This is a genomic window from Glutamicibacter sp. AGC46 (assembly GCF_053543715.1).
This window is the reverse complement of the sequence record NZ_JBLVOJ010000011.1, coordinates 251,313-307,808: the sequence shown is the minus strand read 5'-3', so window position 1 is coordinate 307,808 and position 56,496 is coordinate 251,313. Positions and strand designations below refer to the sequence as shown.

General features: G+C 58.5%; 60 protein-coding genes, 1 tRNA gene and 1 pseudogene (1 of these 62 cut by a window edge). 8 read left to right on the top strand and 54 right to left on the bottom strand.

Going from position 1 to position 56,496, the window contains the following annotated elements:
• Positions 1-810, bottom strand: partial view of a type I pantothenate kinase gene (coaA, locus tag ACNPM8_RS06625; protein ID WP_448939618.1) — the 5' portion only. Its footprint begins 150 nt before the window's first position; the window shows 810 of its 960 coding nt (coding positions 1-810); its start codon is at positions 808-810; the stop codon falls past the left edge of the window.
• 167 nt (positions 811-977) lie between these two features.
• Between coaA and glmS the strand changes: the two genes are divergently transcribed.
• The 3 genes from glmS (at position 978) to ACNPM8_RS06610 (ending at position 4,897) form a co-directional block, all read left to right on the top strand.
• On the top strand, positions 978-2,849 hold the full coding sequence (gene glmS, locus ACNPM8_RS06620; protein ID WP_332487181.1) for a glutamine--fructose-6-phosphate transaminase (isomerizing): 1,872 nt from the start codon (positions 978-980) through the stop codon (positions 2,847-2,849).
• Positions 2,850-2,936: 87 nt separating this feature from the next.
• On the top strand, positions 2,937-3,287 hold the full coding sequence (locus ACNPM8_RS06615) for a holo-ACP synthase (RefSeq protein WP_105657637.1): 351 nt from the start codon (positions 2,937-2,939) through the stop codon (positions 3,285-3,287).
• A gap of 161 nt (positions 3,288-3,448) precedes the next feature.
• A complete protein-coding gene (locus ACNPM8_RS06610) occupies positions 3,449-4,897 on the top strand; it encodes an NAD(P)H-hydrate dehydratase (RefSeq protein ID WP_166650718.1) in 1,449 nt (482 codons plus the stop codon).
• Positions 4,898-4,910: 13 nt separating this feature from the next.
• On the opposite strand, the gene ACNPM8_RS06605 is transcribed toward ACNPM8_RS06610, so the two are convergent.
• From ACNPM8_RS06605 to truA, 6 genes are all read right to left on the bottom strand, one after another.
• Complete coding sequence (locus ACNPM8_RS06605) at positions 4,911-5,630, bottom strand: SDR family NAD(P)-dependent oxidoreductase (RefSeq protein WP_133833634.1); 720 nt, start codon at positions 5,628-5,630, stop codon at positions 4,911-4,913.
• Between the two features lie 46 nt (positions 5,631-5,676).
• Positions 5,677-7,050, bottom strand: a complete 1,374-nt coding sequence (locus ACNPM8_RS06600; RefSeq protein WP_400342068.1) for a UDP-glucose dehydrogenase family protein — start codon at positions 7,048-7,050, stop codon at positions 5,677-5,679.
• Positions 7,051-7,198: 148 nt separating this feature from the next.
• Positions 7,199-8,545, bottom strand: coding sequence for a phosphoglucosamine mutase (glmM, locus tag ACNPM8_RS06595; protein WP_105657641.1), 1,347 nt, complete (start codon positions 8,543-8,545; stop codon positions 7,199-7,201).
• A gap of 169 nt (positions 8,546-8,714) precedes the next feature.
• A complete protein-coding gene (rpsI, locus tag ACNPM8_RS06590; RefSeq protein ID WP_060702200.1) occupies positions 8,715-9,215 on the bottom strand; it encodes a 30S ribosomal protein S9 in 501 nt (166 codons plus the stop codon).
• A gap of 38 nt (positions 9,216-9,253) precedes the next feature.
• Positions 9,254-9,697: a 50S ribosomal protein L13 gene (gene rplM / locus ACNPM8_RS06585; RefSeq protein WP_105657642.1), complete on the bottom strand. Its 444-nt coding sequence runs from the start codon at positions 9,695-9,697 to the stop codon at positions 9,254-9,256.
• Between the two features lie 325 nt (positions 9,698-10,022).
• Positions 10,023-10,958 carry a tRNA pseudouridine(38-40) synthase TruA gene (gene truA / locus ACNPM8_RS06580; protein ID WP_448939478.1) on the bottom strand — a complete coding sequence of 312 codons (936 nt, stop codon included), beginning with the start codon at positions 10,956-10,958 and terminating at the stop codon, positions 10,023-10,025.
• A 168-nt stretch (positions 10,959-11,126) separates the two neighbouring features.
• Between truA and ACNPM8_RS06575 the strand changes: the two genes are divergently transcribed.
• Together ACNPM8_RS06575 and ACNPM8_RS06570 are read left to right on the top strand one after the other, a co-directional pair.
• Positions 11,127-11,579 (top strand): hypothetical protein, encoded by a 453-nt coding sequence (locus tag ACNPM8_RS06575; protein ID WP_388022714.1) that lies wholly within the window; start codon positions 11,127-11,129, stop codon positions 11,577-11,579.
• A gap of 127 nt (positions 11,580-11,706) precedes the next feature.
• Positions 11,707-12,147 carry a hypothetical protein gene (locus ACNPM8_RS06570; protein ID WP_400288514.1) on the top strand — a complete coding sequence of 147 codons (441 nt, stop codon included), beginning with the start codon at positions 11,707-11,709 and terminating at the stop codon, positions 12,145-12,147.
• A gap of 167 nt (positions 12,148-12,314) precedes the next feature.
• Here the strand turns inward: ACNPM8_RS06570 and rplQ are convergent.
• From rplQ to ACNPM8_RS06470, 20 genes and pseudogenes are all read right to left on the bottom strand, one after another.
• Positions 12,315-12,755 (bottom strand): annotated as a pseudogene (gene rplQ, locus ACNPM8_RS06565) (50S ribosomal protein L17); the annotation flags it as partial.
• 82 nt (positions 12,756-12,837) lie between these two features.
• Positions 12,838-13,839, bottom strand: coding sequence for a DNA-directed RNA polymerase subunit alpha (locus ACNPM8_RS06560; RefSeq protein WP_105657647.1), 1,002 nt, complete (start codon positions 13,837-13,839; stop codon positions 12,838-12,840).
• Positions 13,840-14,009: 170 nt separating this feature from the next.
• Complete coding sequence (gene rpsK / locus ACNPM8_RS06555) at positions 14,010-14,411, bottom strand: 30S ribosomal protein S11 (RefSeq protein ID WP_038992179.1); 402 nt, start codon at positions 14,409-14,411, stop codon at positions 14,010-14,012.
• 43 nt (positions 14,412-14,454) lie between these two features.
• Positions 14,455-14,829 (bottom strand): 30S ribosomal protein S13, encoded by a 375-nt coding sequence (gene rpsM, locus ACNPM8_RS06550; protein ID WP_105657648.1) that lies wholly within the window; start codon positions 14,827-14,829, stop codon positions 14,455-14,457.
• Positions 14,830-14,977: 148 nt separating this feature from the next.
• Entirely contained in the window at positions 14,978-15,091 is a 114-nt protein-coding gene (gene rpmJ, locus ACNPM8_RS06545; protein WP_013349661.1) for a 50S ribosomal protein L36, read from the bottom strand.
• 125 nt (positions 15,092-15,216) lie between these two features.
• Positions 15,217-15,438 carry a translation initiation factor IF-1 gene (gene infA, locus ACNPM8_RS06540; protein ID WP_013349662.1) on the bottom strand — a complete coding sequence of 74 codons (222 nt, stop codon included), beginning with the start codon at positions 15,436-15,438 and terminating at the stop codon, positions 15,217-15,219.
• Between the two features lie 230 nt (positions 15,439-15,668).
• The gene (gene map / locus ACNPM8_RS06535; RefSeq protein ID WP_133833629.1) at positions 15,669-16,502 is read right to left on the bottom strand and encodes a type I methionyl aminopeptidase; all 834 of its coding nucleotides are present in this window, start codon (positions 16,500-16,502) and stop codon (positions 15,669-15,671) included.
• Positions 16,503-16,647: 145 nt separating this feature from the next.
• Positions 16,648-17,220, bottom strand: a complete 573-nt coding sequence (locus tag ACNPM8_RS06530) for an adenylate kinase (RefSeq protein WP_105657650.1) — start codon at positions 17,218-17,220, stop codon at positions 16,648-16,650.
• On the bottom strand, positions 17,217-18,521 hold the full coding sequence (gene secY / locus ACNPM8_RS06525) for a preprotein translocase subunit SecY (protein WP_105657651.1): 1,305 nt from the start codon (positions 18,519-18,521) through the stop codon (positions 17,217-17,219). The genes ACNPM8_RS06530 and secY overlap by 4 nt, the downstream gene beginning before the upstream one ends.
• Positions 18,522-18,775: 254 nt before the next feature.
• Positions 18,776-19,228, bottom strand: coding sequence for a 50S ribosomal protein L15 (gene rplO / locus ACNPM8_RS06520; RefSeq protein ID WP_448939477.1), 453 nt, complete (start codon positions 19,226-19,228; stop codon positions 18,776-18,778).
• Between the two features lie 2 nt (positions 19,229-19,230).
• A complete protein-coding gene (rpmD, locus tag ACNPM8_RS06515) occupies positions 19,231-19,437 on the bottom strand; it encodes a 50S ribosomal protein L30 (protein WP_073705901.1) in 207 nt (68 codons plus the stop codon).
• Between the two features lie 3 nt (positions 19,438-19,440).
• A complete protein-coding gene (rpsE, locus tag ACNPM8_RS06510) occupies positions 19,441-20,118 on the bottom strand; it encodes a 30S ribosomal protein S5 (RefSeq protein WP_181148849.1) in 678 nt (225 codons plus the stop codon).
• Between the two features lie 29 nt (positions 20,119-20,147).
• The gene (gene rplR, locus ACNPM8_RS06505) at positions 20,148-20,519 is read right to left on the bottom strand and encodes a 50S ribosomal protein L18 (RefSeq protein ID WP_105657654.1); all 372 of its coding nucleotides are present in this window, start codon (positions 20,517-20,519) and stop codon (positions 20,148-20,150) included.
• Between the two features lie 2 nt (positions 20,520-20,521).
• On the bottom strand, positions 20,522-21,058 hold the full coding sequence (rplF, locus tag ACNPM8_RS06500) for a 50S ribosomal protein L6 (RefSeq protein WP_105657655.1): 537 nt from the start codon (positions 21,056-21,058) through the stop codon (positions 20,522-20,524).
• Between the two features lie 20 nt (positions 21,059-21,078).
• The gene (rpsH, locus tag ACNPM8_RS06495; RefSeq protein ID WP_013349671.1) at positions 21,079-21,477 is read right to left on the bottom strand and encodes a 30S ribosomal protein S8; all 399 of its coding nucleotides are present in this window, start codon (positions 21,475-21,477) and stop codon (positions 21,079-21,081) included.
• Positions 21,478-21,534: 57 nt separating this feature from the next.
• Entirely contained in the window at positions 21,535-22,104 is a 570-nt protein-coding gene (gene rplE, locus ACNPM8_RS06490) for a 50S ribosomal protein L5 (protein WP_038992189.1), read from the bottom strand.
• Positions 22,104-22,448: a 50S ribosomal protein L24 gene (rplX, locus tag ACNPM8_RS06485; RefSeq protein WP_013349673.1), complete on the bottom strand. Its 345-nt coding sequence runs from the start codon at positions 22,446-22,448 to the stop codon at positions 22,104-22,106. Before rplX ends, rplE begins: the two co-directional genes overlap by 1 nt.
• Before the next feature lie 2 nt (positions 22,449-22,450).
• A complete protein-coding gene (gene rplN / locus ACNPM8_RS06480) occupies positions 22,451-22,822 on the bottom strand; it encodes a 50S ribosomal protein L14 (RefSeq protein ID WP_013349674.1) in 372 nt (123 codons plus the stop codon).
• A gap of 512 nt (positions 22,823-23,334) precedes the next feature.
• Positions 23,335-24,252, bottom strand: a complete 918-nt coding sequence (locus ACNPM8_RS06475; protein ID WP_448939476.1) for an endonuclease/exonuclease/phosphatase family protein — start codon at positions 24,250-24,252, stop codon at positions 23,335-23,337.
• A 145-nt stretch (positions 24,253-24,397) separates the two neighbouring features.
• Positions 24,398-24,901: a VOC family protein gene (locus tag ACNPM8_RS06470; protein ID WP_133833627.1), complete on the bottom strand. Its 504-nt coding sequence runs from the start codon at positions 24,899-24,901 to the stop codon at positions 24,398-24,400.
• 72 nt (positions 24,902-24,973) lie between these two features.
• Between ACNPM8_RS06470 and ACNPM8_RS06465 the strand changes: the two genes are divergently transcribed.
• Entirely contained in the window at positions 24,974-25,762 is a 789-nt protein-coding gene (locus tag ACNPM8_RS06465) for a helix-turn-helix domain-containing protein (RefSeq protein WP_133833626.1), read from the top strand.
• On the opposite strand, the gene ACNPM8_RS06460 is transcribed toward ACNPM8_RS06465, so the two are convergent.
• The 19 genes from ACNPM8_RS06460 to rpoB form a co-directional block, all read right to left on the bottom strand.
• Positions 25,759-26,178: a RidA family protein gene (locus ACNPM8_RS06460; protein WP_402695896.1), complete on the bottom strand. Its 420-nt coding sequence runs from the start codon at positions 26,176-26,178 to the stop codon at positions 25,759-25,761. The two genes, ACNPM8_RS06465 and ACNPM8_RS06460, sit on opposite strands and share 4 nt — an antisense overlap.
• A gap of 99 nt (positions 26,179-26,277) precedes the next feature.
• Complete coding sequence (rpsQ, locus tag ACNPM8_RS06455) at positions 26,278-26,565, bottom strand: 30S ribosomal protein S17 (protein ID WP_105657660.1); 288 nt, start codon at positions 26,563-26,565, stop codon at positions 26,278-26,280.
• Positions 26,565-26,828 carry a 50S ribosomal protein L29 gene (rpmC, locus tag ACNPM8_RS06450; protein ID WP_105657661.1) on the bottom strand — a complete coding sequence of 88 codons (264 nt, stop codon included), beginning with the start codon at positions 26,826-26,828 and terminating at the stop codon, positions 26,565-26,567. Before rpmC ends, rpsQ begins: the two co-directional genes overlap by 1 nt.
• A gap of 2 nt (positions 26,829-26,830) precedes the next feature.
• Complete coding sequence (gene rplP / locus ACNPM8_RS06445) at positions 26,831-27,247, bottom strand: 50S ribosomal protein L16 (RefSeq protein ID WP_105657662.1); 417 nt, start codon at positions 27,245-27,247, stop codon at positions 26,831-26,833.
• The gene (gene rpsC, locus ACNPM8_RS06440) at positions 27,248-28,030 is read right to left on the bottom strand and encodes a 30S ribosomal protein S3 (protein WP_013349682.1); all 783 of its coding nucleotides are present in this window, start codon (positions 28,028-28,030) and stop codon (positions 27,248-27,250) included.
• Positions 28,031-28,396, bottom strand: a complete 366-nt coding sequence (rplV, locus tag ACNPM8_RS06435; protein ID WP_013349683.1) for a 50S ribosomal protein L22 — start codon at positions 28,394-28,396, stop codon at positions 28,031-28,033.
• A gap of 59 nt (positions 28,397-28,455) precedes the next feature.
• Positions 28,456-28,737 (bottom strand): 30S ribosomal protein S19, encoded by a 282-nt coding sequence (gene rpsS, locus ACNPM8_RS06430; protein ID WP_013349684.1) that lies wholly within the window; start codon positions 28,735-28,737, stop codon positions 28,456-28,458.
• 12 nt (positions 28,738-28,749) lie between these two features.
• Positions 28,750-29,589 (bottom strand): 50S ribosomal protein L2, encoded by an 840-nt coding sequence (gene rplB / locus ACNPM8_RS06425; protein ID WP_105657663.1) that lies wholly within the window; start codon positions 29,587-29,589, stop codon positions 28,750-28,752.
• Between the two features lie 31 nt (positions 29,590-29,620).
• Positions 29,621-29,923 (bottom strand): 50S ribosomal protein L23, encoded by a 303-nt coding sequence (gene rplW, locus ACNPM8_RS06420; protein ID WP_013349686.1) that lies wholly within the window; start codon positions 29,921-29,923, stop codon positions 29,621-29,623.
• Entirely contained in the window at positions 29,920-30,522 is a 603-nt protein-coding gene (gene rplD / locus ACNPM8_RS06415) for a 50S ribosomal protein L4 (protein WP_105657664.1), read from the bottom strand. Before rplD ends, rplW begins: the two co-directional genes overlap by 4 nt.
• Before the next feature lie 4 nt (positions 30,523-30,526).
• Entirely contained in the window at positions 30,527-31,177 is a 651-nt protein-coding gene (rplC, locus tag ACNPM8_RS06410; RefSeq protein WP_013349688.1) for a 50S ribosomal protein L3, read from the bottom strand.
• Positions 31,178-31,197: 20 nt separating this feature from the next.
• Positions 31,198-31,506 carry a 30S ribosomal protein S10 gene (rpsJ, locus tag ACNPM8_RS06405; protein ID WP_013349689.1) on the bottom strand — a complete coding sequence of 103 codons (309 nt, stop codon included), beginning with the start codon at positions 31,504-31,506 and terminating at the stop codon, positions 31,198-31,200.
• Between the two features lie 398 nt (positions 31,507-31,904).
• Positions 31,905-35,651, bottom strand: a complete 3,747-nt coding sequence (locus ACNPM8_RS06400; protein WP_448939475.1) for a hypothetical protein — start codon at positions 35,649-35,651, stop codon at positions 31,905-31,907.
• Positions 35,652-35,803: 152 nt separating this feature from the next.
• The gene (gene tuf / locus ACNPM8_RS06395) at positions 35,804-36,994 is read right to left on the bottom strand and encodes an elongation factor Tu (protein WP_105657666.1); all 1,191 of its coding nucleotides are present in this window, start codon (positions 36,992-36,994) and stop codon (positions 35,804-35,806) included.
• A gap of 242 nt (positions 36,995-37,236) precedes the next feature.
• On the bottom strand, positions 37,237-39,351 hold the full coding sequence (gene fusA / locus ACNPM8_RS06390) for an elongation factor G (RefSeq protein WP_448939474.1): 2,115 nt from the start codon (positions 39,349-39,351) through the stop codon (positions 37,237-37,239).
• A gap of 69 nt (positions 39,352-39,420) precedes the next feature.
• Positions 39,421-39,891: a 30S ribosomal protein S7 gene (gene rpsG / locus ACNPM8_RS06385; RefSeq protein ID WP_096256908.1), complete on the bottom strand. Its 471-nt coding sequence runs from the start codon at positions 39,889-39,891 to the stop codon at positions 39,421-39,423.
• A complete protein-coding gene (gene rpsL / locus ACNPM8_RS06380; protein ID WP_013349694.1) occupies positions 39,891-40,265 on the bottom strand; it encodes a 30S ribosomal protein S12 in 375 nt (124 codons plus the stop codon). The genes rpsG and rpsL overlap by 1 nt, the downstream gene beginning before the upstream one ends.
• 552 nt (positions 40,266-40,817) lie before the next feature.
• Positions 40,818-44,708, bottom strand: coding sequence for a DNA-directed RNA polymerase subunit beta' (locus ACNPM8_RS06375; RefSeq protein WP_105657668.1), 3,891 nt, complete (start codon positions 44,706-44,708; stop codon positions 40,818-40,820).
• 97 nt (positions 44,709-44,805) lie between these two features.
• Positions 44,806-48,312, bottom strand: a complete 3,507-nt coding sequence (rpoB, locus tag ACNPM8_RS06370) for a DNA-directed RNA polymerase subunit beta (RefSeq protein ID WP_105657689.1) — start codon at positions 48,310-48,312, stop codon at positions 44,806-44,808.
• 613 nt (positions 48,313-48,925) lie between these two features.
• Between rpoB and ACNPM8_RS06365 the strand changes: the two genes are divergently transcribed.
• Positions 48,926-49,423: an aminoacyl-tRNA deacylase gene (locus ACNPM8_RS06365; protein WP_448939473.1), complete on the top strand. Its 498-nt coding sequence runs from the start codon at positions 48,926-48,928 to the stop codon at positions 49,421-49,423.
• Here the strand turns inward: ACNPM8_RS06365 and ACNPM8_RS06360 are convergent.
• The 8 genes from ACNPM8_RS06360 to ACNPM8_RS06325 all read right to left on the bottom strand — a co-directional run bounded on the left by ACNPM8_RS06360 (position 49,377) and on the right by ACNPM8_RS06325 (position 55,001).
• Complete coding sequence (locus ACNPM8_RS06360; protein WP_448939472.1) at positions 49,377-50,546, bottom strand: acyltransferase family protein; 1,170 nt, start codon at positions 50,544-50,546, stop codon at positions 49,377-49,379. The genes ACNPM8_RS06365 and ACNPM8_RS06360 overlap by 47 nt on opposite strands.
• A 147-nt stretch (positions 50,547-50,693) precedes the next feature.
• Positions 50,694-51,068, bottom strand: a complete 375-nt coding sequence (gene rplL / locus ACNPM8_RS06355; RefSeq protein ID WP_105657671.1) for a 50S ribosomal protein L7/L12 — start codon at positions 51,066-51,068, stop codon at positions 50,694-50,696.
• Positions 51,069-51,141: 73 nt separating this feature from the next.
• Complete coding sequence (gene rplJ, locus ACNPM8_RS06350) at positions 51,142-51,663, bottom strand: 50S ribosomal protein L10 (protein ID WP_105657672.1); 522 nt, start codon at positions 51,661-51,663, stop codon at positions 51,142-51,144.
• 558 nt (positions 51,664-52,221) lie between these two features.
• On the bottom strand, positions 52,222-52,926 hold the full coding sequence (gene rplA, locus ACNPM8_RS06345; RefSeq protein ID WP_105661540.1) for a 50S ribosomal protein L1: 705 nt from the start codon (positions 52,924-52,926) through the stop codon (positions 52,222-52,224).
• Positions 52,927-53,061: 135 nt separating this feature from the next.
• Positions 53,062-53,493, bottom strand: a complete 432-nt coding sequence (gene rplK, locus ACNPM8_RS06340; RefSeq protein WP_105657674.1) for a 50S ribosomal protein L11 — start codon at positions 53,491-53,493, stop codon at positions 53,062-53,064.
• Between the two features lie 130 nt (positions 53,494-53,623).
• Entirely contained in the window at positions 53,624-54,493 is an 870-nt protein-coding gene (gene nusG, locus ACNPM8_RS06335; protein WP_448939471.1) for a transcription termination/antitermination protein NusG, read from the bottom strand.
• Between the two features lie 72 nt (positions 54,494-54,565).
• Entirely contained in the window at positions 54,566-54,814 is a 249-nt protein-coding gene (secE, locus tag ACNPM8_RS06330; protein ID WP_448939470.1) for a preprotein translocase subunit SecE, read from the bottom strand.
• 114 nt (positions 54,815-54,928) lie between these two features.
• Positions 54,929-55,001, bottom strand: a tRNA-Trp gene (locus ACNPM8_RS06325).
• 268 nt (positions 55,002-55,269) lie between these two features.
• On the opposite strand from ACNPM8_RS06325, the gene ACNPM8_RS06320 reads away from it, so the two are divergent.
• Positions 55,270-56,469 (top strand): pyridoxal phosphate-dependent aminotransferase, encoded by a 1,200-nt coding sequence (locus ACNPM8_RS06320; RefSeq protein WP_105661541.1) that lies wholly within the window; start codon positions 55,270-55,272, stop codon positions 56,467-56,469.
• The last annotated feature ends 27 nt before the right edge of the window (positions 56,470-56,496 follow it).

Genomic DNA, 56,496 nt, shown 5'->3' with positions numbered 1-56,496 from the left:
GACATCAGTTAGCTGGGCATAGCGGTGGAAGTAGCTGGCAGGGTCGGAGAAGGCACCGGAGCGCAGACGCATAAACCGCTTAATGTACCACTCTTCGATATCCGCGGTACGCGCATCCACATAGACGGAGAAGTCGAAGAAGTCGCTCAGGGCCAGACCCACGGTTCCATCGGAACGGGTTCGAGCAGGCTGCAATACGTTCAGTCCCTCGACAATCAATACCTGCGGTGAGCGGATTACATTGCGCTCCCCCGGGATGATGTCGTAGGTCAGGTGCGAGTAGACCGGAGCACTTACTTCTGGGGCACCAGACTTTACGGCCGAGACAAAGCGCAGCAGCGCCCGCCGGTCATAGGATTCGGGGAACCCCTTGCGGTGCATGATCCCGCGGCGCTCAAGCTCGGCATTCGGGTACAAGAAACCATCAGTGGTTATGAGCTGGACATCAGGCGTATGCGGCCAGCGGCGCAGCATTTCCTGCAGTACACGAGCAGTTGTGGACTTTCCCACGGCAACCGAGCCGGCGACGCCGATGACAAAAGGCGTGCGGCTGGTCTGATCGCCCAAGAAGGTAGTGGTTGCCTGATGCGTCGCGCCGGCACCCTCGACATAAAGCGACAGCAGGCGGCTCAGTGGCAGGTAGACGTCCCGGACCTCTTGCAAGTCCAGCTGGTCGCCGAGGCCGCGTAGCCGCTCAATGTCCGAATAATTCAGCGGCTGTTCCATTTGATTGGACAGGCGCGCCCATGTCTCGCGCTCCAGTTCAACGAAAGGCGAGATAGGCGTTTCAAGTGTTCCGTGTGGTTCCACGAGGGTAAATTCTGCCAAGAATATGCTCCACATCCCAATTAACAACATCAACAAGGCAATTGGATTAGTCAAAAAACAGCCGACTGGTGATCTAAGACATAGGTAATTTTGAGTGCTCCGACACGATTATTCCCATCGATAGGCATTGAACCGGTAGGATTTTTCCCATGTGCGGAATTGTTGGATATGCAGGAACCTCGAGCCAGGTCGCCGATCATGGCGCCCTCGACGTTCTAATTGAAGGTTTGCGTCGGTTGGAATACCGCGGCTACGACTCGGCTGGTGTCGCTGTTGTTGCCGATGGCGCCATTCATTCTCGTAAGAAGGCCGGCAAGCTGGTCAATCTGGAAAATGAAATTGCCGAGTCCCCATTGCCTAAGTCGATGACCGGCATTGGGCATACCCGTTGGGCAACCCACGGTGGTCCGAGCGATCAGAACGCTCACCCACACCTGGCCGATGGTGGCAAGCTTGCCATGATCCACAACGGAATTATTGAAAACTTCGCCGGCATCAAGGCCGGCTTGGCAGCCGAGGGCGTTGAATTCCTCTCGGATACCGATACCGAGGTTGCCGCAGCTCTGCTGGGTAAGCTCTACAGCTCCGAGGCCGAAGGCGATTTGACCCGCGCCATGCAGCTTGCTGTTCAGCAGCTCGAAGGTGCTTTCACCCTCTTGGCAGTTCACCAGGACCACCCAGGTGTTGTCGTTGCGGCTCGCCGCAACTCCCCTCTGGTTCTCGGTCTGGGCGATGGCGAAAACTTCCTGGGTTCGGATGTCTCCGGCTTCATCGACTTCACCCGTCGTGCCGTAGAGCTGGGCCAGGACCAGATCGTAACCATCACCCCGGATAACCATTCCATCACCGACTTCGACGGCAACCCGGCCGAAGGCAAGGAATTCACCGTTGACTGGGATGCAGCCAGCGCTGAAAAGGGCGGCTTCCCATCCTTCATGGAGAAGGAAATCTTCGACCAGCCTGCAGCTGTTGCCGACACCCTGCTGGGCCGCTCGGACGCTGATGGCCGACTGACCCTGGACGAACTGCGTATCGCTCCAGAGGAACTGGCCGAAATCTCCAAGATTGTTGTTCTTGCTTGCGGCACCTCGGCATATGCCGGCTCCGTGGCCAAGTACGCTATCGAGTCCTGGTGCCGTATCCCGGTAGAAGTTGAGCTCTCCCACGAGTTCCGCTACCGCGAGCCAATCGTGGACGAAAAGACCCTGATCGTTTCGATCTCCCAGTCCGGCGAAACCATGGACACCTTGATGGCTGTGCGTTACGCCAAGGAGCAGGGCGCCAAGACCATGTCGATCTGCAACACCAACGGATCGACCATCCCACGCGAATCGGATGCGGTGCTGTACACCCACGCTGGTCCGGAAATTGCTGTGGCTTCCACCAAGGCATTCCTGGCACAGATCACCGCAACCTACCTGCTGGGCCTGTACCTGGCGCAGCTGCGCGGCAACCTGTTCCAGGGCCAGATCAAGGACATCCTTGCCGACCTGGGCAAGATCCCTTCCAAGATCCAGGACGTCCTGGACCGCGCGGAAGAGATCAAGGATCTGGCACGCAACATGTCAGATGCCAACTCCGTGCTGTTCCTGGGCCGCCACGTAGGCTACCCGGTAGCAATGGAAGGCGCCTTGAAGCTCAAGGAAATCGCCTACATCCATGCTGAAGGCTTCGCCGCTGGCGAGCTGAAGCACGGCCCTATCGCCCTGATCGACGATGGCCAGCCAGTGTTCGTCGTAGTTCCTTCCCCTCGTGGTCGCGACTCGCTGCACTCCAAGGTTGTCTCCAATATCCAGGAAGTGCGCGCCCGTGGCGCTAAGACCCTGGTTATTGCCGAAGATGGCGATGCTGCGGTCAAGGACTTCTCCGAGTGGGTCTTCTACGTGCCAGAAACCCCAACCCTGCTGATGCCTCTGCTGGCCACCGTGCCACTGCAAATCTTCGCTTGCGAACTGGCATCCGCCAAGGGCTTCGATGTCGACCAGCCACGCAACTTGGCCAAGTCGGTGACCGTGGAGTAATCCACCGAGCACCAGAATTGCGGGCATTCCCTTTCCGAGAATGCCCGCAATTTTTATGCCCTGCAAGCACTGGATAAACTGATAGGCATGATTGCAGGAATTGGAGTGGACATCGTTGATGTGCCGCGTTTTGGCCGCCAGCTCGAGAAGACTCCACGCTTGCGTGAACGGCTCTTCACCGAAGAAGAGCGGGGCCTGCCCCTGCGATCCCTGGCGGCCCGCTTCGCGGCCAAGGAAGCCATCGCCAAGGCACTGGGAGCTCCTGCGGGCATGAACTGGCAGGACTGCACTATCCGCAAAGATGAAGCCGGTGATCCCCAGGTTCACAACACTGGTTCAGTGGCCGCTGCCAGCGAGCTGCGTGGCATCAAATCATGGCATCTGACCATGTCCCACGATGGAGATATGGCTATCGCAATGGTGGTTGCAGAACGCTAGGCACCAACGCCACGACGAAAGAATAACGACACGCATCTCATTAAATAGGGCATCGCACAGGTGCCTTGAGTATTGTTTGTCTTATGATTCCTGTCTACAGTGTTGCGCAAATTCGTGCGGTTGAAGCCCAGGAGAACTCCAAGCGGGGCGAGACCAGCTTAATGAAGCAAGCAGCCGCCCATTTGGCTTCAACGGCAGTCGCCATGCTGACCGAGAATTCCAGCGCCGATCCGGCTTTCGTGGTGGCGCTTATCGGCCCGGGCAACAACGGTGGAGATGGCTTGTATGCACTGGCAGAGCTCCAACTGCAGAAGATTTCCACTCTGGCTCTGCAGTGCCACGAACAGATCCATGCCGAAGGTGCTGCAGCATATCAAGCTGCCGGCGGTACCGTGCTGGACCTCTCCGACGGTCAAGGCGAATTAGCTAATGCCTCGCTCATTATTGACGCCATCTACGGCCTTGGATACCGTGCCGGCTCTGATTTGCCGAAGCTTCCTGCTGGCGCACGGGTGCTGGCATGCGATATTCCTTCAGGCCTGGATCCTGAAACGGGCGTTGCGCAGGACTCTGTTCTTCGCGCAGAACGCACGGTAACTTTCGGTGCCATGAAATCCGGTCTTCTGTCTGTAGACGGACCGCTGGTTACCGGTGACATTACCGTGGCAGATCTCGAATTCGACTTTTCTTCCGTCCAAGCTGGAACGCAGCTTGTGGACGAGGTGGCCACTCGCGAGCTGCTGGACCAGCACCGCTCTTGGCGGGATGCCGGACGGCACAAGTACCAGCGTGGAGTCCTGGGACTCATCGCCGGTTCCGGCCTTTATCCCGGAGCTGCTCAGCTGACCGCCAAGGCCGCTGTAGCCTGCGGCGTCGGATTGCTTCGCACCCACGTGCCAGAATCCATTCAGCCGCTCATGGCCGTCGCCGTGCCGGAGTCCGTGCCACTGGATGATGAGCAGATCAAGGAAGCGCTGTCTTCCTCCCGCCGTCAGATTCACGGCAAGGGCGCCAAGATCAAGGCTTGGGCCATTGGCCCGGGCTTGGATGGACGCACTCCCCCGACTGGCGCCATCGCTGATGTCTTTGCCAGCCCGCAGCCGGCCGTAATTGACGCGTCCGGATTGGAAGTCGTTCCTGCCGGCCCAAGCGAGCAGCCTCGCGTGCTGACGCCTCATGCCAAGGAACTGCGCATGCTGCTCAGCCGCGCTGGAGTGAAGATCACTCCCGATGAGATTTCCCAAGACCCGATTCGCTGGACCCGGTGGGCCGCCCTGGCATACAACGCCGTGGTCCTGCTCAAGGGACCAACCAGCTACATTGTGGCCCCCAATGGCGACAGCCTGATGGTGAGCCACTCGGCACCAGAATTGGCCACTGCAGGCAGCGGCGATGTCCTGACCGGCATCCTGGGCTACATGCTCTCCGACAGCTCGCTCACGGGCACCGAAGGCCTGCGAACCGTGCCTAACCGCCGCATGATGGAACTGACCGCGTGTGCCGCTTACATTCATGGCCACCTGGGCCGGGTGACCGCTTCAGAGGGAACTGTCAATGCTTCGCGCCTGATCGAGAACCTGCCTAAGGTCATGAAGCAGTTCGGCTTCTAGGCTCTGGGTCCCTCTAGAGGCCGCCAGAAACTTTGAGAACGCTGCCGGTGGTGTAGGCGGCTTCGCTAGACAATAGCCAAGCCACCGCACCGGCTACTTCTGTCGGCTTGCCTGCGCGTCCCATCGGGATCGTCTCGGCGATTTGCGCAGGGCGCTGTGGATCCTTATGGAATTCAGTCCAAAGCGTTCCCGGGCTAACCGCATTCACTCGGATGCCGTCCTTAGCCAGTTCCTTGGACAGTCCCACTGTCAAGGCTTCTACTCCGGCCTTGGCTGCAGCGTAATGCACGTACGTGAAGGGGCTTCCGGATTCAGCCGCCACCGATGAAATGTTCACGATTGCACCACCGCCATGTGACTGGAGCAGGGGCAGCGCATATTTAATGCAGGTAATTGGGCCCAGAAGATTCACGTTCAGATCCGCGGCGATATCGGTCAACTCGTTGTCTGCCAGATTTCCGATGGCCGTCGCTGATCCCGCGTTGTTTACCAGTCCTTCAAGTTCACCAATGTCCTTCACTCGGGCGAAGAACCTTGCCACTGATTCTTCATTGGCGCAGTCGATCTGCAGGACATGGCAAATAGCGCCGAGCTCACGGACTTTATCTGCCACTGCCTGCGCCGATTTCTCATCCTGCCTGTAGCCGATGATCAAGTTGCGGTCGGTGGCTAGACGCACCGCAATCGCGGCTCCTAAGCCACGACCACCGCCGGTGACCACAGTGTATGCCATGCGGCTCCCCCTCTCTTGCAGTTGCGGTCGCGTACCGCAGCTAGCTTCAGGAAGCCTGTACCGGAATCGAGGTAGTTGCCGGAGCCATGTTGCCCAGCTCGAAGTATTCACCCGGACCGGTAACAGTCCAGCCCTGATTCCGCCATTCAGGGCGGTCCAGGACGTTGCGCCCGTCAATCAGCTGCTTGTTGGCCACTACGTCTTCCAGATCCGACGGATTCAGTTCGCGGAATTCATTCCATTCGGTCAGCACCAAGGTCAGGTCCGCATCCTTCGCCGCTTCCTTGAAGGAATCAACGTAGTTCAAGCGCGGGAAGCGGCCGGCAGCGTTGGCGTTGCCTTCTGGGTCGTAGACCGAGACTTCAGCGCCCTCGTTGTACAGGCGGACGGCGATATCCAGTGCTGGCGAGTCCCGCACATCATCGCTGTTCGGCTTGAAGGTCACGCCAAGTACGCAAACATGCTTGCCTGCCAGCTCATTGCCCAGCATGTGCGAGGCCAGCGAGACCACGCGGTCACGGCGGCGCAAATTGATCTGGTCGACTTCAGCCAAGAAGCCCATGGTCTGGCTCAGGCCAAGTTCGCTGACGCGTGCTTGGAGGGCTCGAATGTCCTTGGGCAGGCAACCGCCGCCGAAGCCCACTCCAGCGTTCAGGAAGCGGCGTCCAATGCGCTTATCGTGGCCAATGGCGTCGGCAAGGACCTTGATGTCGCCGCCTACGGTTTCAGTCACCTCGGCAAAGGCGTTGATGAAAGAAATCTTGGTAGCCAGGAAGGCGTTGGCTGCAACCTTGACCAGTTCTGCAGTCTCCAGGTCCGTGGCGATCTCCGGAGTATCCAAGGCAAGGATCGGTGCATAGACTTTGCGCAGCAGTTCCAGTCCGCGTTCATGCTCCAGGCCGTAGACCAGGCGATCGGGGCGCAGGGTATCCTGGACGGCGAAGCCTTCGCGAAGGAACTCCGGATTCCATGCCAGCGCGATGCTGCTTCCGTTCTTGGCGTCTTGGGCAATTTTCTCGCTCAGCCGGCGTGCGGTGCCTACCGGCACGGTGGACTTGCCGACAATCAGCGCTTCGCCGGTGATGTGCTCCAGCAGCGAATCCACGGCACCGTCTACGTAGGACATGTCTGCGGATTGCGAGTCGGCGCGCTGCGGGGTGCCCACGGTGATGAAGTGGATATCCGCGCCGGCAGCGACTTCTGCGTAGCTGTCGGTGAAGCGCAGGCGTCCGGAGGCCACATGCTTGCGCAGCAGTTCTGGCAGGCCTGGCTCGTGGAAGGGCAGAACGCCAGCGGCCAGTGCTTCCAGCTTGGCTTTGTCTACGTCCAGTCCAATGACTTCATAGCCCAGTTCAGCCATGCAGGCGGCATGGGTTGCACCGAGGTAGCCGGTGCCGATCACGCTGATGCGTAAAGTCACGAAAGTCCTTCTCTCCGAGAACGCGAACCGATATCAGTTTCTATTAGTTAGCATGCCACACCCCCGCAGCGTGTTCCGGCGTGGAACGCGCTGCGGGGGTGTGAGTTTTCTTGATATTTACGTGTTGGTTGCTGGGAAGCCACTGGGCCTAGAGGGCCAGATGCTCCTTGACCGATCCTGCCAGGGCTTCGGCTTCGGCCTGGGCCTGCTCGTGGGTAGCTGCCTCGACCATGACGCGAACTACTGGCTCGGTCCCCGATGGACGCAGCAGCACACGGCCGGTGGTGCCCAAGCGTGCCTCAGCAGCGGCAATTGCCCGCTGCAGCGGTTCGCATTCTGGAACGCTGGCCTTGTCTACGCCGCGTACGTTGATCAGGACCTGTGGCAGGACGGTCAGCACGGCAGCAAGTTCCTTCAGGGTCTTGCCGGTAGCCTTCACGCGGGCCGCAATCATCAGGCCGGTCAGCACGCCGTCGCCGGTGGTGGCGTGCTTGGAGAAGATCACGTGGCCGGATTGCTCGCCACCCAGGGAGTAATCGCCTTCGCGCATGCCTTCGAGCACGTAGCGGTCACCCACGCCGGTCTGCTTAACAGTGATGCCTGCTGCTTCCATGGCCAGGGTCAGGCCGAGGTTGCTCATCACGGTGGCAACCAGGGTGTTGTCCTTGAGTTCGCCGCGGTCCTTCATGTCCAGTGCCATGACGGCCATGATCTGGTCACCGTCGACGACGGTGCCTTCATGGTCTACTGCAAGACAGCGGTCAGCGTCGCCGTCGTGCGCGATGCCCAGGTCCGCGCCGTGCTCCAGCACAGCGGCCTGCAGCTTCTCCAGGTGGGTGGAGCCGTAGCCGTCATTGATGTTGATGCCGTCTGGATCTGCGCCAATCACGACGATCTCGGCGCCGGCAGCCTTGAACACCTCTGGGGAGCAGCCCGAAGCAGCGCCGTGGGCGCAGTCCAGAACTACCTTCATGCCATCCAGCCGGTTGGGCAGGGCCTGCAGCAGGTGCATGATGTAGCGGTCCTCAGCGTCGGCGAAACGCGAGACTCGACCTACCTCACCGCCGGTTGGGCGTGGCTTTGGCATCTTCAAGCAGGCTTCGATGGCATCTTCCAGCGCATCGTCCAGCTTCTTGCCGCCACGGGCTAAGAACTTAATACCGTTATCCGGAGCCGCGTTGTGCGAGGCGGAGATCATGACACCGAAATCGGCGTTCAGGTCCCCTACCAGGAATGCCGCCGCAGGAGTCGGCAGCGTGCCGGCATCCATGACGTCTACGCCGGAGGCGGCCAGGCCGGCCTCAATTGCGGCAGACAGGAAGTCACCACTGATGCGCGGGTCCTTGGCAACCACAGCGACCGGCTTGTAGCCGTCCTCTGGCTGGCTCAAGCCCAGCACCACCGATGCCGCCTGCGCCAGTTCCAGCGCGAGCTCGGGAGTTAACAGTTCGTTTGCTTTTCCTCGGACCCCATCGGTCCCAAATAACCTTGCCATCGCCTTCAATCATATGCCCTCTGCATTGATTTATACGGCTTAAAGTCCCGCATTGGCAGTGAGATGAGAAAAGATTACTGGGATCTTGCAGTCTTCGGCGTTAAAAGGCCAAAGGCCCCGGCGTCCTTTGCAGGATGCCAGGGCCTTTGGAAAGACCTTGAAGCAAGGTTTAGCGCTTCGAGAACTGCGAAGCCTTACGTGCCTTCTTCAGACCAGCCTTCTTGCGCTCGATGACGCGTGCGTCACGAGTCAAGTAGCCAGCCTTCTTCAGGGTGGCGCGGTTTGCATCGCGATCGATCTCGTTCAGCGAGCGAGCGATACCCAAACGCAGTGCACCGGCCTGGCCGGAAATGCCGCCACCGTTGATACGAGCGATAACGTCGTAAGCACCCTCAAGACCAAGGATCTTGAAAGGCTCGTTGACGTCCTGCTGGTGCAGCTTGTTAGGGAAGAAGTTCTCCAGGGTGCGACCGTTAACGGTCCACTTGCCGGTGCCTGGTACCAGGCGAACGCGGGCGATAGCCTGCTTGCGACGGCCAACTGCTGCACCTGGAACGGTAAGCGGAGCGCGCTCGGTTTCGGCAACTACAGCCGAAGCAGAGGTCTCGGTGGTGTAAGTCGAAGGGGTCTCGCCTTCGAATTCAGTGGTTTCTTCAGCGTTCTGAGCCACGATAATCTCCTATTAAGTATTTCTTCTCGGGGCCAGGACTACTGAGCGACCTGGGTGATTTCCAGTGCCTTTGGCGACTGAGCAGCGTGTGGGTGCTCGGCGCCGCGGTAGACCTTCAGCTTCGACAGCTGGGCATCGGAAAGCTTGTTCTTAGGCAGCATGCCCTTGATGGCCTTCTCAACAGCCAGTACTGGGTTCTTTTCCAGCAGGTCTGCGTAGTTGATGCTCTTCAGGCCACCTGGGAAACCGGAGTGGCGGTAAGCGCGCTTGTTCAGCAGCTTCTTACCGGTCAGTGCAACCTTGTCTGCATTGATGATGATGACATGGTCGCCCATGTCCATGTGTGCAGCATAGGTTGGCTTGTGCTTGCCGCGCAGCAGGGTTGCGGCCTGGACGGCGAGACGGCCGAGTACTACGTCGGTGGCGTCAATGACAAACCACTGACGAGTCTGGTCAGCCGGCTTTGGGGTGTACGTACGCACAGTAATTGCCTTACGTTGATTCGTTTCTGGTCAAACAGTCGCTTGGCTGAAGGCGGTGAGATCCCCCAGTGACAGGCACTGTCGTGGTGTTGTTGTGTTTAGACCAGTACGCCAGGTGAGGACTGATGATAACCGGCCGTCCATATATTGTTCGCACACCCAGCAGACCAGCGACTATGCAACTAAGCCGTCACGCTTGGGCGTGTAGTGTCGAACGTGGACATACACAACTCATAAAAGTTTAGCGGATTAAAGTGTTTCCGGCCAAAAAAGCATGTACGTCGTGAGCAACAACACCCTTAAGATCCCGGGGATTATCGGCTAATCAGCTTTCCATGCAGGCTTCGTCAACCTCAGCTTCGGTTCGCCGTGCGCGGGTCAGGAGTGCTCGTTCCGCCAGTTCTTCAACCTCTGGGTAGTAGACCTCTTCGAGGACCAGGGCCCGCGGGTGCGAAAGCTTGGTCTTGGAGTCGCGGACCATCTGTTCCAGCCGCTGGGCCAGGAACCCCGGTTGCTCACGCCCGTCCCCCACCATCATCGCGGCACCGATTAGCGCACGGACCATGTTGTGGCAGAAGGCATCGGCCTTCAAATGGGCCAGTACCAAGCCGTCGGCTCCACGGGTGAAGGTGAATTCCTGCAGGGTACGAATGGTCGTGGCATGCGGACGGGGCTTGCAGTAGGTCAAGAAGTCGTGGCGGCCCAGCACGCTTTGCGCCTCGCGATTCATCGCCTCGACATCCAGCTCTTCACGGTGCCACGTCGTCAGGTGCCGGGTCAGTGGATCCCAGCGCTGCTGCCCATCGGCAATCCGGTAGGAGTAGCGGCGGGCCAGCGCGGAGAAGCGGGCATCGAAGCCTTCTGGTGCGCGTTCGGCTTCATGCACCCAAACGGCACCATCTTGACGGCCAAGGATGCCGTTGATGCGGCGTACGAGCGCAGGACCGGGAGCCAAGGGCGCCTTGCGTGGCAGTCCCGCGTATTCTTCCTCGGTCAAATCGAAGTGCACCACCTGGTGGCGGGCATGCACACCTGCATCGGTGCGTCCGGCAACAACCACGCGCACGCGGCGCCGGATCATCATTTCCAGGGCCTCTTCAACCAGCTGCTGCACGCCCAAGACATTGGGCTGGCGAGCCCAACCGCTATAGGCGGCACCGTCGTATCCGAGCACCATGCGCATGCGGATCCATGCTGGTGCTGCAGTGGCCCCCAATGCGGTGATGCCCATTGGATCGATGCTTTCTGGCTGAGTACTCATGTATTCAATTATGCGTAAGCAGACGTGCAACCGTCGAATCAAGTGCCCGCCTTCACGCCGTTATCCACAGGCGCCAAAACGAGAGCTGCTGCCGGGAGTAGCCTATGTGCATTCCACGGACCTGCCGCGCAGGCGGCTGGTTCACCAGCACCGTTCTAAGGTCTCGCCATGTTCAGGAATGCAGTTAGCTTTATCGCGATATCCGCTGCTGTCCCGCTCTGCTTAAGTGGTTGCAGTTCGGGACAGCTGAGCACAAAGCAATCATGCGCCCTCATTAATGAACTGGCCGTAGAGCATTTCATCGAGGAAAAGTGGGCGCTGGCATATATGGGAATTCTTGCGCAGAATTCACAACCTGCGATTGAGGCTTTGGAAACAGCCATCGGCATCTACCGGGAAGTCTCCGAGCAAACTGGCAATAGGCACTTGCGCACTGCATTGCGGTCCGAAATCGAAAACTACCAAGACTTCATTGACCTCATTGCCAATCGCTCCTTTGACGATCCAACGCTCGCGTCAGACGTTGAGGCAGCCGAGGGCGGACTGCAAGATCGATACACCGACTATGTGCGTGAAACGTGCCCAGCTTCCGCTTCTGAACCTGATCCGTCCGCTTCTTAGGAAACCGCTGCTTGCCGATCCGCTCATGTCATACACTGCCTGCAATAACTCCTGATTATAGAATAAACAGGTACTTATCGGTGCCTCACGTGCTGGGCCATCGGATCATCATCGCCTAAGGATCTCAATGTCGAAAAAGTTCGCGGCATCTGCCGCTGCGCTCACCCTTGCATCTGTCATGCTCACTGGTTGCAGTGCAGGCAAACTGTCCACCGAGGAAACCTGCGTTTACATCAACGACCAGGTGGCTGAACGCGGACTGCAGAAGAAGGCGGAGGACTCCAGCGCAGAGCTCTTGGCTGGCGATACATCGGCTTATGCCGAGATCATGAACGAGTTCGATTCCATCCTGGGCGAAGCCGCTGAGAACACGAAGGACAACAAGCTTGCCACGTCCTTGAATGCGGCATCGGAGCAGACCAAGAAAATGGCTGGCCTGATGGCTGAGGGCAACAGCAGCAACATGATGGAAATTTCGCAGAAGATCGCCGAACTGGATACGGCTGAGGCTTCCGAGGCTACCGAATACCTGAATACGGCTTGCCCGGACATGGATTCGTTCAGTTAGACAATTCCAAGATGCGGATGCCCCTGCCCTCCAACTGACGGGCAAGATCACCCGCGTCTTCACGCAAACAGGCATAAAAAAAAGATTCCCGTTGGTTCCTTGCGGATCCAACGGGAATCTTTTTCGCCTTTGCAGGCGAGAGAGCATTAGCTCGAAGGGGCTTAGGCCTCTTCGGTCTCAGCAGCCTTCTCGGTAGCCTTGGTGGCTTCCTTGACGACAGCCTGCTTTGGCGAAACTGGCTCCATCACGAGCTCGATAACAGCCATAGGAGCGTTGTCGCCCTTGCGGTTACCGATCTTGGTGATGCGGGTGTAGCCACCCTCGCGGTTTGCCATTGCTGGTGCGATGTTCTCGAACAGTTCGTGAACGATCGACTTGTTGGTGCGCGAACGCGAAGCGATGACGGCCTGGACGCGGCGACGCGAAGCCAGGTCTCCGCGCTTAGCGAAGGTGATCAGGCGCTCTGCGTGTGGACGCAGACGCTTGGCACGGGTCAGGGTGGTGGTGATCTTCTTGTTCTCGAAGAGCTGTGCCGACATGTTAGCGAAAATCAATCGCTCATGTGCTGCACTGCCGCCGAGACGCGGACCCTTGGTAGGGGTAGGCATTGTGGTTCTCCTAGATGAATAACCCGTACTGGACGAATATTTCGTTCAGTCGGATGAAGTAGTGTGTCGCTAGACGCGGGTCTTACAGACCTTCGTCGTATTCGTCGCCATCGTCGATGGCGCTACGAGCGGCCAGATCGAAGCCTGGAGGGGAATCCTTCAGGGCCAGACCCAGTTCAACCAGCTTGGCCTTGACTTCGTCAATGGACTTCGCACCGAAGTTGCGGATGTCCATCAAGTCGGCCTCGGAGCGGGTTACGAGTTCACCCACAGAGTGGATGCCCTCACGCTTCAAGCAGTTGTACGAACGAACGGTGAGTTCCAGATCCTCGATCGGCAGCGCCATGTCAGCAGCCATAGCTGCATCGGTTGGCGATGGACCGATTTCGATACCTTCAGCCTGAGTGTTCAGTTCGCGGAACAAACCGAACAGCTCAACCAGGGTGGTACCTGCGGATGCAACTGCATCGCGCGGGGTGATCGATTCCTTGGTCTCCACGTCAACGATCAAACGATCGAAGTCGGTGCGCTGCTCGACACGGGTTGCTTCCACGCGGAAGGTCACCTTCAACACTGGGGAGTAGATCGAATCAACTGGGATTCGACCGATCTCGCCATCAATGTTCTTGTTCTGAGCGGCAGACACATAGCCACGGCCGCGCTCAATGGTCAGTTCCATGTCGAACTTGCCATTGGCGTTGAGGGTGGCGATGTGCAGATCAGGGTTGTGGAACTCCACACCTGCTGGAGGGGTGATGTCCGCTGCAGTAACGATGCCCGGGCCCTGCTTGCGCAGGTAGGCAACGACTGGCTCGTCGTGCTCGGAAGATACTGACAGGTTCTTGATGTTCAAGACCAGTTCGGTGACATCTTCCTTGACACCGGCTACGGTGGTGAACTCATGCAGTACACCGTCAATTCGAACACTGGTGACAGAAGCACCAGGAATCGAAGAGAGCAGGGTACGGCGGAGCGAGTTACCAAGGGTGTAGCCAAAGCCTGGCTCCAGTGGTTCGATAACGAACCGGGAGCGGTTTTCGGCAACTACTTCTTCGGTCAGGGTTGGGCGCTGCGTAATGAGCACTTACATTTCCTTTCAGCGAGCGTCCGCTATATGACGCCTCACGGGGGTGGAAACGACGGTAGCCTGAGGTGGCCGTTCGTCTTTTTGCAGGCTAATAAGTCCAAGACAGTCACCGGAGCACCCACGAGTGAATGCTTCGGTGACTTCTTAGGCTAAGCCTAGCGAATCAATTAGACGCGGCGACGCTTCGATGGGCGGCAACCGTTGTGAGCGCTTGGGGAAACATCCTGGATGGATCCAACCTCAAGGCCAGCAGCCTGCAGCGAACGGATCGCGGTTTCGCGTCCCGAGCCTGGGCCCTTGACGAAAACGTCAACCTTGCGCATGCCGTGCTCCTGAGCGCGCTTTGCAGCGGACTCAGCAGCCATCTGGGCAGCGTATGGGGTCGACTTGCGCGAACCCTTCATGCCTACCTCGCCGGCCGAAGCCCACGAGATAACAGCGCCAGTCGGATCGGTGATCGATACGATGGTGTTGTTGAAGGTGCTCTTGATATGCGCCTGTCCCTGCGCAATATTCTTTTTGTCCTTGCGACGCGGCTTACGTACCGCTCCACGAGTCTTTGGGGGCATTTCTTCTCCTACGAAAAAAGTATTTGAACTAGATCGCTAAGATTTAGCGAGTCTTCTTCTTACCTGCGACGGTACGCTTCGGGCCCTTACGGGTACGTGCGTTGGTCTTGGTGCGCTGACCGCGGACCGGCAGGCCCTTACGGTGACGAATACCTTCGTAGGATCCGATCTCAACCTTGCGGCGAATGTCAGCCTGAACCTCACGGCGCAGGTCACCTTCAACCTTGTAGGTGCCTTCGACGAAGTCGCGCAGCTGCACGAGCTGGTCATCGGTGAGATCCTTGACGCGAGTGTCCGGGCTGATGCCGGTCGCTGCGATGGTCTCTTCTGCACGGGTCTTGCCCACGCCGTAGATGTAAGTCAGCGCGATAATTACGCGCTTCTCGCGTGGAATGTCCACGCCTGCTAAACGAGCCAAGTGGCTACCTTTCAACGAACGGAGGTCTGGAGCAGTACCTTCCGTGATTGCGCACGGCCCCGGCCTCCGAATCCGGGGGTACACCAGGACTTTCGTCCTAGCTGATACTGCCTAATTGACTACGCGTGGGAATCCCGTAAAAACGGAATTAGCCCTGACGCTGCTTGTGGCGTGGGTTCTCGCAGATCACCATGACCACGCCGTTACGACGGATCACCTTGCACTTGTCGCAGATCGGCTTCACGCTAGGGTTAACCTTCAAGGCTTTGTCCTTTTGCGGTTGCAGTTAAATGTGGAGCAGTAAAAAGCTTTGCCCAAGAACATCATTCAGCGGCCGTAGCACAAGATTGCGCTGCGCACGCTGGGAAAGTCTTGGATTCTGCAGATTTACTTGTAGCGGTAAACGATGCGACCTCGGTTGAGGTCGTATGGGCTCATTTCAACCTGCACTCGGTCCTCTGGGAGGATTCGAATGTAGTGCTGACGCATCTTACCCGAGATAGTGGCGAGCACTACGTGTCCATTCGGCAGCTCCACGCGGAACATCGCGTTCGGCAGTGCTTCCGAGACGGTGCCCTCTACCTGGATGACGCCTTCCTTCTTGCCCATTTTCCCCGCTAACTTTTTTTGTTGGCAATTTCCACCAACAAGTAATTGGTTCTGGTCCTTGATCCCTGTACCGAAAACCCGAGGGTTTTAGGCGCAATTAAATCAGGAACCAACAAACAACGATACGGCATTAGTCCACACAGTGCCAATCGTTCATTGACATTTAAAATGTTAGATCCAGCACGCCACAGCCATGTGGCGTACTGGATCCGATGATTTCCAGGCTGGTGCTAGCCCTGGATCGGCGATGGGGTCACGCCGAATGGGGCCAGTCCGGCCGCTCCCCCATCGTGCGCGGTCAATACCCAGATGCCGCCCATGTGGAATGCCACGGTGTGCTCCCACTGCGAGGCGTTGGACTTGTCGTTGGTGACAACAGTCCAGTCGTCTTCCAGCACGGAGGTTTCGATGCCACCGCGAACCAGCATTGGCTCGATGGCCAAGCACATGCCCGGCTTGATGCGTGGGCCGCGGTGCCCCGAGTTGTAGTTCAGCACATCCGGTGCCATGTGCATCTGCGAACCGATGCCATGGCCGCAGTAATCCTCGAGGATGCCCAGCTCGTCGCCTGGCTGGCTGGTGACGAAGTCATCGATGGCCTGGCCGATCTGGCCGATGAAGCGTGCGTTGGCCGCCGCGGCGATGCCGGCCCACATGGCCTGCTCGGTGATGTCGCTCAGGCGCTGGTCAGCTGGGTCGATGTTCTCGCCCACCAGCACGGTGCGTGCCGAGTCGGAGTGCCAGCCGTCGATGATGGCGCCGCCATCGATCTTCAGCACGTCGCCGTCCCTCAGCTCGTAGTCCGATGGGAAGCCGTGGACTACCTCGTGATTGACCGAAGCGCAGATGTTCGCTGGGAAGCCATGGTAGCCAAGGAAGTTGCTGGTCGCGTTGTGGCGTTCGAGCACCTTGCCAAAGGCCTGGTTGATCTCTTCGGTCCGCACCCCGGGCCGAGCCATCGCAACGGCTTCGTCCAGCGCTTCAGCCAGCACCAATCCGGCCTGGCGCATCTTCAGGATCTCGGAGTTGGATTTGTACTCGATTTTCGGCTGTCCTAAAGCCAATGTGATTCCCCTGCCTCAAAGTGTGATGTCCTTGCCGTGTGCCGCTGCCGGCAACCGCAAGGTCCATCAATGCAAAAAGTGCGCAGGGACCGGGCTGCAACATCCATTGTTGCTGCACGGTCCCTGCGCGTTGTAACGCTTGTGTCTAGGCGTTGACGTTCAACGCTGCAAGAACACGCTCGGTGACTTCGTCGATAGCGCCCAGGCCGTCGACCTTGCGCACGATGCCGCGTTCCTCGTAGCGCTCCACAACGACGCGGGTCTCGTCGTTGTACAGGCCCAGGCGGTGGCGGATGACCTCTTCGGTGTCATCGGCGCGGCCTTCGATCTGCGCACGCTTCAGCAGACGGGCTACCAGCTCGTCGTCATCAGCGGTCAGCTGCAGCACTGCGTCCAGGGCGATGCCCTTGTTGGCCAGCATCGCATCCAGCGCGTCCACCTGCGCACTGGTGCGCGGGTAGCCATCGAGCAGGAAGCCCTTGGCGACGTCGTCCTGGTTCAGGCGGTCTTCAACCATGTTGTTGGTGACCGAATCAGGGACAAAGTCTCCGTTGTCAATGTACTTGCTGGCTTCGAGACCCAGCGGGGTTCCGCCCTTGACGTTGGCACGGAATATGTCGCCGGTCGAGATGGCGACAATGTCCAAGCGCTCGGAGATCTTTACGGCCTGGGTGCCTTTGCCGGCACCGGGTGGTCCAATAATAAGCAGTCGACTCATCGCAGAAGCCCTTCATAGTTCCGTTGCTGCATTTGAGCATTGATTTGCTTGACGGTTTCCAAACCCACACCAACCATAATCAGGATCGATGTACCGCCAAATGGGAAGCTTTGGTCAGCGTTGAACAGCACGAAGGCAATCAGCGGGATCAACGCAACGAACGCAAGGTACAACGCGCCCGGGAAGGTAATACGGGAAATCACGTACTGCAGGTAATCGGCGGTCGGACGACCAGCACGAATGCCCGGAATGAATCCGCCGTACTTCTTCATGTTGTCGGCGACCTCTTCAGGGTTGAAGGTAATCGCAACATAGAAGTAGGTGAAGCCGATGATCATCAAGGTGTACACCAGCATGTACCACGGCGATGAAGTCGCTGAGTGCTCCTGCAGCCACATCGCCCACTGGGGCAAGGTGCCATCATCGTTCTGGTTGAACTGAACGATCATCTGCGGCAAAGCCAGGATGGAGCTGGCGAAGATCACTGGGATCACGTTCGCCATATTCAGCTTCAATGGAATATAGGTGGAGGTGCCGCCCACGGTGCGGCGTCCCACGGTGCGCTTGGCGTACTGCACCGGAACACGTCGCTGGGACTGCTCGACGAAGACCACCAGGGCTACAATCAACAAGCCCACCAGCAGCACGCCAATGAAGGTCATGATGCCCTGCGCCTGGAAGATGGCGCCCATCGAGGATGGGAAGCCCGAAGCGATGGAGATGAAGATCAGGATGGACATGCCGTTGCCGATGCCGCGCTCGGTGATCAACTCGCCCATCCACATGATCAGGCCGGTGCCTGCGGTAAGGGTGATGATCATCAGCAGGATGACAATCAACGAGTCATCCGGGACCAGCGGAAGGGTGCAGCTTGGGAACAGGCTGCCGGTACGGGCCAGGGTGACCAAGGTGGTTCCCTGAAGCAGTGCCAAGGCGATGGTCAGGTAACGCGTGTATTGCGTCATCTTGGCCTGGCCGGCCTGGCCTTCCTTGTGCAGGGCCTCGAAGTGCGGGATCACCACACGCAGCAACTGGACGATAATTGCCGCAGTAATGTACGGCATGATTCCCATTGCGAAAACCGAGACCTGCAACAGGGCGCCGCCGCTGAACAGGTTCACGAATGAATAAAGTCCACCGGTGGTTTCACCCATTGCCAGACACTGCTGAACGTTGCTGTAATCAATGCCCGGAGCGGGAATGAATACACCGACACGATAGATCGCAATGATCCCAAGCGTGAACAGCAACTTGTTGCGCAGATCAGGCGTCCGAAAAACTCGGGCTATGGCGCTGAACAAGCGTCCTCCTGAAGTAAGTGCTTGAGCCTGAGGAAGAGATTCTTCCCAGACCTAACGATTCTAGCGGTCTGTTAGGCAATCCTGCCAAATGCGCCACACGAAATGCACACAAATGTTTGCAGGAATGATCCTAAACCGACTAATCAGCCAAGCAATTATAAGAAATCTTAGAATGTTTCGCCGAGAGAAAGAAAGTCCCGGTTCACGTTGATTGCTCAACGCGAACCGGGACCATTCAAAGGCTTGACCCTGTATTAGAGGGTGTTTGCCGAGCCGCCAGCAGCAGCGATCTTCTCGGAAGCGGAAGTCGAGAAGGCGTTAACCTTCACGTCAACCTTAACCGTGATGTCGCCGGTGCCCAGCACCTTGACAGGCTGGTTCTTGCGAACGGCGCCCTTGGCAACCAGTGCCTCGACGGTGACTTCGCCACCTTCTGGGAACAGTTCCGAGATCTTGTCCAGGTTTACAACCTGGAACTCGACGCGGAATGGGTTCTTGAAGCCGCGCAGCTTTGGCAGACGCATGTGCAGCGGAAGCTGACCACCTGCGAAGCCTGCCTTCACCTGGTAACGAGCCTTGGTACCCTTGGTACCGCGACCTGCGGTCTTACCCTTGGAGCCCTCACCGCGACCCCCGCGGGTCTTAGCGGTCTTGGCACCCTCAGCTGGGCGCAGGTGGTGAACCTTAAGTGCTTTTTCTTCAGCCATCTCTACTTCGCCTCCTCGACCTTCAGCAGGTGTGGGACCTTGTTGACCATGCCAACAGTCACAGGATCGGCGGTGCGAACAACGGTGTGACCGATGCGCTTCAGACCCAGCGAGCGAACAACGTCGCGCTGGCTCTGGTTTCCACCAATGATGGACTTGACCTGGGTGATTGCCAGCTTGGCATCGCTTGGAACAATGTTCTTAGCCATTGATTAAGCACCTGCCTTCTGGGCCTGGATGTGACGCAGCATTGCTGCTGGTGCAACCTCGTCCAGCGGAAGACCGCGGCGAGCTGCAACAGCTTCAGGCTCTTCCAGAGCCTTCAGTGCAGCAATGGTGCCCTGAACGATGTTGATCTGGTTCTGCGAACCCATCGACTTCGACAGGATGTCGTGGATGCCTGCGCACTCCAACACGGCGCGCACTGGGCCACCGGCGATAACACCGGTACCAGGAGCTGCTGGACGGAGCAAGACAACGCCAGCGGCGGCCTCACCCTTGACCAGGTGTGGAATGGTGGTGCCAACGCGTGGAACGCGGAAGAAGGACTTCTTGGCCTCTTCTACGCCCTTTGCGATAGCAGCAGGAACTTCCTTGGCCTTACCGTAGCCAACGCCGACCATACCGTTGCCGTCGCCAACGACCACAAGTGCGGTGAAGCTGAAGCGACGACCACCCTTGACGACCTTGGAGACGCGGTTGATAGCTACAACGCGCTCAAGGAACTTGTCCTTGTCTTCGTTGCGGCTATCCTTCTGGTCACGACCACGACCGCGGCCTTCGCCACGTCCACGGCCTTCACCACGACCGCGGCCTTCGCCGCGACGGGATCCTGCGTTCTCGGTAGCGGGAGCCGATGCAGTCTCGACTGCTTCAGTAGCTTCAGACACCTGAGTTTCCTTCTTGTTAGTTGCTTCGCTCACAGTGCCAGCCCACCTTCACGTGCGCCGTCAGCAACAGCAGCCACGCGACCGTGGTACTTGTTGCCACCGCGGTCGAAGACAACTGCTTCGATGCCAGCAGCCTTGGCGCGCTCTGCAACGAGCTCACCAATGCGCTTGGACTTTGCGGTCTTGTCGGCATCGCTTGCGCGAAGATCTGCTTCCATGGTCGATGCGCTGGCCAGGGTGATACCCTGCGAGTCGTCTACGATCTGTACGAAGATGTGACGAGCCGAGCGGTTGACAACCAGGCGTGGACGAACGGAGGTACCAACGATGTGCTTGCGCAAACGCTGATGACGACGACCGCGCTGAGCGGACTTGCTCTTGCCCTTGATTCCGATAGCCATGATTACTTACCAGCCTTTCCGACCTTGCGGCGGATGATCTCGCCAGCGTAGCGAATGCCCTTGCCCTTGTAAGGCTCGGTCTTGCGCAGCTTGCGGATGTTAGCGGCAACTTCACCGACGTGCTGCTTGTCGATACCGGCAACGGTGATCTTGTTGTTGCCCTCGACCGAGAAGGTGATGCCTTCAACGGCAGCAACCTTCACTGGGTGCGAGTAGCCCAGAGCAAGCTCCAGCTCGGCACCCTTAGCCTGTACGCGGTAACCGGTACCGTGGATTTCGAGCTTCTTCTCGTAACCATCGGTTACACCAGTGATCATGTTGCTGATCAAGGTACGGGTCAGACCGTGCAGCGAACGAGCCTCGCGGGAGTCGTTCGGGCGGCTGACGGTAACAGTGTTCTCGTCCTTGGCAACGGTGATTGGAGCCTTAACGGTGATCGAAAGTTCACCCTTAGGACCCTTGACGGCGACCAGCTGGCCGTCGACGTTCAACTCAACGTTGGCAGGTACGGAAATCGGAAGACGTCCAATACGTGACATTGTATGTTTCCCCTTTCCCGTTACCAGACGTAGGCGAGGACTTCCCCACCCACGCCCTTCTTTGCAGCCTGACGGTCAGTAAGCAGACCGGAGGAGGTGGACAGGATAGCGATACCAAGACCACCGAGCACGTGAGGCAGGTTGGTGGACTTTGCGTAAACGCGAAGACCTGGCTTGGAGATACGGCGTACGCCAGCGATCGAACGCTCGCGCGATGGGCCGTACTTCAAAGTGATAGTCAGAGTCTTGCCGACTTCTGCTGCAACTTCCTCGAACGAGGCGATGTAGCCCTGTTCCTTGAGGATGTTAGCAATGCGCACTTTCAGCTTGCTCGACGGCATCGACACAGTGTCGTGGTAAGCCGAGTTGGCGTTGCGCAGACGAGTCAGCATATCTGCGACTGGATCTGTCATAGACATGTGGGCTTCAGCCCTTCCTCGTTACGGTTTCCTTAGCGGACCTGTAACGTAGTGAGATTAGTTGTTGGTCTTGAATGGGAAGCCCAGAGCCTTAAGCAAGGCACGGCCTTCGTCATCAGTCTTGGCGGTGGTAACGACAGTGATGTCCATACCACGTACGCGGTCAACCTTGTCCACATCGATTTCATGGAACATCGACTGTTCGGTCAGACCGAAAGTGTAGTTGCCATTGCCATCGAACTGGCGGTCGCTCAAGCCGCGGAAGTCGCGGATACGAGGCAGTGCCAGGGTGATCAGGCGGTCGACGAATTCCCACATGCGATCGTTACGCAGGGTGGTGTGGGTACCGATTGGCATGCCTTCGCGCAGCTTGAACTGTGCGATCGACTTGCGGGCCTTGGTAACCACTGGCTTCTGACCGGTAATTGCGGTCAGGTCGCGTACGGCGCCTTCAATGAGCTTCGAGTCCTTGGCTGCTTCGCCAACACCCATGTTCACGACAACCTTGGTCAGGGATGGTACCTGCATTGGGTTGGCGTAGTTGAACTGCTCCTGCAGGGCAGGGCGGATGTCAGCTGCGTACTTAGCCTTCAGACGTGGCTGGATCTTGGTGGCTGCTTCAGTCATTACAGATCCTTTCCGGAAGCCTTGGCGTAACGAACGCGTACAGTCTTGGACACGCCGTTCTTTTCTACGGTTTCCTCGCGGAAGCCGACGCGGGTTGGCTTCTTGGTCTCTGGGTCAACCACTGCAACGTTGGAAACGTGCACTGGAGCCTCAACAACCTCGATGCCGCCGGTGGTCGAACCGGATTCGGTCTGACCTGCCTTGGTGTGCTTGGTGACGCGGTTAACGCCTTCGACCAGCACGCGGTTGGACTCGGTAATGACCTTCAGGACCTTGCCCTGCAAGCCACGTTCCTTGCCAGCGATGACCTGAACCAGGTCACCCTTCTTGATCTTTGCGCCCATGGTTACAGCACCTCCGGAGCCAGCGAAACGATCTTCATGAACTTCTTGTCACGAAGCTCGCGGCCCACTGGGCCGAAAATACGAGTACCACGAGGATCGGCAGCGTCACCCTTGAGGATAACTGCAGCGTTCTCGTCGAACTTGATGTAGGAACCGTCTGCACGACGGATTTCCTTCTTGGTGCGAACGACGACTGCCTTTACGACGTCGCCCTTCTTTACGTTGCCGCCAGGAATTGCATCCTTGACGGTAGCGACAATGGTGTCGCCAATGCTTGCGTAGCGACGCTTCGAGCCACCAAGAACACGAATGGTAAGGATTTCCTTAGCACCAGTGTTATCGGCAACCTTAAGTCGCGACTCCTGCTGAATCACTTCTTACTCCTGTCGTCTCGCTGGTTCTCATGAATGAGCCTTGCGGAACGGATATGGTCTCCACGATACGTATCGCTTACCCCCACTGGCGCGGGCGCACCGAATGCTGATCCCAAATGCCGGCAGGGCCGAGGCGTAAAATATCGAGGCTGCACTTGCGCGGCCAAACGGATTTGGACCGCACTGCATTATGTCGAAGGTGGATAGTCCCCGGGCATGATGCGCACAGATTCTTAAGTCTAGCCTAGAGTGGCGCGAATCCGAAATGGTGTGGTAAGAGAAAAGCGAGCGTCGTTCGTCACACCTTGGACACCGCAGATTCGCTGAATTTCGGGGTTTTGGTGCTGCCATCCAGTTGGGCAACTGGTCGCTTGCGGCGGCATCAGGGTGCCATTCGAGGTCGCCCATGCGCCGCCGTGGATGAAAAGCGGCTGAATCGCCAAAAGTGAAATTATTTTTCGGTCAGCCCTGGGCAGCTCCAGCATCCGGCCGTCACCGGCAGGAATCATTGCTCAGCGACGGAATTCGACCGTGGCGCTCACCGCAAGATGATCCGAGCCGTCGATGATGTGAGAAGAAGAGCCCGTGATGGACAGGCCCTTCGCCACGATATGGTCAATGCCGATCAATGGCGGGAAGCTTCCGCCGGCTGGCCAGGTCGCGCGGGGCCAGACTCCATCAGCCTGCGCATACCCGTCCCCCAGGGCACGGAATCCTGGATGGGAGCGAACGGAGTTGAAGTCGCCAGCAAGGATAACGGGATGATCTCGCTGCTGATTCGACCAGTCGATGACTGCTTCCAAGCCCTGGCTCCATCGTTGCGCATCGCCAACCGGCGGATAGACATGGATGCCGGCCACTCGCACGACCCCACCGGGTGCCTGCACATCGGCAACCGGCAAGGAGTACCAACCGGTGTCCGCTGAATCCAGATCGGTGGAGCGTTCCTGCAATGGGTACTTTGAGAAAATCACGGTATCCCGTTCTCCCCCGGCGGGTGCCTCTTGGCTCCGATAGCCAAATCCATCCAGCGCGTCCAGCGCTGCGAGCTGCTGGTGCATTGGTTCGCTGGTTTCAACAAGGACGAGAATCTGCGGATCCGTGTCCCTGATCAGTTCAGCTAGCTGCGCCGGGTTCGCTCCTGCCTTCAAGGCATTGAACGATAGGAGAACCAGCTCGGAGCTGCCGTTTCCGGTCTGGCCAGCGGGAGAGCTCCATTGCACGTTGGGCAGTGCACCGCAGAGCAGGAACACCAGCACGAACCCGCTGATGAGCCATTGCTTGCGCAGTAGCCCGATAACCAGAACCACTGCCGGGAAGAGCAACAGATATGGTTGGAATGCCTGAACCTTGGGAATCAATCCTGCACCGGGGAAACCCAGATACGGGAGAATGCCAATAGCTAGGGAAGCAACAAGAAGCGTACCCATAGGCCATCCCAGGGATGGTTTTCGGGCACGCGTCATCGTCATCATCATCCGAGCCTATTCGAAGCAGACGACAATTCCGGCAAGGACACTTCCGCCTAGGTACGATAGCGGCTCGATGCGATTGCGACTGCCCTTGGCTTCTTCATCACTGCTGCGAGGCCCACTGCGCGACGCGCTGGGCGCTCTCTTCCAGCGACAGGTCTTCCACCCTGGACATGATGGACCAGCGCACACCGAAGGGATCCAGAATCGAAGCGAAGCGGTCACCCGAGACGAAGTTGCCCAGTGGTTCTCGGATACTGGAACCGGCAGCCTCGGCCCTGGCCACCACCTCATCTGCGTTTTCGCAGTAGAAACCCAAGGAATAGCAGGCATTCGGCGCAGCTGGCGGGCTGACTAGTCCGTAGGCCGGCGAAGGTTCCCCGATCTGCAAACGGCCATTGCCGAATGCAATTTCTGCATGCACGACAACGCCTCCCATTTCGGTGGAATCTACCACTGTCGCACCGAATACTTCTTCATAGAATCCCAGCGCTGCCCTTGTGTTGGGCACAGTCAAGAATGGCGTCAGACTGGTGAATCCATGAGGGACACCGGCAGTTGTATGCATTCCCGTCACACCTTGCGTGACTTCATCTTGATTTTCCATGTCCCTAGGCTAAGCCTGTGTGGCACGCTGGTTCTTGTAGATATGCGACAACCCGCACGGGTGGTAGAGGCCATGGAATCAGCACCGGATCCGCGAGGCGTTCTCTATCCTGCCCGGCTATCGGCAATCGAGCGATTCTCCCCCGGTCCAGGACTGCAGGAATTGGTCTCCTGGTTTTGGCTGGTGGATTGGAACATCGCGCCCGGACGTACCTCACGGCAACAACTCCTGCCCTTTCCGCAAATGAATCTGGTCATTGAGCCAGAAGGCATTACGCTATCCGGCCCGGCCAGCGGCGCTTCGCACCGCGACCTGTCCGGGAGCAGTTGGGCAGTCTCCGCCTTGTTGCGCCCAGCGGCTGCGCAGGCTCTCAATGTGTCCCCCGCAGAGTTGCTGGACCAGGAAATCCAGTTCAGCGCACCTGGGCTGCTGGCCTCGATAACAAGGATGAAGACTCAACCAGGCCACGGGAACTCCGGTTCGGCCTGTGCCGAGCTCTTCGATTCGTGGCTCACCGCTCACCTTCCAGCAGCCACAAGTTCTGGCCTCCAAGCTAATAAGCTGCTCGACACCGTCGCAGCGGAGCGCGGAATCGTAAGGGTCTCCCAACTGGCCCATCGCTTGTCGCTCAGTACACGCAGTCTGCAACGGATTTCGGAAAGGTATTTGGGACTGGCTCCGCTGGCGGTGATTCGGCGGTACCGTTTGCAAGAGGCTGCTCATCGGCTGCGCGCAGACACTGCAGTTTCTATCGCTGGCATCGCAGCGGAAATGGGGTATGCGGATCAAGCCCATCTAGCGGCAGACTTCCGCAAAGTCTTGGGCTACTCCCCTGTTACCTATCGAAAGGGCAGAGCCTAGTCTGGCAGTACTGCCGCCACGGCACTGATTTCAACCAGCGCACCTGGCACACCGAGCTTCGCGACGAAGGCTGCAGACACCAGGGGTGGTTCAGTGGCTGCCAACTGTTCACCTATGGCTCCATAGACGCTGTTGACGTCGGTTCCTTCCACCAGCAGCACGTTCCACTGCACTACATCCTGGAATCCCGCGCTGGCCGCCGCCAGTGCGAGCTTGGAGTTTCCCAGTGCCTTGGTCGCCTGCGTTGCGGCATCCCCGGCTCCGATCAGCTGCCCTGTGCCGTCTACGGCGTTCTGCCCGCCAACATAGATAGTCGTGGCACCCGGCGGGACGATGGCTACGTGGCTGAAAGCTGGAGAGTTGACAAGGCCAGCGGGACGCAGTTTCCTGATCTGTTCCATAGTCCAGTGTGGCATTTTATTCACTGCTTTTTAAGACAGAAATGCCCCGAACTCTTCTTGCGAAGTGTTCGGGGCATTCTCCAATCACGAGATCCGTGAAATCGGAGCGAAAGCTTACTTAGCCTTCTCCACGATCTCAACGAGACGCCAGCGCTTGTCAGCAGACAGCGGGCGGGTCTCAGCGATGACAACCAAGTCGCCGATGCCGGCGTCGTTGTTCTCGTCGTGAGCCTTCACGTTCTTGTTGCGACGCATGACCTTGCCGTAAAGGGCGTGCTTAACACGGTCCTCAACGTCTACGACGATGGTCTTCTGCATCTTGTCAGATACCACGTAACCACGGAGGGTCTTGCGGTCGTTACGCTCGGTAGCGTTATCCACACCGTTCTCCTTCTCGCTCATTACTTGGAATCCTTCTTGGTTTCTTCAACCGGAACAACGACATCCTGACGAATGCCCAGCTCGCGCTCGCGCAGCACAGTGTAAATGCGTGCAATATCGCGCTTGATGGTCTTCAGGTTCCCGTGGGAATCCAGCTGGCCGGTAGCCGACTGGAAACGCAGGTTGAACAGTTCTGCCTTGGCCTTCTTCAATTCCTCGTTCAAACGAGCGGTATCGAAGCCGTCCAGGGACTCAATGCTAAGGTCTTTCGAGCCGATAGACATCCCTATTCACCACCTTCACGACGCACGATGCGTGCCTTCATTGGCAGCTTGTGGATTGCAAGACGCAATGCCTCTTTAGCTACCTCTTCACTGACGCCACCGAGTTCAAACATGACTCGTCCTGGCTTTACGTTGGCGACCCACCACTCCGGCGAACCCTTACCGGAACCCATGCGGGTTTCGGCAGGCTTCTTGGTAAGCGGACGGTCTGGGTAGATGTTGATCCAGACCTTACCGCCACGCTTGATGTAACGGGTCATGGCGATACGAGCGGCTTCGATCTGACGGTTAGTCACGTAAGCCGGGGTCAACGCCTGGATGCCGTACTCACCGAAAGCAACGGTGGTACCGCCCTTGGCAGCACCCGAACGCTTTGGGTGGTGCTGCTTGCGGAACTTCACACGACGTGGGATAAGCATTTAAGCCTGTCCTCCTTCCGCAGCCGGAGCTGCAGCGCCCTTGCGATCGTTACGACGACGGCGTTCGCCGCCACGTGGACGGTCGTTGCCGCCACCGCGGCCGCCACGAGCTGGAGCAGCAGCTTGCTGTGCAGCCAGTTCCTTGGCGGTTACGTCACCCTTGTAGATCCAGACCTTCACGCCGATACGGCCGAAGGTGGTCTTGGCTTCGAACTTGCCGAAGTCGATGTTCGCGCGCAGGGTGTGCAGTGGCACACGGCCTTCGCGGTAGAACTCCTTGCGGGACATTTCTGCGCCGCCAAGTCGACCGGAGCACTGAACGCGGATGCCCTTGGCACCAGCGCGCATTGCCGACTGCATTGCCTTCTTCATCGCACGGCGGAAAGCCACGCGGGAAGCAAGCTGCTCGGCGATGCCCTGGGCGACCAGCATGGCCTCCATGTCAGGGTTCTTGACCTCGAGGATGTTCAGCTGAACCTGCTTCTTGGTGAGCTTTTCCAGCTCGCCACGAATACGGTCAGCTTCTGCACCGCGACGACCAATGACGATACCTGGACGTGCAGTGTGGATATCCACACGTACGCGGTCACGGGTACGCTCGATCTCGACGCGGGCGATGCCAGCGCGATCCATGCCGTTAGACAGCAGGGCGCGGATCTGGACATCTTCCTTCACGTAGTCAGCGTAACGCTGGCCTGGCTTGCTGGAATCAGCGAACCAGTGGGAAACGTGATCGGTGGTGATGCCGAGACGGAAACCGTTCGGGTTAATCTTCTGTCCCATTTAGTTCTCCCCACCCTTCTGCGTGGTTGAAACAACCACAGTCACGTGGCTGGTGCGCTTCTTGATCTGGAATGCGCGACCCTGTGCACGCGGCTGGAACCGCTTCATGGTCGGACCTTCGTCAACAAACGCTTCGCTGATAAACAGCTCGTCCTCATTGAATGCTTCACCTGCGCGGTCCGCGGCGGCACGGGCGTTAGCCACTGCCGATGCGACAACCTTGTATACCGGCTCCGAAGCTGCCTGTGGGGCAAACTTCAAGATGGCCAGTGCTTCGTTGGTCTGCAGACCACGAACAAGGTTGACGACGCGCCGGGCCTTCATAGGCGTTACGCGGATGTGACGCGCAATTGCCTTGGCTTCCATTGCTATCCTTCTCTCGTCTATCGAAGAAGTGCTAAGCGATACTAGTACCCTTGCGGGGCCTAGCGGCGCTTGCCCTTCTTGTCGTCCTTCACGTGGCCACGGAACGTACGGGTTGGGGCAAACTCTCCGAGCTTGTGTCCAACCATCGATTCGGTTACGAACACAGGAATGTGCTTGCGACCGTCGTGTACGGCGATGGTGTGTCCCAGCATGTCCGGGATGATCATCGAACGGCGGGACCACGTCTTGATGACGTTCTTGGTGCCCTTATCGTTTTCAGCAACGACCTTTAGGAACAGGTGCTGATCGACGAAGGGGCCTTTCTTCAGGCTGCGTGGCATGTTTCCAGGCTCCTATCGCTTGTTCTTGCCGGTCTTGCGGCGACGCACAATGAGCTTGTCGCTTTCCTTGTTTGGACGACGGGTGCGTCCCTCACGCTTACCGTTAGGGTTGACCGGGTGACGACCACCGGAGGTCTTGCCCTCACCGCCACCATGTGGGTGGTCAACTGGGTTCATGACAACACCGCGAACGGTTGGGCGTACGCCCTTCCAGCGCATACGGCCGGCCTTGCCCCAGTTGATGTTGATCTGCTCAGCGTTGCCAACTTCGCCGATGGTTGCGCGGCAGCGCACATCAACGTTGCGGATTTCACCCGAAGGCAAACGCAGCTGGGCGTAGCGGCCCTCACGGGCTACCAGCTGGATCGATGCACCAGCGGAACGAGCCATCTTAGCGCCGCCGCCTGGGCGAAGCTCAACAGCGTGAATCACGGTACCAACCGGGATGTTACGCAGTGGCAGGTTGTTGCCTGGCTTGATGTCGGCGCTTGCGCCGGCCTCAATTGGGTCACCCTGCTTGAGGTTGTTCGGTGCGATGATGTAGCGCTTGGTGCCGTCCACGTAGTGGAGCAGTGCGATACGAGCGGTACGGTTCGGGTCGTACTCGATGTGAGCGACCTTTGCCGGAACGCCGTCCTTGTCGTGACGACGGAAGTCGATAACACGGTAGGCGCGCTTGTGTCCGCCACCCTTGTGACGGGTGGTGATCTTACCGGTGTTGTTACGGCCGCCTGACTTGGTCAGGGGACGAACCAACGACTTTTCCGGAGTCGATCGGGTGATTTCTGCGAAGTCGGCTACCGACGAGCCGCGAAGGCCCGGGGTAGTCGGCTTGTACTTACGAATTCCCATTATTAATATTCCTCGTTAAAGTGGTCTCCGCTTAGGAAAGCGGACCGCCGAAGATGTCAATCGAGCCGTCCTTCAAGGTGATGATGGCGCGCTTGGTGCTCTTGCGCGATCCCCACCCGAAGCGGGTGCGCTTGCGCTTACCAGCTCGGTTGATGGTGTTTACGGAGTCAACCTTGACGTTGAAGATCGCTTCAACGGCGTACTTGATTTCCGACTTGTTGGAGCTTGGTGCCACCTCGAAGGTGTACTGACCTTGATCGATCAGACCGTAGCTCTTTTCCGATACGACAGGTGCGATGACCACGTCGTGTGGAGCCTTTGAGAACGCGCTCACTTGGCTTCCTCCTTCTGGACCAGGGCATCGAAGGCAGCCTTGGTGAAGACTACGTCATCCGAAACCAGAACATCGTAGGTGTTCAGCTGGTCGACGTACAGAACGTGCACATTGACGAGGTTGCGAACCGAAAGGGCTGCAACATCGTTGGCGCGATCGATGACGACAAGCAGGTTCTTGCGCTCGGTGAGCGAACGCAAGGTAGCCAGAGCATCCTTGGTCGAAGGCGTTTCGCCAGCAACCAAGTTCTCAATCACGTGAACGCGATCGAAGCGTGCGCGATCAGACAGGGCGCCGCGCAGTGCAGCAGCCTTCATCTTCTTCGGGGTACGCTGCGAGTAATCACGTGGGGTTGGACCGTGGACAATGCCACCGCCGGTCATGTGCGGAGCACGGATCGAACCCTGACGGGCGCGGCCGGTACCCTTCTGCTTGAACGGCTTGCGACCTGCACCCGAAACCTCGGAGCGGTCCTTGGTCTTGTGGGTACCCTGGCGGGCAGCAGCAAGCTGTGCAACGACAACCTGGTGCAGCAGCGGGACGTTGGTCTGTACGTCGAAGATCTCTGCAGGCAGTTCGACGTTAAGTGCCTTAGTCATTTACTTATGCTCCCTTCACGGCGTTGCGTACGAGAACGACGCGGCCGCGGGCGCCTGGAACGGCACCCTTGATCAGCAGGAGGTTCTTCTCAGCGTCGATAGCGTGAATGGTCAGGTTCTGAGTGGTAACACGCTCAGCACCCATGCGACCAGCCATCTTCTGTCCACGGAAAACGCGACCTGGGGTCGATGCGCCGCCGATGGAACCTGGCTTACGGTGGTTCTTGTGAGCACCGTGCGATGCGCCAACACCGTGGAAGTTGTGACGCTTCATAACGCCGGCGAAGCCCTTACCCTTCGAGGTGCCTACGACGTCGACCTTCTGGCCGGCTTCGAAGACCTCTACGGAAAGTTCCTGGCCTGCGGTGTACTCGGCAGCGTCTGCAGTGCGCAGTTCTACCAAGTGGCGACGTGGGGTGACGCCAGCAGCCTCGAAGTGACCAGCCAGTGGCTTGGTGACCTTGCGAGGATCGATCTGGCCGTAGCCGATCTGAACTGCGGTGTAGCCATCGCGCTCTTCGTTGATGAGCTTGGTGACAACGTTGCTATCAGCCTGCACGACGGTGACAGGGATCAGGTTGTTGTTCGAATCCCAAACCTGGGTCATGCCGAGCTTCGTGCCCAGCAGGCCCTTGAAATTACGGGTTGCGGTCATAGTTTTCTCGCCACCTCCCCTTAAAGCTTGATTTCGATGTTGACATCCGCTGGCAGGTCGAGACGCATCAGCGAATCAACAGCCTTCGGGGTCGGATCAACGATGTCGATCAGACGCTTGTGCGTGCGCATTTCGAAGTGCTCACGGCTGTCCTTGTACTTGTGTGGCGAACGGATAACGCAGTACACGTTCTTCTCCGTTGGCAGCGGCACTGGGCCGACTACGGTTGCGCCTGCGCGCGTGACCGTCTCAACGATCTTCCGGGCCGAAACGTCAATGACCTCGTGGTCATACGACTTCAGCCGGATGCGGATTTTCTGTCCCGCCATGGCGTCATGCCTCTTTCTGTTAGCACTATCTAAAGTTTCTGTGCCTATATACGGGTCCTTGCAGACCGGCACGCCTTGCTCTGCGGCTGAATCCGGATCAGATCCGGGTTCCTCACCCGCAGGAGGCTCCGACCCCCGCGCTCGGGCGTGTCGTGAAATTTTCAGTCACAACACTCCCACAAAGTTTTCACTTTATCGAAGGGCCTTATAGTTTGAAGCAGTCGTATCGATCCCGAACCCCAGGCATTATCCTGCGTGAGAGTCGATCCCGGTCGTTCAAACCAGACCGGTTACCCCATAAATGGGGACCGGGTTGCATTGAAGCAACTTATCTAGTCTGACAGGTCGGCAACGATCGCGCAAATCTTTTATGCCTATCCGCGCCCGTGATCTTGACCTCACACCTCGCGTGGCCCGTCCTGCCCGGACGGCTCCTGCCCCGCGGGGATCGGTGGATCAACAGGGTTTTGCGGCCTCACGGGCAGCGAATTCTGCTTGTCGACCTTCACCAGCTTGAAGACCGCGGCCGCAATCAGCCCCAAGCCAATGACCACCAGCCAGAGGAATGCCAAATCGCGCAGGAACCACAAGACGGACAAGGTGATAGCCGCCGCACCCCACCAAATGAACAACCGCTCCCCCAGCTTCAAGCCCCAGGCCACCAATCCACCGAAGAAGACCAGGCCGATCGCCTGCGCAACACCATTGGATTGGACCAGTGCGGCGAGCAAGGCCAGGCTGCCGGCCACTGAGGCGGCCAGCAGGTATGCCCTCTCCAATCGCGCGTTGGCCCTGATATTGCGCCACGCGACCAGCACTACTGCAACAATGCAGGCGTAGGCCGCCAAGTTGCTGGCCCGTGGTGTGCCAAGGATCTGGGCATAGCTGCCCAGCGCCAGCACCGCGCCCAGGAGGATGAAGACGTCCACCGCGTAGGGCACCAGCCGCCGCGGAAGTTCAAAGAGCCGCACCAGCACCGCAACGCCGAAGACCAGCAGCGCTCCGCCGGCCACCTGCCAAATCGCTCCGCCATCCAGATGGGCGATGCCACCGGCCAGCAAGAGGGCCAGGAGCATTGCCGCGAAATACAAGCGCGAGGCGCTGCCGGGCGGATCGGCATGGAGGTAGCCGAATTCCGGATAGCCGGGAATGGGGTCCTTCATTCGCCCATGGAAGATTGCCAGCAGGTACAGCGCGAGGCCCGCGCCAACCAGCGCCCATGCGGCATCCATCGGTGCTAGCACCACTGCCCCACCGGCTTGCCGCACCTCGAAGACTGCACGCAGGATAGCGACGCACAGCATGATGGCGGCACCGGCCGCGTACCAGGCGCTCTTGCGCGTGTGCACCAGCAGGATGAAGCCGAGGGCCAGCAGCAGGTGCGCACCCACTGCCCACCACGACCCCGCCTGCCATGCGGCGGCCCACGCCGCCGGAAGGAAGATGGCCAGGCCCAGGGCTATCGAGTACGACTTGTTGGCGCGCAACCGCCATTCAAGCACGAGTGCGGCCAGGCTCAGGGCCAGCAGCATGGCGCAAGCAACCTGGGAACTCCACCACGTAGAGCGGACCCATCCGGTCGCATCTTCCATGGCCAGTGCAGGAATGCTGATCAGCAGGATCAGTGCCAGGATCGGGGCAAATAGATAGAGCTGGCGCTTGGCCGCCGTCAAGCTGGTCTCGGCCTTGAACGCGGTCAGCCCGTGCAGCCCGAAGAACAAGCAGGCCAAGAGGACCGCTCCCCGATCCATGCCGCCCGCGAACTGCCCGTAGGCCAGCGTCGCCAGTGGAATGCCAGCCAGCAGTCCCACCGCCATCCAGTGCAATTCCCTGCCCAGCGCTTTGCCGTCGCGGATGCTGGCCAGCAAGCGGAGCAGCTGCGGGACGGCTATCGAAACCAGCAGCAGGCAGAACCGGCCGTGGATGTCGAATTCCATGCTGTAGGCAATCCACCACACCATGGAGCTGAAGAGCACTTGGGCCAACGCTGCATAGAGGATCTTCCACCGCGTATTGGTGCTGCGGCGCAGGCTCCAGATGAAATAGCCCAAGGTTGCCGCCCCGATGAGGATTGCCAGCGGCCAGATCTCCTTGCCGAAGCTGAGCGCATAAAGCCCAATCAGCAGGCAGGCCGCAACGACGTTGATCGGCTGTTCCAGCGCGGGGCGCTGTGCAGGAATATCGCGAAGCCGTCGACCCGAGGCAATGACCAGGCCAACTGCGAGCACAAGGCCAGTGATGAACCACGCCAGCCCGCCGATGCCCAGGAACACCACGGTGCTTTCGCTGGCGTAGGAATAGTCGCCAGCGGTTGACAGCAGGCGCAGGCTGAAGAGCAGCACCACGCCAAGTAAACCCGAAGCGCCCACACGTCCCAGCCGGTGCCCCTGCACCATGCCGGAATCCAGCACGGCACGGCTCGCCAGATTCGCCGCCCACAAGATGAACAGCACGAAGAGCACCGCAATCAACGGGGCTGAGCCGTCAGGATTTCCGTAGTCCCCAGCCGTGAGCTCATCAAGCGCAGCACCGAGCACGCCTGCGCCAACCAGGGTAAGGACCCAGCGCGCATGGAGCGTCATTTCCCTGCGCAGGTTCCGGGCGTTGCGCTGAGCCAGCGAAAGCCCGAGCAGAGCCAGGGCGAATACCACCAGCGGGCGCCAACTGTGGTTCTGCATATCGACCAGCGCCACCAGGGGAAGAACCGCGATGACTCCAACTTCCAGCTTGGCGCTGCGCAGCAAGCCGGGAATGCCCAGCGCCATGAAGATGGGAACCGCGATGTAGCAGAGCACGAAGGCCTCGAAGCCCTGCGCGGAGAGAAACGCGCCGATCACCGAAGCGACCGCTAAGCACCACAGCACCGCACGTTCACCTTGCAGGTGCCTGCGCGCCAATCCCAGCCTCTGCTGGTAGCCGGTGGAGCAGAGCAATACCGCTACCGCTTGGAGCCCGAAGGCGAAGGCGAGCACCAGCCAGCTGCTCGTTGCGGAGAAACCGAGGTAGCTGCAGCCGGCCACGAGCATCGCCATGAAAGCAGCGCGGGCGGCGTAGGCGCGCAGCAGCCGCAGGTTGGGCAACAGCCTGACGCTGAGCAGCAACTGGGCGGTGAGCAACGCGAAGATCCAGAACAGATCCCGGCTGGCGAGCATCTCCAAGAGGATCACCGACAGCGCAAAAACAAACGCAGGCAGCAGCTGCGCGGTGCCGTGCAGGGCCCGGAAGAAGATTGAGTGGCGGATCCTTTCGCTGCGTACCGCCAAGAGCATCAGCGCAATAGAGAGCACCAGCAGGATCAGCATGTAGTCCAGGACGCCACGCTGCATCGCGGCCGCGCCGGCCATGGCGGTGCTGACCAGAATCAGCACGGCTACCCACGCCAGAACACGGGACTTGAACGTCAGTGTTGCGTAGCCCACGGCTAATGTGCCGATGGCTGAGAAAACCAGCCAGGTCGCCGGGCCGGATATATTCACCGTGCTGTAGGTAGCGATGGCGCACAGCGGCAATAAAGCCAGCCCGGTGCCGGCAAAGGCCGCTCCTGCCGGACGCAAGGATGGTTTCACTGCGAAGGTGACCAGGCCGCCGCCGTAGAAAGCGGCTGACAGCAGGAATAAGGCGATGAGCTTTGACAGCGGCGGGAGCGCGAAGCTCAGGAAGAGCGCGCCAGCGGCAACGATCATCAGGGCCGCGACGTACAGCGTGATGTTGATGTTGCGCAGTTCGCGCTCGCGTTTGGTGAGCACCTTGATTGGCTTAGCCGGTGCAGCGCGCTGGAGGGTGGCAGTGGGGAGCGGCGCGCGGTACGCGGGGGCAGCACCGGCCGCCGGTGGCTGGAGGTATGGCTGGCTGGACGGCGCCATCGATGCGGCCGGCGCCGCATCGTTGCGGCTTGCAGGCTGCGGTTCAAGCGGCTGTGCGGGGACCCCCGGCGCTTGGGCAGCAGCCGGGGCCGCGGCACCCGGCGGCCCGGGTTGCCCCAGGTACTTCACTGCCTCGTCGTAGCCTTGCTGCCACGCTTCGCCCAGCGCATCAAGCTGCTGCTGCCTTTGCGATTTATCCCGACTCCCCTGGCGCCGGCCGAGGCCGAAAGCCAACAGGACCAAGATGATAGAAACGATGATCCAGCCCATCATTGATGCCACTCCCCCACTTAGCGAATTGTCGCGCCCTCCAATTAGACCACCTTCTAGATATATTCACTAGCTGGGGCTCGTATTTAACGAAAAATCCCCCAGCACAAAAGTGCTGGGGGATTCTTTTCAGTTCACTAGGGAACTACCTCATCAAGTAGAGACTACTTGGTGATGGTGGTCACCTTGCCCGAACCAACGGTGCGGCCGCCTTCGCGAATTGCGAAGCCGAGGCCCTCTTCCATGGCGATTGGCTGGATCAGCTCAACCGACATTTCGGTGTTGTCGCCAGGCATAACCATTTCGGTGCCCTCTGGGAGGGTGATAACGCCGGTTACGTCGGTGGTGCGGAAGTAGAACTGCGGACGGTAGTTCGAGTAGAACGGGTTGTGACGTCCGCCTTCGTCCTTCGACAGGATGTAGACGTTAGCTTCGAAGTTGGTGTGTGGGGTGATCGAGCCTGGGGCTACGATAACCTGGCCACGCTCAACATCGTCGCGCTTCAGACCGCGAAGCAGCAGACCACAGTTCTCGCCAGCCCATGCTTCGTCGAGCTGCTTGTGGAACATCTCGATACCGGTAACGGTAGTCTTCTGGATTGGGCGGATGCCAACAATCTCAACTTCCGAGTTGATAGCCAGGGTGCCACGCTCGGCGCGACCGGTAACAACGGTACCGCGGCCGGTGATGGTGAAGACGTCTTCAATTGGCATCAGGAATGGCTTGTCGCGGTCGCGAACTGGGTCTGGAATGAAGCTGTCAGCTGCATCCATCAGTTCCTCGATAGCTGCAACCCACTTTGCGTCGCCTTCCAGAGCCTTCAGGCCCGAAACGCGGATCACTGGAGCGTCATCGCCATCGAAGCCCTGCGAGGACAGAAGTTCGCGAACTTCCATCTCCACGAGCTCGAGCAGCTCTTCGTCATCAACCATGTCCGACTTGTTCAGTGCAACCATCAGGGTTGGAACACCAACCTGGCGGGCCAGCAGAACGTGCTCGCGGGTCTGAGCCATCGGGCCATCGGTAGCGGCAACAACGAGGATTGCGCCGTCCATCTGAGCAGCACCGGTGATCATGTTCTTGACATAGTCAGCGTGACCTGGAGCGTCTACGTGTGCGTAGTGGCGCTTCTCGGTCTGGTACTCGATGTGCGAGATGTTGATGGTAATACCGCGCTGGCGCTCTTCCGGTGCCGAGTCGATGTTAGCGAAGTCGCGCTGTTCGTTCAGGTCTGGGTACTTGTCAGCCAGAACCTTGGAGATTGCCGCGGTCAGAGTGGTCTTACCGTGGTCAACGTGACCGATGGTACCAATGTTGACGTGCGGCTTGTTGCGCTCGAACTTTGCCTTTGCCACAAGTTCCTCCTAGAAACATTTACAGAAGACATTCTTCGTCTGCGCGGTTCGCAAACGAACTAGAAATAGTCTACTGGGGGCTTGGATAATTTAGGAAATTCCGGTCCTCTGCGGGGCCTGCATTGTGATGCAAATCCCTCGTTGGCCGTTTGCGGTGCCGGCTCCGTTTTTCAACGGAACCGGCCCGCGATCGGCCACTTCCCCGCTAAGGGGGTCACGGCCAGGTTTTTATACCGAGACGATTACTCGCCGCGGGACTTCTGGATGATCTCGTCGGCAACTGCCTTCGGGACCTCAGAGTAGCTGTCGAAGGTCATCGAGTAAACTGCGCGACCCTGGGTCTTGGAACGCAGGTCACCAATGTAACCGAACATCTCGGACAGTGGCACACCAGCGCGGATGACCTTGACGCCAGCAGCGTCGGACATCTCCTGGATGGAACCACGGCGGGAGTTCAAGTCACCGATGACATCGCCCATGTACTCTTCTGGGGTACGGACTTCAACGCTCATCAGTGGTTCAAGCAGAACAGGGTTAGCGCGGCGTGCACCTTCCTTGAATACCTGGGAACCAGCGATCTTGAAGGCCATTTCCGAGGAGTCGACATCGTGGTAAGCACCATCGATGAGGGTAGCCTTGACGCCAACCAGTGGGTAGCCTGCGAGGATACCGTACTGCATTGCGTCCTGGATACCAGCGTCAATGGAAGGGATGTATTCGCGAGGAACACGACCACCGGTTACGGCGTTCTTGAACTCGTAGGTGACGCCGTCGACAACTTCCAGAGGCTCGAACGAGACCTGGACCTTTGCGAACTGGCCCGAACCACCGGTCTGCTTCTTGTGGGTGAAGTCAACCTTCTCCACAGCCTTCTTGATGGTTTCGCGGTATGCAACCTGTGGCTTGCCAACGTTGGCTTCAACGCGGAATTCGCGCTTCATGCGGTCAACGAGGATGTCCAGGTGAAGCTCGCCCATGCCGCCGATTTCGGTCTGGCCGGTGTCTTCGTTCAGGGAGACGGTGAAGGTTGGATCTTCTGCGGACAGCTTCTGGATAGCGGTCGACAGCTTTTCCTGGTCACCCTTGGTCTTTGGTTCGATGGCCACGAAGATCACTGGATCCGGGAAGCTCATCGACTCAAGAACGATTGGGTTCTGCGGATCGCACAGGGTGTCACCGGTGGTGGTGTCCTTCAGGCCGATCACAGCGTAGATGTGACCCGCGTGGATCTCGTCTACCGGCTGCTCCTTGTTGGAGTGCATCTGGAAGAGCTTGCCAACGCGTTCCTTCTTCTGCTTGGTGGAGTTCAGCAGCTGTGCGCCGGCCTCAACCCTGCCCGAGTAGACGCGGATGAAGTTCAACTGGCCGAAGAATGGGTGAGCAGCAATCTTGAATGCCAATGCCGAGAATGGTGCATCCTCGGAAGGCTCGCGAGTGAGCTCGATTTCTTCGTTCTTTGGATCGTGACCAACCATTGCGCCCACGTCGAGTGGGGATGGCAGGAAGTCGATGACAGCGTCGAGCATTGGCTGCACGCCGCGGTTCTTGAAGGCCGAACCACAGAATACTGGGTAAGCTTCCGAGTTCACGGTCAGCTTGCGGATGCCAGCCTTCAGTTCCTCGATCGAAACTTCTTCGCCTTCGAGGTACTTCTCCATGAGCTCTTCGGATGCCTCAGCGACATCTTCAACCAGCTTGGCGCGGTACTCTTCAGCCTTTTCCTGCAGGTCTGCTGGGATTTCCTGGATTTCGTAAGCAGCGCCCATGGTGACGTCGCCCTTGGAATCGCCTTCCCATACGAAAGCCTTCATGGTCAGCAGATCCACAACGCCGGTGAACTCCGACTCGGAGCCGATTGGCAGCTGCATTACCAGCGGCTTGGCACCCAAGCGCTTGATGATGGTGTCCACGGTGAAGTAGAAGTCAGCACCCAGCTTGTCCATCTTGTTGACGAAGCAGATACGTGGAACATCGTACTTGTCAGCCTGGCGCCAAACGGTCTCGGACTGAGGCTCAACGCCTTCCTTGCCATCGAAGACGGCAACGGCGCCATCGAGCACGCGCAGCGAGCGCTCCACCTCAACGGTGAAGTCAACGTGGCCCGGGGTATCGATGATGTTGATCTGGTTCTTATTCCAGAAGCAGGTGACGGCCGCGGAGGTAATGGTGATACCGCGTTCCTTTTCCTGCTCCATCCAGTCGGTGGTCGAAGCACCGTCGTGGGTTTCACCGAGCTTGTGGTTCACACCCGTGTAGAAAAGGATGCGCTCAGTAGTAGTGGTCTTACCGGCATCGATGTGAGCCATGATGCCGATATTGCGGACCTTGTTAAGGTCAGTAAGCACGTCCTGTGCCACGTTGTCTCCCTATAAGGTGAGGCCGGAATTGCTGGGCATCGGTTGATGCCCAGCTTTTCCGAGCGGTTCTTACCAGCGGTAGTGTGCGAAGGCCTTGTTGGACTCGGCCATCTTGTGAGTGTCTTCGCGACGCTTCACAGCGGCACCCAGACCGTTCGACGCGTCCAGGATCTCGTTCATCAAACGCTCGATCATGGTCTTCTCGCGGCGAGCCTTCGAGTAGCCAACCAGCCAGCGCAGAGCCAGTGCGGTTGCACGGCCTGGCTTGACCTCAACAGGAACCTGGTAGGTAGCGCCACCGACACGGCGGGAACGAACCTCGAGGGCTGGACGGATGTTGTCCATAGCCTTCTTGAGGGTCGAAACAGCGTCGGCGCCGGACTTTGCTGCGGCACCTTCGAGTGCACCGTAAACAATGCGCTCTGCAGTGGACTTCTTGCCGTCTACGAGAACCTTGTTGATCAGCTGGGTGACCAATGGGGATTCGAAGACTGGATCAGAAACTAGTGGGCGCTTTGGCGCCGGACCCTTACGAGGCATTACTTACCATCCTTCTTTGCACCGTAGCGGGAACGAGCCTGCTTACGATCCTTCACACCCTGGGTATCCAGAGCACCACGAACAATCTTGTAGCGAACACCTGGAAGGTCCTTTACACGACCACCGCGAACGAGCACGATGGAGTGTTCCTGCAGGTTGTGTCCGACACCTGGAATGTAAGCGGTCACTTCGACGCCACCGGCAAGGCGCACACGTGCGACCTTACGCAGAGCCGAGTTTGGCTTCTTCGGGGTGGTGGTGTACACACGGGTGCACACGCCACGGCGCATTGGGTTGCCCTTAAGGGCAGGGGCCTTGGTCTTGACGACCTTAGGCGAGCGGCCCTTGCGGACCAGCTGCTGAATAGTAGGCACTTTCGTGTCCTTCCATTGTCTAAGTTCTTCGGCAACACGACGAAAACGCCTAAGCCTAGAAAAGTTTTAGCGCTTCGCAATGTAGCTAGCTGCTTGCTTTACCGCGCACTCAGAATCAAAAGTCCCTAGGCGTGCGAAAGTGTGGCATTCGTTGCGCAACCTACCCGCAACCCGGACGGAGTCCATTTTGCCACACATAAAACAATTGATCTCAGTCTAGCATTAATCCACCGAGCCACCATGTACAGTAAGCTATCTCACCGACCAGGCCACTCTTGGCCCCCGCCGCCATCGAGACGGTTTGGGTAGTGACTACGCTAACGACCCCAGCTGAACGCCATGGGACCGCCAGATGAAAAGCACCTGAATCCGCGGATGGCCGCTGCCGGCTTGCCAGCGGATCCGCTTCATGGCAAATACTAGTTCCTAAATCTCCCAGTGGATTCGTCGACTACTATTTTCACCCCGTGACGGTTAAACGCCCAATGCCTGCCCGCACAGTGTGCGGGCAGGCATTGGGTCAAACTACCTTACGGTGACAGTGCTTCCGGTTTAGCGGAAGTCCGAGCCGTGGTCGTAGTCGTCCATCGAGATGGCACGGAATTCAGGCGACAGCCCGCCTTCCAGCGCATCGTCGTACAGGCCCGAAGAGAAGGCCGAGGTGCCGGTGAACAAAGTTGCCTTTGCTTCATCGGTTGGCTCGACGTTGACCTGGGTGTAGCGATCCAGACCGGTACCGGCCGGGATCAGCTTACCGATGATCACGTTTTCCTTCAGACCGCGCAGTGGATCTTCCTTGCCTTCCATCGCAGCCTGGGTCAGGACGCGAGTGGTTTCCTGGAAGGAAGCAGCCGACAGCCACGAATCGGTGGCCAGCGATGCCTTGGTGATGCCCATCAGCTCGTCACGGCCGGCAGCTGGACGCTGGCCTTCCGAAACGGCCTTGCGGTTCGCAGCGGTGAAGCGCGAACGATCGGCCAACTCGCCTGGCAGCAAGTCGGTCTCGCCGGACTCGATGACGGTGACACGGCGCAGCATCTGGCGGACGATGACTTCCACGTGCTTATCGTGGATGCCTACACCCTGGGACTGGTACACATCCTGGACCTCGCGGACCAGGAACTTCTGTGCCTCACGTGGCCCGAGGACTCGAAGAACCTGCTTCGGATCCAAGGTACCGCTGGTGAGCTGGGTGCCGGCAACGATGCTTTCGCCCTCTTCAACCAACAGGCGAGCACGGCGCAGAACCGGGTAGGCCTGCTTCTCGTCGCCGTTGTCTGGAGTAACTACAACACGCAGCTGCTTCTCGTCGTCTTCGATCGACACGCGACCGGCAACCTCGGACATCGGAGCCACACCCTTAGGGGTACGGGCTTCGAACAGTTCCTGGATACGAGGCAGACCCTGGGTGATATCGTCAGCCGACGCTACACCACCGGTGTGGAAGGTACGCATGGTCAGCTGGGTACCAGGCTCGCCGATGGACTGCGCGGCGATAATGCCAACAGCCTCGCCGATGTCCACGGTCTTGCCGCTGGCCAGCGAACGGCCGTAGCACAGAGCACAGGTTCCAACAGCCGAGTCGCAGGTCAGCACGGAGCGAACGCGGATTTCATCCACGCCTGCAGCGTACAGCTCGTCGATCAGCACGTCGCCGACATCCGAACCGGCGGTAGCCAGCACGGTGCCTTCAGCGTTCTTGACGTCGGTAGCCAGCGTACGGGTGTACGCCGAGTTCTCCACGGTCTCGTGCTTGACGCGGATGCCGGCAGAGTTATCTGCAATGGCAACGGTCAAGCCGCGCTTGGTGCCGCAGTCCTCTTCGCGAACGATAACATCCTGCGAAACGTCCACCAGACGACGGGTCAGGTAACCCGAGTTAGCGGTCTTCAGCGCGGTATCCGCCAGGCCCTTACGGGCACCGTGGGTCGCGATGAAGTACTCCAGAACCGACAGGCCTTCACGGTAGGAAGACTTGATCGGGCGAGGAATAATTTCACCCTTAGGGTTGGACACCAGACCACGGATACCCGCGATCTGACGCAATTGCAGGTAGTTACCACGAGCCTTGGAAGTCACCATTCGGTTAATGGTGTTCAGCTCTTCCATGCCGTTCTTCATCGCCTCGGCAACCTCGTCGGTAGCCTTGGTCCAGATGTCGATCAGGTCCTGGCGGCGCTCGGTATCTGCAATCAGGCCCTTGTCGTAGGAAGCCTGGACCTTGGCGGCCTTCACCTCGTAAGGAGCCAAGATGGCTGCCTTATCCATGTTCGAGGTGATGTCCGAGATCGCCACGGTGACACCCGAGCGGGTCGACCAGTAGAAACCGGCGTCCTTCAGGTTATCCAGGGTAGCTGCGGCAATGATCTTCGGGTAGCGCTCTGCCAGATCGTTGACGATCTCCGAGAGCGCATCCTTGCCCGCTACGGTGGCTACCCATGGGTAGTCCGCAGGCAGGGTGTCGTTGAACAGCACCTGGCCAAGCGAGGTATCCAGCAATGCCGGGGTACCTGGCTCCCAGCCCTCAGGGGCTGGCTGGTCTGCGGAAGGAACGAAGTTCTCCACGCGGACCTTGATCGGTGCGTTCAGGTGCAGTTCGCCCAGATCCTTGGCCATGATGGCCTCGGATACGGTAGCGAACACGCGGCCGGCGCCCTTTTCGGTTGCACGCTTGGTGGTCAAGTGGTGCAAGCCGATGATCATATCCTGCGAAGGCTGTGCCACTGGGCGGCCATCGGAAGGCTTCAAGATGTTGTGCGAGGACAGCATCAAGATACGGGCTTCAGCCTGTGCTTCTGGGCTCAGCGGCAGGTGGACTGCCATCTGGTCACCGTCGAAGTCAGCGTTGAACGCGCCGCAAACCAATGGGTGCAGCTGCAGGGCCTTGCCTTCGATCAGCTGTGGTTCGAAGGCCTGGATACCCAAGCGGTGCAGGGTAGGTGCACGGTTGAGCAGTACCGGGTGCTCGGTGATGATCTCTTCGAGAACATCCCAAACCTGCGGGCGGTAACGCTCGACCATGCGCTTAGCCGACTTGATGTTCTGTGCGTGGTTGAGGTCAACCAGGCGCTTCATCACGAAAGGCTTGAACAGCTCCAGGGCCATCTGCTTTGGCAGACCGCACTGGTGCAGCTTCAGCTGCGGGCCGACAACGATGACCGAACGGCCCGAGTAGTCAACGCGCTTGCCCAGCAGGTTCTGGCGGAAACGACCCTGCTTGCCCTTGAGCATGTCGCTCAGGGACTTCAGCGGGCGGTTGCCTGGCCCGGTCACCGGACGGCCACGACGGCCGTTATCGAACAGCGAGTCAACAGCTTCCTGCATCATGCGCTTTTCGTTGTTCACGATGATCTCTGGCGCACCGAGATCAAGCAGGCGCTTGAGGCGGTTGTTGCGGTTGATCACGCGGCGGTACAGGTCGTTCAGATCCGAGGTAGCGAAACGGCCACCGTCGAGCTGGACCATCGGGCGCAGTTCTGGCGGGATCACCGGAACGGCGTCAAGCACCATGCCCTTAGGCGAGTTGCCGTTGACGAGGAACGCGTTGACGACCTTCAGGCGCTTGAGCGCACGAGCCTTCTTCTGGCCCTTGCCGTTTTCGATGATGGTCTTCAGCTCTTCAGCTTCAGCCGCCAGATCGAAGTTCTCAAGGCGCTTCTGGATAGCTTCTGCACCCATGGAGCCTTCGAAGAACAGTCCGTACTTCTCACGCATGGTGCGGTACAGGCCTTCGTCGCCTTCGAGGTCGGCGACCTTCAGGTTCTTGAAGCGCTCCCAGACCGCACGCAGGCGCTCGGCTTCGGCCTTGGCGCGCTTGTCGATCTGCAGAACAGTCTTCTCGGCCAAGGTGCGGGCCTTGTTCAGCTCGGCATTCTTGGCGCCGTCAGCTTCCATGCGCTCCAGCTCGGCTTCCAGGTCGGCTGCAACAGCCTTCTTGTCAGCTTCCGAGTTGTTCGCAAGGTTGCGCAGTTCCAGGTCGTGCTGGGCCTGCAGGTTAGGCATTTCGGCGTGGCGGCGTGCTTCGTCGACACCGGTGATCATGTAGGCAGCGAAGTAGATGACCTTTTCGAGGTCCTTCGGAGCCAGATCGAGCAGGTAGCCCAAGCGCGATGGAACGCCCTTGAAGTACCAGATGTGGGTCACAGGAGCTGCCAGCTCGATGTGGCCCATGCGCTCACGGCGTACGTTCGCGCGGGTCACCTCGACGCCGCAACGCTCGCAGATGATGCCCTTGAAGCGCACGCGCTTGTACTTGCCGCAGTAGCATTCCCAGTCGCGGGAAGGGCCGAAGATCTTTTCGCAGAAAAGACCGTCCTTCTCCGGCTTCAGGGTGCGGTAGTTAATGGTTTCCGGCTTCTTGACCTCGCCGTAGCTCCATCCACGGATTTCATCCGCGGTGGCAAGGTTGATTCGCATGAGGCCGAATGAGGAATCGCTGGACATATGGTCCTTTTCTCTCTTCTGTGGTGTCTGAAGTCGATACGAATGAGGGTGGGAATTTGCCGCCGCTGCCTGCAGGTCCTGCAGGCAGGGCGCCAGATTACACTTCCTCTACGGAGTTCGGCTCCGACCGTGAAAGGTCGATGCCCAGCTCTTCAGCGGCGCGGAACGATTCCTCGTCCGACTCACGCATTTCGATAGTGTTGCCGTCGGTACCGAGTACCTCGACGTTCAAGCACAGCGACTGCATTTCCTTGATGAGCACCTTGAACGATTCTGGAACACCAGGCTCTGGAACGTTCTCGCCCTTGACGATAGCTTCGTAGACCTTCACGCGGCCGTGGATATCATCCGACTTGATGGTCAGGATTTCCTGCAGCGTGTAAGCGGCACCGTATGCTTCCAGTGCCCAAACTTCCATCTCGCCGAAGCGCTGGCCACCGAACTGGGCCTTACCGCCCAGTGGCTGCTGGGTGATCATGGAGTATGGACCGGTGGAACGGGCGTGGATCTTGTCGTCCACCAGGTGGTGGAGCTTCAAGATGTACATGTAGCCCACGGAAACCGGATCCGGCAGCGGGTCGCCGGAGCGGCCGTCGAACAGCTTCGCCTTGCCGGAGTTGCCAATCAGGCGCACACCGTCACGGGTCTTGCTGGTCGAATCCAGGATGCCGCGGATTTCCTCTTCGGAAGCGCCATCGAAGACCGGGGTTGCCACGGTGGTGGAACCGGACTCGCGTGGCAGGTTCGGCAGATCGCGGACCCATTCAGGCTCGCCTTCGATCTTCCAGCCCTGCTTGGCAGCCCAACCCAGGTGGATTTCCATAACCTGGCCGACGTTCATACGACCTGGCACACCCAGCGGGTTCAGGATGACATCCAGCGGGGTGCCGTCTTCCAGGAATGGCATGTCTTCCAGCGGCATGATGCGCGAGATGACACCCTTGTTACCGTGGCGACCTGCGAGCTTGTCGCCGATCGAGATCTTGCGCTTCTGGGCAACGTAGACGCGGACCAGCTGGTTGACACCAGGGGAAAGGTCATCGTCGTTGTCGCGGTCGAAGATGCGAACACCAATGACGGTGCCGGACTCGCCGTGCGGAACCTTCAGCGAGGTGTCGCGCACTTCGCGCGACTTCTCACCGAAGATGGCACGCAGCAGGCGCTCTTCCGGGGTCAGCTCGGTCTCGCCCTTAGGGGTGACACGGCCCACCAGCACGTCTCCGGCCTCGACCTCGGCACCGATGTAGACGATGCCGCGGTCATCGAGCTGGGAGAGGATATCTTCCGAGACATTCGGGATGTCGCGGGTGATTTCCTCGGCACCGAGCTTGGTGTCGCGAGCGTCGACTTCGTGCTCTTCGATGTGAATCGAGGTGAGCACGTCGTCGAAGATCATGCGCTGGGAGAGGATGATCGCATCCTCGTAATTGTAGCCTTCCCAGGACATGAATGCCACGAGCAGGTTCTTGCCCAGCGAGAGCTCGCCGGAGTCGGTCGAAGGACCGTCAGCGATGATCGACTGGTACTCCAGGCGGTCGCCTTCAGACACGCGAACGCGCTGGTTGTAGGCGTTGCCCTGGTTCGAGCGGGCGAACTTCATGATCGGGTACATCGACTCGGTGCCGTCATCGTTCATGACGACAACCAGGTCAGCAGATACCTCGGTGACCACGCCTGGCTTGGCGGCGACAACGGAGTCGCCGGCGTCAACCGCGGCGAACTTCTCCATGCCGGTACCAACCAGCGGACGCTCGGACTTCAGCAGCGGCACAGCCTGGCGCTGCATGTTGGCGCCCATCAGTGCGCGGTTGGCATCGTCGTGCTCGAGGAATGGAATCAGCGCGGTTGCCACCGAAACCATCTGGCGCGGCGAAACGTCCATGAAGGTCACTTCAGCGGAATCGACGATAACAGGCTCGCCGCCACCGCCCTTTTCGCGAACCAGAACGGTCTCTTCAACGAAGCGGCCGTTCTCATCCAGTGGCGCGTTGGCCTGTGCGATGTAGTGCTGCAGCTCGTCATCGGCGGTCAGGTAGTCGACCTCGTTGGACACGACGCCATTGGCGACGCGGCGGTACGGGGTTTCGATGAAGCCGAAGGAGTTGATGCGTCCGTAGGTAGCCAACGAACCGATCAGGCCGATGTTCGGGCCTTCAGGGGTTTCAATTGGGCACATGCGTCCGTAGTGGGACGGGTGGACGTCTCGTACTTCCATGCCTGCGCGGTCACGGGACAGGCCGCCTGGGCCCAGAGCCGACAAGCGGCGCTTGTGGGTCAGGCCGGCCAGCGGGTTGTTCTGGTCCATGAACTGCGAAAGCTGCGAGGTTCCGAAGAACTCCTTGATGGCAGCCACAACAGGGCGGATGTTGATCAGGGTCTGCGGGGTGATCGCCTCGACGTCCTGGGTGGTCATGCGCTCGCGCACAACACGCTCCATGCGGGACAGGCCGGTGCGGACCTGGTTCTCGATCAGTTCGCCCACGGCGCGGATGCGGCGGTTGCCGAAGTGGTCGATGTCGTCGACGTTGACAGGAACGTCAACGATCTCGCCCTTGCGGGTGCCCTGAACAGTCTTCTCGCCTGCGTGCAGCGCAACGAGGTAGCGGATCATCGCTACCAGGTCGTCCAGCGAGAGCACCGAAGCGTTCTCGGCGTTGACCGGAGTCTCCACGCCCAGCTTGCGGTTGATCTTGTAGCGGCCAACCTTTGCCAGGTCGTAGCGCTTAGGCTCGAAGTACATGTTCTTCAGCAGTGCCTGGGCGGCCTCAACCGTAGGAGGCTCGCCTGGACGCAGCTTGCGGTAGATGTCCAGCAAGGCTTCGTTCTGATCCTTGATGCTGTCCTTTTCCAAGGTTGCGCGCATCGAATCGTACTGGCCGAACTCGGACAGGATCTGCTCTTCGCTCCAGCCAAGGGCCTTGAGCAAGACGGTGACCGACTGCTTGCGCTTGCGATCAAGGCGTACGCCGATCTGGTCGCGCTTGTCGATTTCCAGCTCGAACCATGCACCACGCGATGGGATGATACGTGCCGAGAAGATCGTCTTGTCACTGGTCTTGTCCGGCGTGGACTCGAAGTACGCACCTGGGGAGCGAACCAGCTGGGACACAACGACACGCTCGGTGCCGTTGATGATGAAGGTGCCCTTTTCGCTCATCAGCGGGAAATCGCCCATGAACACGGTCTGCTGCTTGATTTCGCCGGTTTCATTGTTCATGAATTCGGCCTTGACATACAGCGGTGCCGCGTAGGTGGCGTCGCGGTCCTTGCACTCTGCGATCGAGTACTTAGGATCAGCGAACTCCGGATCCGAGAAGCTCAAGGACATGGTGTCCTGGAAGTCCTCGATTGGGGAGATTTCCTCGAAGATTTCTGCCAGGCCCGAGGTGTTGGGCACGCTGAAGTCACCAGCGGCTTCTGCCTTGGCCAGGCGCTCTACCCAGTTCTGGTTGCCGACGAGGCGGTCAAAGCTCTCGGTCTGCAATGCCAGCAGGTTAGGCACTTCAAGGGGTTCGTGAATCTTTGCAAAAGAAAGTCGGCCAGCGTATGCAGCATCGCGAGCCGAACTAGCGGTTTGGTTGTTAGGGTTGCTCGAGGCGACCAAGATGGATCCTTCCAAAGACCGTCAGGTTTCCGAACGCTTACCGTGCTAAGGTTCCTGCCATAGGACAGTTCCTCTTTTTTCGTCCGCACGAACCCACCGCTATATGAAGGCCGCGCGCGCAAACAGCAAGGCGCAAATTTCTACTCTACCGGAGGAAAATCCGGTTGTCGATACTCGGTGCAGAAATTCGTGCTATAGTTTTCGCCCCCACTTTCGCGCGGGCTGCCACTCAGGTTTCCAAGCACCGCGCCAGCGCGCAACCCGGTCGTACCGCGCACCGAAAAGTGCATGCATTTTCCCAACTGATACCCTTGTTTTCGCGGATTCTTGCGAATTGCCAAAGGTCTTGGCCCGCTGAACGCAGTCTCCGGATTCCGGGCATCAGGCAACGTTATGCTTTCTGTCACATTCTCCTCAGCAGGCATCAGAAACCCCAATTTTTCTCCGCTTCAGCCGCATGGCGAACGTTCTTGGAGATTTTTTCCGGGTATCCGGGAGGCTTGAAGCTACACGCTCCCCCAGCAGATATCAGCCTTTGCGACCTGGTGTGTCCGGTGGCTTCTTCTTTCGCCACTAGCTATGATCGAGCAAACATCCACGGTTAGGAGACGAAGTGAATAAGCTGCAGTCAGATGAAGCACTGACCCGAGTCACCCTGGACGCCTCGCGCCGGAACATCCCAATCGAGATTGTGCCGCGCGACAAGGTGCGCTCGCTGGAAGAGGCTGCGGACGCCTTGGGAATCTCGGCCTCGGCCTTGCTCAAGACGCTGGTTATCAAACGCACAGACGGCACCTTCGTCTTCGCGCTGATCCCCGGCGGGCGGAAACTTGACTGGGCGAAGCTGCGCGGAGTCATGGGCGTCAATAAGCTCTCCCTGCCATCTTCAGATATCTCTTGGGATGTCACGCACTACGAGAGCGGAACCATTACGCCTTTTGGCTCGCACACGGTACTGCCTGTCTACATCGATGCCAGCGTCTTCGAAGAGCCCGTATCGGAACAGATAGGACTGGGCAGCGGGGACCGAGCCCATGGACTGCTGGTTCGCGCCAAGGATTTGGTTAGCGGATTTGATGCCACGATTGCTGATATTTCGACTCCGGAATAACCAGCCCTGGCTTAGCCAATGCCTTCTTGGCCCAGGCCTGCGACTTGGTCAATCCCTTGATCGTCGCGTTGCGCAGCGGCAGACCAAGCGGCTGCTCGACGAAGCGTGCCACCAGGTAGGCAATTCCTAGCATCAGCACCAGCAAACCGGCCAGCAGCACGTACTTGTTCACGAAACCGTGCAGCTGGTTGATTAGCCACCAACCCCACAACTGGTGCACGAGGTACAGCGGGTAAGTCAATGAACCGGCCACAGCCAGCCATTTGCCCTGGACGTTCTTGAGCGGAGTCAGGGTGCACACCGCCAGCAGAGCTACGCACAGGACGGTCAGCAGCTGGAAATGCCAGGCCGGGATATCCATCCCGGAGAGCAAGTCCGCGTCACTGCGCCCCTTGATGCCGGTGAAAAATGCGGCGATGGCAGTATTGCCTGCGACCATGGACCACCGCAGAATGCTGTGGCCGCTTTGATAGATCAAGAAGAGCACCATGCCGGCTGCGAACAGGGCCGCATACTGCCCGGCAATCCATTCCTGCAGCTTGTCCAAGCTTGTGAAATGCAGATACAGGCCCAGAGCGGGCCAAATGGCAGAGAGCAAGAGGATGTGCTTGTTCTTCACGAAGCCCATGGACAAGAGCGCTGCGAGCAACACGTAGAAACGCAACTCGACCCAAAGTGTCCAATAGACACCGTCCATATCGGTGACGCCGAATCCAGCCTGCATCATGCTCAGGTTGGGCAGAATATCACTGGCCGAGCGTCCCTCGTTGCCGGAAGGCCAGATCCCAAGCGAGAGTACTGTTGCTGCGAGTACCGCGAGCCAGTAGGCCGGGTAGAGGCGGCCCACACGCGAGCCGATGAAACCAATGACGTTCTTTCCCTGGAGGGACATCAGGATAACGAAGCCCGAGATGAGGAAGAATAGCTGTACACCCAGCTGTCCGTAACGGGTGAATTCGGAGAGTACTGGCCAGAACTCTGCGGCCTGCCTCCCCCAGTGATCATGTCCCCATGCGGTGTAGTGGTACAGGACGACAATTAGCGCAGCTGTAATCCTCAATGCGTCTAGGAGCCCTAGCCGCGGTGCTGGTTTCTGGTTCTGGGTAGCTACGGTTTTTGACACATTTTCACTGTAAACAATGAACTTGAATAAACGCTGTTAATAGAAACGTTATAAAACAATTGCTATGGACTTCCCAGCTTAACGACCAAAGGCCCACAGACTTTCGTCTGTGGACCTTTGGCAATAAGTTGCGAGTGACCGCTGTACTTACTTAACGGTGACGGTAGCGCCGGCAGCTTCCAGAGCTTCCTTAGCCTTCTCGGCAGCGTCCTTTGCAACACCCTCAAGCAGAGCCTTTGGAGCAGCGTCAACGAGCTCCTTAGCTTCCTTCAGGCCCAGGGAAGTCAGTGCGCGAACTTCCTTGATAACTGCGATCTTCTTGTCGCCGGCCGACTCGAGGACTACGTCGAATTCGGTCTGCTCTTCAGCAGCAGCTTCGCCGCCTGCAGCTGGACCAGCAACTGCAACAGCAGCAGCGGTTACGTCGAAGGTCTCTTCGAATTCCTTAACGAACTCGGACAGTTCGATGATGGTCATTTCCTTGAATGCGGAAAGCAGCTCTTCGTTGCTGAGCTTCGCCATGGTGGGCGTCCTTTCGGTTTTTGGCCTTGAGGGCCGATGAATTTGGGTTTACGTTGCGAGAGAACTCGAAAGCTTAGGCTTCTGCCGGAGCTTCCTCGGCAGCTTCGCCACCGTTCTCGTCGAGCTTTGCACGCAGAGCCTCGACAGCGCGGGCAGCAGCGGAAGCTGGAGCCAGCAGCACTGCTGCAACGCGGGCGAGCTGAGTTTCGCGGGATTCCAGCGCAGCCAAAGCAGCGATGCCGCTCTGGTCCAGTGCCTTACCTTCGAACCAACCGGTCTTGATGACCAGCTTTTCGTTAGTCTTGGCGAATTCCGTGAGGCTCTTAGCGGCAGCAACTGCATCGCCCTTAATGAAGGCGATTGCGGTTGGACCAGAAAGCTGTTCATCGAAAGCATCGATGCCAGCGTTCTTCGCTGCGATTGCGGTCAAGGTGTTCTTTACGACTGCGTACTTGGTCTCCTGACCAAGCGAGCGGCGCAGATCCTTGAGCTGTGCAACGGTAAGCCCACGGTATTCGGTCAAGACAGCCGCCGACGAATCATTGAATTCCGCGGTGATTTCTTCAATCGCTGCAGTCTTGCTTGGGGTTGCCATAACACTCCTTCCGGGGATTTGTTCGGTACCGTTTCAAAACCGGCGAGGCCATAAAAATAGCCCCGCGCAGGAGCACAGGGCGTTTCAACTTATTCAAAGTCAAAAAAATCTATGTAACCTGCGTTGGTCATCCTTGCGGATCTTTAGGAGCAGTTGGAAACCAAATGCTCGACCGACGGTCTTCGGTATTTCTAGTTTATAGGAGCACTCCAGCCCACAGCAAATCGAAGCCGGAGCCAATCTCATGATCCTGGTCACTAGGGGAATTAAATTAGAATGGCGGGACTCATTTACCAACGCTTGGGGAACGCTAGTAGTAAGTCCCGCCGATACAAAAGTTTTGGGGAAACTTTCGTATCTCATCCGCGTAGGGCCTTGGGGGATCCATACGCGGATGACCGAGATACTCGGTAGTCAAAGCTTATCATCGGCTACAGGCTGGTACGAAACATGAATACGCTTTCCAGCAGCCGTGGCCATCGCGCAGATTCCTCGCTTAAAAAGGAAGGGAGCATGCCGATTATCGGCATGCTCCCTCAAGCTAGTTAGCTACTAGACTTAGGCCTCAACGCGGGTTACGTTCGCGTCAACAGGAATACCTGGACCGAAGGTGGTAGCGATGGTTGCCTTCGAGATGTAGCGACCCTTCGAAGCCGAAGGCTTCAGGCGCATAACCTCTTCCAGAGCTGCTGCGTAGTTCTCGGTCAGCTGCTTTGCGTCGAACGAAACCTTGCCAATGATGAAGTGCAGGTTCGAGTGCTTGTCGACGCGGAAGTCGATCTTGCCGCCCTTGATGTCGGTTACAGCCTTGGCCACATCCATGGTCACGGTGCCGGTCTTAGGGTTTGGCATCAGGTTACGAGGACCCAGTACCTTACCCAAGCGGCCAACCTTGCCCATCAGGTCAGGGGTTGCAACTGCTGCGTCGAAGTCGGTCCAGCCGCCCTGGATCTTTTCGATCAGGTCGTCCGAGCCAACGAAGTCGGCGCCAGCTTCGCGAGCTGCTTCTGCCTTGTCACCGTTAGCGAAAACAACCACGCGGGCGGTCTTGCCAGTGCCGTGTGGAAGGTTTACGGTACCGCGAACCATCTGGTCAGCCTTACGTGGGTCAACACCCAGGCGGAAAGCAACCTCAACGGTCGAGTTGGTCTTATCGCCTGCGGTCTCCTTAGCCAGGGCAATTGCCTCGGCTGGAGCGTAGACGTTGTTGTCGGCATCGATCTTAGCCGCGGCGGCTACGTATGCTTTGCTGCGCTTTGCCATCTGCGTTTTCTCCTTATGCAGTCGTGGTCATATGGACCGCGCGGGGTCCTGCCACGGGCGAATCGATCGGATGACCGTTTCGCCTTAGATTGAATTCTTGAGTGCTATCCAGCGTGTGAACAGCGGAAGGCGGGATTAGCCTTCTACGGTCACGCCCATGGAGCGGGCGGTGCCGGCGATGATCTTGGCTGCAGCAGCCAGGTCATTTGCGTTCAGGTCAGCCATCTTGGTGGTGGCGATTTCCTCAACCTGAGCCTGGGTCAGGTTAGCAACCTTGTCGGTGTGCGGAACACCCGAACCCTTTGCAATGCCAGCTGCCTTCTTGATCAGCTCAGCTGCAGGAGGAGTCTTGGTGATGAAAGTGAACGAACGGTCTTCGTATACGGTGATCTCAACTGGAACAACGTTACCGCGCTGCGACTCGGTCGCTGCGTTGTAAGCCTTGCAGAATTCCATGATGTTGACGCCGTGCTGACCAAGGGCTGGACCGATTGGAGGAGCTGGGTTAGCAGCACCTGCCTGGATCTGCAGCTTGATGAGTCCGGTGACCTTTTTCTTTGGGGCCATGTCGGGTCCTTCTTACTCTTGCGTTTCCCGTGGCACAGGAGCGTGGCACGGGGATCTGGCTATCGTGGCGCGACAGCCAAGCGTACCCTCGCATCGATAAGCGACCGATGCGGGGCACGAAGACTTAATACTACTGGATCTTGGTGACCTGGTTGAAGTTCAGGGTCACTGGGGTTTCACGTTCGAAGATCGAAACCAGTACGACCAGCTGTGCGGCATCCAGCTTGATCTCCGAGATGGTTGCGGGCATCGTTTCGAACGGTCCGTCATTGACGATAACCGATTCGCCGACTTCGAAGTCCACGGTGACCTCAGTAATTGGAGCACGGCCTGGCTTGGACGCCGATGGCTGCTCTACTGGATCAACGATGGTGTGCTCAAGCATGGAGAACACTTCGTCAAGGCTCAGTGGGTTTGGATCGTGGGCGTTGCCAACGAATCCAGTGACACCTGGAGTGTGTCGAACAACACCCCACGACGCGTCAGTCAGCTCCATGCGGACCAGGACATAGCCCGGGATGCGCACGCGGCGAACGATCTTGCGCTGAGTGTTCTTGACCTCGACGACCTCTTCCATCGGAACCTGGATATCGAAGATGAACTCATCCATGTCCTGGGTCTGGATACGGGTCTCAAGATTGACCTTCACGCGGTTTTCGTAACCAGCGTAGGTGTGAATGACAAACCAGTCACCTGGAAGACGACGGAGCTTAGCGCGGAATTCTTCCTTGAGCTTGGCTACGTTGTCTTCGCCCTCGGCTTCTTCAGCGTCGGCTTCGTTGTCTTCGCCCTCGGCTTCTTCAGCTTCGGCTTCGTTGTCTTCGCCTTCAGCTTCTTCAGCTACGCCTTCGATTACCTGAGCGTCTTCAGCGTCCTGTGCTGGTGCTTCGGTTGGGTCGACGTCAGCTTCTACAGCTGGCTCAACCTGATCGCCGGCGGCTTCAACGAACTCGTTTTCGACCTCGTCATTAATCTGCGGTTCGAGTTCCTTGTCGGACACTGCAGCTCCTGCTTTCTTTGACTGAATGACACTAAATTGCCTCGGGGTAATCATACCTCCGAGGCAACAAAATTACTGTTCGACCTTGTTGGTGAACAGGAGGATCGAACCCTGCCCAAAGACGAAGTCCAGGGCCGTCACGATCAGCATCACCACGCCCACGAAACCGACAACAACCAGGAAATAATTCACTAGTTCACTGCGGGTCGGGGTGACGACCTTCTTAAGTTCTGCGATTACCTGGCGGAAAAACAAGAAGATCCGGGCAAAGAAACCCAACTTCTGTCCACCCTTACCGGAGCTGAGAGCAGATTCGGTCATGTTCTTCCTCGTTTCAAAAATTTGGCCAGTTGAAACAATCACGGTGTGCCATAGTCTATTCGACTGCAACACACCGTGATGAGATAATTCGCTAAGCGATAAATCGCTATTGCGCAGGGCAGACAGGACTCGAACCTGCAACCTGCGGTTTTGGAGACCGCTGCGCTACCAATTGCGCCACTACCCTTCGGAGCTTTTTACCGCTCCCACCTAGAACATCTTAGCGGATAAAACATTCAGCTTCGTCCGTTGCGATGTCTCGGCAACGAGAAATAACTTTACGCAACGAAATCGGAAATGTCGAACTGACAACCTCCGGTGTGGCGCAGAACGCATTCCCGCGCCCCGTTGCGCACCTTATTGTGTCATTTTCAAAATTGTGATGCTGAAGTGCAAGGTTGCGAACTAAACTGAGGTGTAACAGCTGTCCCCATAGACTTCAGGACGAATCCCCAATGTCTCGCATTTCTCGCCGCATCGGCGCAATTTCCGAATCCGCGACTCTCGCAGTAGATGCCAAGGCGAAGGCTCTTAAAGCAGCAGGTCGACCAGTAATCGGTTTCGGTGCCGGTGAACCCGACTTCCCAACCCCTGGCTACATTGTCGAAGCAGCAGTCAAGGCGGCCCAGGATCCAAAGAACCACCGCTACTCCCCTGCAGCCGGCCTTCCCGAGCTGCGCGAAGCAATCGCCGCCAAAACCATGCGCGATTCGGGCTACGAGCTCAAGGCCAACCAGGTTCTGGTCACCAATGGCGGCAAGCAGGCGGTGTACAACACCTTCGCAACCCTGCTTGATCCAGGTGACGAGGTCATCGTTCCGGCTCCGTACTGGACCACCTATCCCGAAGCCATCCAGCTCGCCGGAGGCAAGGCCGTATCGGTCTTTGCCGGCCCGGAGCAGGGCTACAAGGTTACCGTCGAACAGCTCGAATCCGTACTGACCGAACGCACCAAGGTGCTGCTGTTCGTTTCTCCTTCGAACCCCACCGGTGCCGTATACACCCCGGAGCAGGTCCGCGAGATCGGCCAGTGGGCTGCTTCCAAGGGGCTGTGGGTTGTTACCGATGAGATCTACGAGCACTTGACCTACGGCGATGCAACTTTCAGCTCCATCGCGACCTTGGTCCCAGAGCTCGAAGACCGAGTTGTCATCCTCAACGGCGTGGCAAAGACCTACGCAATGACCGGCTGGCGCGTGGGTTGGATGGCAGGTCCGCTGGATGTCATCAAGGCCGCCACCAACCTGCAGTCCCACGCCACCTCGAACGTTTCCAACGTATCGCAGCGAGCCGCCCTGGCTGCTGTTGCCGGGCCGCTGGATGCCGTGAACGACATGAAGGTTGCCTTCAACCGTCGCCGCTTGGCCATCGTCGAATCACTGAACGCGATTGACGGCCTGCACTGCCCTACTCCGGAAGGCGCGTTCTACGCGTATTCGGATGTTCGAGGCCTGCTGGGTCGCGAAATCCGCGGCGTAGTGAACAACACCAGTGCAGAACTTGCTGCTTTCATCCTGGAACAGGCAGAAGTTGCCGTCGTGCCAGGTGAAGCATTCGGCCCTTCCGGCTATATCCGCATGTCATATGCACTGGGTGATGCTGATCTCGAAGAAGGCGTCGCACGGATGGCCAAGCTGCTGGGCGAAGCCAAGTAGAAAAACCGCGCCGCTAAAGAAGCGGGG

What these genes read in the sequence shown, in the direction of transcription:
- rplX (WP_013349673.1), bottom strand. Translation starts at nt 22,448, where the DNA reads ATGGGCGCAAAGATCAAGAAGGGTGACCTGGTTCAGGTCATCGCTGGC.
- rpsQ (WP_105657660.1), bottom strand. Translation starts at nt 26,565, where the DNA reads ATGAGCGAGAAGGAGAACGGTGTGGATAACGCTACCGAGCGTAACGAC.
- ACNPM8_RS06615 (WP_105657637.1), top strand. Translation starts at nt 2,937, where the DNA reads ATGATTGCAGGAATTGGAGTGGACATCGTTGATGTGCCGCGTTTTGGC.
- rplP (WP_105657662.1), bottom strand. Translation starts at nt 27,247, where the DNA reads ATGCTTATCCCACGTCGTGTGAAGTTCCGCAAGCAGCACCACCCAAAG.
- rpsK (WP_038992179.1), bottom strand. Translation starts at nt 14,411, where the DNA reads ATGCCCCCAAAGACTCGTGGAGCGGTACGTAAGCCGCGTCGCAAGGAC.
- rpsC (WP_013349682.1), bottom strand. Translation starts at nt 28,030, where the DNA reads ATGGGACAGAAGATTAACCCGAACGGTTTCCGTCTCGGCATCACCACC.
- infA (WP_013349662.1), bottom strand. Translation starts at nt 15,438, where the DNA reads ATGGGCAAGAAGGAAGGCGTCATCCAGGTAGAGGGCACCGTCTCGGAA.
- truA (WP_448939478.1), bottom strand. Translation starts at nt 10,958, where the DNA reads ATGAGTACTCAGCCAGAAAGCATCGATCCAATGGGCATCACCGCATTG.
- ACNPM8_RS06605 (WP_133833634.1), bottom strand. Translation starts at nt 5,630, where the DNA reads ATGGCATACACTGTGGTCACCGGCGGTGGTCGTGGCTTAGGAGCCGCG.
- rplL (WP_105657671.1), bottom strand. Translation starts at nt 51,068, where the DNA reads ATGGCGAAGCTCAGCAACGAAGAGCTGCTTTCCGCATTCAAGGAAATG.
- rplF (WP_105657655.1), bottom strand. Translation starts at nt 21,058, where the DNA reads ATGTCACGTATTGGACGTCTTCCGATTTCCGTACCTGCCAACGTTGAG.
- rplA (WP_105661540.1), bottom strand. Translation starts at nt 52,926, where the DNA reads ATGGCAAAGCGCAGCAAAGCATACGTAGCCGCCGCGGCTAAGATCGAT.
- rpmD (WP_073705901.1), bottom strand. Translation starts at nt 19,437, where the DNA reads ATGGCTAAGAACATTGTTCCAAGCGATGCCAAGCTGGCAATCACCCAG.
- ACNPM8_RS06610 (WP_166650718.1), top strand. Translation starts at nt 3,449, where the DNA reads ATGAAGCAAGCAGCCGCCCATTTGGCTTCAACGGCAGTCGCCATGCTG.
- ACNPM8_RS06320 (WP_105661541.1), top strand. Translation starts at nt 55,270, where the DNA reads ATGTCTCGCATTTCTCGCCGCATCGGCGCAATTTCCGAATCCGCGACT.
- rpmC (WP_105657661.1), bottom strand. Translation starts at nt 26,828, where the DNA reads ATGTCTATCGGCTCGAAAGACCTTAGCATTGAGTCCCTGGACGGCTTC.
- rpsG (WP_096256908.1), bottom strand. Translation starts at nt 39,891, where the DNA reads ATGCCTCGTAAGGGTCCGGCGCCAAAGCGCCCACTAGTTTCTGATCCA.
- rplD (WP_105657664.1), bottom strand. Translation starts at nt 30,522, where the DNA reads ATGACTAAGGCACTTAACGTCGAACTGCCTGCAGAGATCTTCGACGTA.
- rplK (WP_105657674.1), bottom strand. Translation starts at nt 53,493, where the DNA reads ATGGCCCCAAAGAAAAAGGTCACCGGACTCATCAAGCTGCAGATCCAG.
- rpsH (WP_013349671.1), bottom strand. Translation starts at nt 21,477, where the DNA reads ATGTCTATGACAGATCCAGTCGCAGATATGCTGACTCGTCTGCGCAAC.
- rplC (WP_013349688.1), bottom strand. Translation starts at nt 31,177, where the DNA reads ATGACCGCAACCCGTAATTTCAAGGGCCTGCTGGGCACGAAGCTCGGC.
- rplE (WP_038992189.1), bottom strand. Translation starts at nt 22,104, where the DNA reads ATGACTGAAGCAGCCACCAAGATCCAGCCACGTCTGAAGGCTAAGTAC.
- ACNPM8_RS06570 (WP_400288514.1), top strand. Translation starts at nt 11,707, where the DNA reads ATGTCGAAAAAGTTCGCGGCATCTGCCGCTGCGCTCACCCTTGCATCT.
- rplJ (WP_105657672.1), bottom strand. Translation starts at nt 51,663, where the DNA reads ATGGCAACCCCAAGCAAGACTGCAGCGATTGAAGAAATCACCGCGGAA.
- rplB (WP_105657663.1), bottom strand. Translation starts at nt 29,589, where the DNA reads ATGGGAATTCGTAAGTACAAGCCGACTACCCCGGGCCTTCGCGGCTCG.
- glmM (WP_105657641.1), bottom strand. Translation starts at nt 8,545, where the DNA reads ATGGCAAGGTTATTTGGGACCGATGGGGTCCGAGGAAAAGCAAACGAA.
- ACNPM8_RS06460 (WP_402695896.1), bottom strand. Translation starts at nt 26,178, where the DNA reads ATGCCACACTGGACTATGGAACAGATCAGGAAACTGCGTCCCGCTGGC.
- rplV (WP_013349683.1), bottom strand. Translation starts at nt 28,396, where the DNA reads ATGGAAGCCAAGGCAATTGCGCGTCACATCCGCGTAACGCCTATGAAG.
- ACNPM8_RS06575 (WP_388022714.1), top strand. Translation starts at nt 11,127, where the DNA reads ATGTTCAGGAATGCAGTTAGCTTTATCGCGATATCCGCTGCTGTCCCG.
- rplR (WP_105657654.1), bottom strand. Translation starts at nt 20,519, where the DNA reads ATGGCTATCGGAATCAAGGGCAAGAGCAAGTCCGCTCAGCGCGGTCGT.
- ACNPM8_RS06375 (WP_105657668.1), bottom strand. Translation starts at nt 44,708, where the DNA reads ATGTCCAGCGATTCCTCATTCGGCCTCATGCGAATCAACCTTGCCACC.
- ACNPM8_RS06470 (WP_133833627.1), bottom strand. Translation starts at nt 24,901, where the DNA reads ATGGAAAATCAAGATGAAGTCACGCAAGGTGTGACGGGAATGCATACA.
- glmS (WP_332487181.1), top strand. Translation starts at nt 978, where the DNA reads ATGTGCGGAATTGTTGGATATGCAGGAACCTCGAGCCAGGTCGCCGAT.
- rpsS (WP_013349684.1), bottom strand. Translation starts at nt 28,737, where the DNA reads ATGCCACGCAGCCTGAAGAAAGGCCCCTTCGTCGATCAGCACCTGTTC.
- ACNPM8_RS06475 (WP_448939476.1), bottom strand. Translation starts at nt 24,252, where the DNA reads ATGGGTACGCTTCTTGTTGCTTCCCTAGCTATTGGCATTCTCCCGTAT.
- secE (WP_448939470.1), bottom strand. Translation starts at nt 54,814, where the DNA reads ATGACCGAATCTGCTCTCAGCTCCGGTAAGGGTGGACAGAAGTTGGGT.
- rplO (WP_448939477.1), bottom strand. Translation starts at nt 19,228, where the DNA reads ATGGCTGAAGAAAAAGCACTTAAGGTTCACCACCTGCGCCCAGCTGAG.
- ACNPM8_RS06530 (WP_105657650.1), bottom strand. Translation starts at nt 17,220, where the DNA reads ATGAGTCGACTGCTTATTATTGGACCACCCGGTGCCGGCAAAGGCACC.
- rpsJ (WP_013349689.1), bottom strand. Translation starts at nt 31,506, where the DNA reads ATGGCGGGACAGAAAATCCGCATCCGGCTGAAGTCGTATGACCACGAG.
- ACNPM8_RS06465 (WP_133833626.1), top strand. Translation starts at nt 24,974, where the DNA reads ATGGAATCAGCACCGGATCCGCGAGGCGTTCTCTATCCTGCCCGGCTA.